Source organism: Serratia sp. CY84636 (assembly GCF_052166245.1).
In the GTDB taxonomy this organism is placed as follows: domain Bacteria; phylum Pseudomonadota; class Gammaproteobacteria; order Enterobacterales; family Enterobacteriaceae; genus Serratia; species Serratia nevei.
Genome location: NZ_JBJNOX010000004.1, coordinates 1 through 57671, shown reverse-complemented (window position 1 = coordinate 57671; position 57671 = coordinate 1). Strand labels below are relative to the sequence as shown.

Annotated in this window: 42 protein-coding genes and 1 rRNA gene (1 of these 43 running past the window's edge); 8 read left to right on the top strand and 35 right to left on the bottom strand. The window is 58.3% G+C overall.

The genetic code is table 11. The features are described from left to right. The 7 genes from ACJ8QI_RS14505 to ACJ8QI_RS14475 all read right to left on the bottom strand — a co-directional run. A protein-coding gene (locus ACJ8QI_RS14505) for a phospholipase D-like domain-containing protein (protein ID WP_442532729.1) crosses the window boundary here: on the bottom strand, positions 1-1224 show its 5' portion. It extends 153 nt beyond the left edge of the window; 1224 of the gene's 1377 nt are visible here — the first part of the coding sequence; its start codon is at positions 1222-1224; its stop codon lies off the left edge, out of view. Further along, positions 1224-4667: an AAA domain-containing protein gene (locus ACJ8QI_RS14500; RefSeq protein WP_442532728.1), complete on the bottom strand. Its 3444-nt coding sequence runs from the start codon at positions 4665-4667 to the stop codon at positions 1224-1226. Before ACJ8QI_RS14500 ends, ACJ8QI_RS14505 begins: the two co-directional genes overlap by 1 nt. A 587-nt stretch (positions 4668-5254) precedes the next feature. Next, positions 5255-5677 (bottom strand): hypothetical protein, encoded by a 423-nt coding sequence (locus tag ACJ8QI_RS14495; RefSeq protein WP_442532727.1) that lies wholly within the window; start codon positions 5675-5677, stop codon positions 5255-5257. A 119-nt stretch (positions 5678-5796) separates the two neighbouring features. Then, a complete protein-coding gene (locus ACJ8QI_RS14490; RefSeq protein ID WP_442532726.1) occupies positions 5797-6303 on the bottom strand; it encodes a YbaK/prolyl-tRNA synthetase associated domain-containing protein in 507 nt (168 codons plus the stop codon). Positions 6304-6329: 26 nt separating this feature from the next. After that, positions 6330-7301, bottom strand: coding sequence for a threo-3-hydroxy-L-aspartate ammonia-lyase (locus tag ACJ8QI_RS14485; protein WP_442532725.1), 972 nt, complete (start codon positions 7299-7301; stop codon positions 6330-6332). A gap of 21 nt (positions 7302-7322) precedes the next feature. After that, a complete protein-coding gene (locus ACJ8QI_RS14480) occupies positions 7323-7712 on the bottom strand; it encodes a RidA family protein (RefSeq protein ID WP_004929579.1) in 390 nt (129 codons plus the stop codon). A gap of 54 nt (positions 7713-7766) precedes the next feature. Then, positions 7767-9041 (bottom strand): cation:dicarboxylate symporter family transporter, encoded by a 1275-nt coding sequence (locus ACJ8QI_RS14475; RefSeq protein ID WP_442532724.1) that lies wholly within the window; start codon positions 9039-9041, stop codon positions 7767-7769. A 310-nt stretch (positions 9042-9351) separates the two neighbouring features. Between ACJ8QI_RS14475 and ACJ8QI_RS14470 the strand changes: the two genes are divergently transcribed. After that, complete coding sequence (locus tag ACJ8QI_RS14470; protein ID WP_004929586.1) at positions 9352-9978, top strand: helix-turn-helix transcriptional regulator; 627 nt, start codon at positions 9352-9354, stop codon at positions 9976-9978. Positions 9979-10062: 84 nt separating this feature from the next. Here the strand turns inward: ACJ8QI_RS14470 and ACJ8QI_RS14465 are convergent, their stop codons facing one another. The 11 genes from ACJ8QI_RS14465 to ACJ8QI_RS14415 form a co-directional block, all read right to left on the bottom strand. Then, entirely contained in the window at positions 10063-10350 is a 288-nt protein-coding gene (locus ACJ8QI_RS14465) for a hypothetical protein (RefSeq protein WP_442532723.1), read from the bottom strand. A 363-nt stretch (positions 10351-10713) separates the two neighbouring features. After that, entirely contained in the window at positions 10714-11259 is a 546-nt protein-coding gene (locus ACJ8QI_RS14460) for a helix-turn-helix transcriptional regulator (RefSeq protein WP_442532722.1), read from the bottom strand. A gap of 262 nt (positions 11260-11521) precedes the next feature. Then, a complete protein-coding gene (locus ACJ8QI_RS14455; RefSeq protein ID WP_442532721.1) occupies positions 11522-12277 on the bottom strand; it encodes an MrpH family fimbial adhesin in 756 nt (251 codons plus the stop codon). Between the two features lie 104 nt (positions 12278-12381). Beyond that, entirely contained in the window at positions 12382-12909 is a 528-nt protein-coding gene (locus ACJ8QI_RS14450; RefSeq protein ID WP_442532720.1) for a fimbrial protein, read from the bottom strand. A gap of 20 nt (positions 12910-12929) precedes the next feature. Further along, complete coding sequence (locus ACJ8QI_RS14445; protein WP_442532719.1) at positions 12930-13427, bottom strand: fimbrial protein; 498 nt, start codon at positions 13425-13427, stop codon at positions 12930-12932. Positions 13428-13441: 14 nt separating this feature from the next. After that, entirely contained in the window at positions 13442-13843 is a 402-nt protein-coding gene (locus tag ACJ8QI_RS14440) for a fimbrial protein (RefSeq protein WP_442532718.1), read from the bottom strand. Positions 13844-13968: 125 nt separating this feature from the next. After that, positions 13969-14616, bottom strand: a complete 648-nt coding sequence (locus ACJ8QI_RS14435; RefSeq protein ID WP_442532717.1) for a fimbrial protein — start codon at positions 14614-14616, stop codon at positions 13969-13971. A gap of 28 nt (positions 14617-14644) precedes the next feature. Next, positions 14645-15391, bottom strand: coding sequence for a fimbria/pilus periplasmic chaperone (locus ACJ8QI_RS14430; protein ID WP_442532851.1), 747 nt, complete (start codon positions 15389-15391; stop codon positions 14645-14647). 33 nt (positions 15392-15424) lie between these two features. After that, positions 15425-17968 carry an outer membrane usher protein gene (locus ACJ8QI_RS14425; protein WP_442532716.1) on the bottom strand — a complete coding sequence of 848 codons (2544 nt, stop codon included), beginning with the start codon at positions 17966-17968 and terminating at the stop codon, positions 15425-15427. Between the two features lie 45 nt (positions 17969-18013). Next, positions 18014-18556: a fimbrial protein gene (locus ACJ8QI_RS14420; protein ID WP_442532715.1), complete on the bottom strand. Its 543-nt coding sequence runs from the start codon at positions 18554-18556 to the stop codon at positions 18014-18016. A 92-nt stretch (positions 18557-18648) separates the two neighbouring features. After that, positions 18649-19191 (bottom strand): fimbrial protein, encoded by a 543-nt coding sequence (locus ACJ8QI_RS14415; protein WP_074055449.1) that lies wholly within the window; start codon positions 19189-19191, stop codon positions 18649-18651. Positions 19192-19660: 469 nt separating this feature from the next. Between ACJ8QI_RS14415 and ACJ8QI_RS14410 the strand changes: the two genes are divergently transcribed. Beyond that, positions 19661-20410: a winged helix-turn-helix domain-containing protein gene (locus ACJ8QI_RS14410; RefSeq protein WP_442532714.1), complete on the top strand. Its 750-nt coding sequence runs from the start codon at positions 19661-19663 to the stop codon at positions 20408-20410. A 76-nt stretch (positions 20411-20486) separates the two neighbouring features. On the opposite strand, the gene ACJ8QI_RS14405 is transcribed toward ACJ8QI_RS14410, so the two are convergent. The 11 genes from ACJ8QI_RS14405 to fes all read right to left on the bottom strand — a co-directional run bounded on the left by ACJ8QI_RS14405 (position 20487) and on the right by fes (position 34771). Beyond that, entirely contained in the window at positions 20487-20978 is a 492-nt protein-coding gene (locus tag ACJ8QI_RS14405) for a hypothetical protein (RefSeq protein ID WP_442532713.1), read from the bottom strand. Further along, positions 20959-21753 (bottom strand): winged helix-turn-helix domain-containing protein, encoded by a 795-nt coding sequence (locus tag ACJ8QI_RS14400; RefSeq protein WP_442532712.1) that lies wholly within the window; start codon positions 21751-21753, stop codon positions 20959-20961. The genes ACJ8QI_RS14405 and ACJ8QI_RS14400 overlap by 20 nt, the downstream gene beginning before the upstream one ends. Before the next feature lie 265 nt (positions 21754-22018). Further along, a complete protein-coding gene (locus ACJ8QI_RS14395) occupies positions 22019-22636 on the bottom strand; it encodes a DUF2238 domain-containing protein (RefSeq protein ID WP_442532711.1) in 618 nt (205 codons plus the stop codon). A gap of 120 nt (positions 22637-22756) precedes the next feature. Further along, the gene (gene yncE / locus ACJ8QI_RS14390; protein WP_419722777.1) at positions 22757-23776 is read right to left on the bottom strand and encodes a 7-bladed beta-propeller protein YncE; all 1020 of its coding nucleotides are present in this window, start codon (positions 23774-23776) and stop codon (positions 22757-22759) included. Positions 23777-23882: 106 nt separating this feature from the next. Beyond that, on the bottom strand, positions 23883-24743 hold the full coding sequence (locus ACJ8QI_RS14385; RefSeq protein WP_004930014.1) for an isochorismatase: 861 nt from the start codon (positions 24741-24743) through the stop codon (positions 23883-23885). A 3-nt stretch (positions 24744-24746) separates the two neighbouring features. Then, positions 24747-26375: a (2,3-dihydroxybenzoyl)adenylate synthase gene (locus ACJ8QI_RS14380; RefSeq protein WP_084826970.1), complete on the bottom strand. Its 1629-nt coding sequence runs from the start codon at positions 26373-26375 to the stop codon at positions 24747-24749. Positions 26376-26382: 7 nt separating this feature from the next. Then, the gene (locus ACJ8QI_RS14375; RefSeq protein WP_060430725.1) at positions 26383-27588 is read right to left on the bottom strand and encodes an isochorismate synthase; all 1206 of its coding nucleotides are present in this window, start codon (positions 27586-27588) and stop codon (positions 26383-26385) included. A gap of 212 nt (positions 27589-27800) precedes the next feature. Next, complete coding sequence (entS, locus tag ACJ8QI_RS14370; RefSeq protein WP_047729313.1) at positions 27801-29057, bottom strand: enterobactin transporter EntS; 1257 nt, start codon at positions 29055-29057, stop codon at positions 27801-27803. A 176-nt stretch (positions 29058-29233) separates the two neighbouring features. Next, entirely contained in the window at positions 29234-33178 is a 3945-nt protein-coding gene (locus ACJ8QI_RS14365; RefSeq protein WP_442532710.1) for an enterobactin synthase subunit F, read from the bottom strand. A 32-nt stretch (positions 33179-33210) separates the two neighbouring features. Then, on the bottom strand, positions 33211-33420 hold the full coding sequence (locus tag ACJ8QI_RS14360) for an MbtH family protein (protein WP_419722775.1): 210 nt from the start codon (positions 33418-33420) through the stop codon (positions 33211-33213). Continuing rightward, positions 33392-34771, bottom strand: a complete 1380-nt coding sequence (gene fes / locus ACJ8QI_RS14355; RefSeq protein ID WP_336843785.1) for an enterochelin esterase — start codon at positions 34769-34771, stop codon at positions 33392-33394. Before fes ends, ACJ8QI_RS14360 begins: the two co-directional genes overlap by 29 nt. Positions 34772-35055: 284 nt before the next feature. Between fes and ACJ8QI_RS14350 the strand changes: the two genes are divergently transcribed. Further along, on the top strand, positions 35056-37338 hold the full coding sequence (locus tag ACJ8QI_RS14350) for a TonB-dependent siderophore receptor (protein ID WP_060425198.1): 2283 nt from the start codon (positions 35056-35058) through the stop codon (positions 37336-37338). 59 nt (positions 37339-37397) lie between these two features. Here ACJ8QI_RS14350 and ACJ8QI_RS14345 read toward each other — a convergent pair whose 3' ends face one another. The 3 genes from ACJ8QI_RS14345 to ACJ8QI_RS14335 all read right to left on the bottom strand — a co-directional run bounded on the left by ACJ8QI_RS14345 (position 37398) and on the right by ACJ8QI_RS14335 (position 43760). Next, positions 37398-38630 carry a YncE family protein gene (locus ACJ8QI_RS14345; RefSeq protein ID WP_197667621.1) on the bottom strand — a complete coding sequence of 411 codons (1233 nt, stop codon included), beginning with the start codon at positions 38628-38630 and terminating at the stop codon, positions 37398-37400. Positions 38631-38677: 47 nt separating this feature from the next. Then, entirely contained in the window at positions 38678-41587 is a 2910-nt protein-coding gene (locus ACJ8QI_RS14340; protein WP_442532708.1) for a condensation domain-containing protein, read from the bottom strand. Positions 41588-41666: 79 nt separating this feature from the next. Further along, entirely contained in the window at positions 41667-43760 is a 2094-nt protein-coding gene (locus ACJ8QI_RS14335; protein ID WP_197813592.1) for a TonB-dependent receptor domain-containing protein, read from the bottom strand. Positions 43761-44294: 534 nt separating this feature from the next. On the opposite strand from ACJ8QI_RS14335, the gene ACJ8QI_RS14330 reads away from it, so the two are divergent. Together ACJ8QI_RS14330 and ACJ8QI_RS14325 are read left to right on the top strand one after the other, a co-directional pair. Further along, the gene (locus ACJ8QI_RS14330; RefSeq protein ID WP_442532707.1) at positions 44295-45905 is read left to right on the top strand and encodes a condensation domain-containing protein; all 1611 of its coding nucleotides are present in this window, start codon (positions 44295-44297) and stop codon (positions 45903-45905) included. Positions 45906-45969: 64 nt separating this feature from the next. Beyond that, positions 45970-49065, top strand: coding sequence for an amino acid adenylation domain-containing protein (locus ACJ8QI_RS14325; protein ID WP_442532706.1), 3096 nt, complete (start codon positions 45970-45972; stop codon positions 49063-49065). 42 nt (positions 49066-49107) lie between these two features. On the opposite strand, the gene ACJ8QI_RS14320 is transcribed toward ACJ8QI_RS14325, so the two are convergent. Together ACJ8QI_RS14320 and gltP are read right to left on the bottom strand one after the other, a co-directional pair. Then, complete coding sequence (locus tag ACJ8QI_RS14320; protein ID WP_060440919.1) at positions 49108-50451, bottom strand: condensation domain-containing protein; 1344 nt, start codon at positions 50449-50451, stop codon at positions 49108-49110. A 275-nt stretch (positions 50452-50726) separates the two neighbouring features. After that, on the bottom strand, positions 50727-52043 hold the full coding sequence (gene gltP, locus ACJ8QI_RS14315; RefSeq protein ID WP_015376334.1) for a glutamate/aspartate:proton symporter GltP: 1317 nt from the start codon (positions 52041-52043) through the stop codon (positions 50727-50729). A gap of 900 nt (positions 52044-52943) precedes the next feature. On the opposite strand from gltP, the gene acs reads away from it, so the two are divergent. From acs to actP, 3 genes are all read left to right on the top strand, one after another. After that, positions 52944-54902 (top strand): acetate--CoA ligase, encoded by a 1959-nt coding sequence (gene acs / locus ACJ8QI_RS14310; RefSeq protein WP_100397139.1) that lies wholly within the window; start codon positions 52944-52946, stop codon positions 54900-54902. Between the two features lie 91 nt (positions 54903-54993). Further along, positions 54994-55305 carry a DUF485 domain-containing protein gene (locus ACJ8QI_RS14305; protein ID WP_004930047.1) on the top strand — a complete coding sequence of 104 codons (312 nt, stop codon included), beginning with the start codon at positions 54994-54996 and terminating at the stop codon, positions 55303-55305. Further along, a complete protein-coding gene (gene actP, locus ACJ8QI_RS14300) occupies positions 55302-56963 on the top strand; it encodes a cation/acetate symporter ActP (protein WP_060425186.1) in 1662 nt (553 codons plus the stop codon). Before ACJ8QI_RS14305 ends, actP begins: the two co-directional genes overlap by 4 nt. 431 nt (positions 56964-57394) lie before the next feature. Here the strand turns inward: actP and rrf are convergent. Next, a 5S ribosomal RNA gene (gene rrf / locus ACJ8QI_RS14295) occupies positions 57395-57510 on the bottom strand. Positions 57511-57671 lie beyond the last annotated feature (161 nt).

The window sequence follows — 57671 nt, the reverse complement described above, 5'->3', positions numbered from 1 at the left end:
TGTCACAGCAAAAACATCATCACATACCAGAGATTTTCTATGAGTATTACCCACATATACAAAATTGAAGTTATTATATTTTCTATCAAGCCTGTCCAATTCACTTTTCGCTTGATTCGTTATGGGTAACTTTTGATCTTTTTTGTTTCCACCACGTCCATTTTCATCTATACCGTATCCAATATATACATCAACACCTCTTCGTAATGCTTCCTCAAGCAATCGGATAAACTCAGAATCAACTACTTGATGCCTTATCCAAGGTGAAATAATCAGTAATCTATCATTAGAGGTTTGTAGGGCTCTTTTCAAAAGCCCGGGATGTTCATGGCACAAAACAGACTGAATTGTATCAGCATCACTGCTTTTAGAATCAAGAACATCTTCTAAGCAATCATTTTCAGAAGAAGCAGAATCGATACAAGATAAATCCATGGGATATACAGGTGAAGAACCAGATAAAAACTCCGCACCAATAAGTGCTGGCCCTCCCAACTCTCTAAATATACTTTCATGTTGGATAGATGCGCCTTCTTCATTCCAAAATGAAACATCTATCTCGCTTCGTTTTGATGAATTTCGATAAAAAATAGCCACATAAGGGAGATATCTTATCTCGCGCCTTTCTATAACTTTAATTGCGAGCAGTTCCTGATTATCATCTTCAGTAGTTCGATTCCTACTAATTAAACGATCAAATTCATCGAGAGGTATATCCTCAATTTCAGGACGCTTAGTACTACAATTAGGTATTTCTTGAAAGCCGAACTCCCGCATTTCACTTGGTTTGTATAGGAAATCTGGATTAATTAACATCAATCTTTTAGTCAGTGCATCCATACAAACTTTTACAACTCTTTCTACCGGACGTACAACTAAACACTCTTGTAATACAGTATGTCCTTTGGTAGTAAGGGTTATTCTGGCGACTTTATCACTAATGCTCCTAGAATAATTTATTAATTCATCTTTATTTAGGTTAGCAAAAACGCTTTTTATTACCGAACTCGGTAGCCCCAAGAAAGCATAAATATCCTCAGGCGAAGAAAGCCCTGCTTTAATCGCTCTTAGAATAGCTTCATCTATTGGGCCAATAGTCTTTTTATCTAATACTAATATTTTAATGGTTAGAACATAAACCGGTATTCCGGCTTCCTTAAAATATGATATTTCATACCCTGATCTTGCTTTTGAGGCATCATTAAGAATATTTTCTAAATTCATTACTGTATCTCCTCAAGAGTACAAGAAGAACTGTTTGATGTTATATAACCTAGAACATCTCTAAGTGGATTTTTTTGACCACCAATGTTTTGGCAGTACAAATGGTCCCCAACAATAATCAATAATTCTTTTCCACGAGAAAGAGCAACGTTGATTCGCTCCATTTCACTTAAAAAACCAAGTGTTTTTTCTTCAGATCTCGTAACGGAAAAAATAACAATGTCTGCTTCACGTCCTTGAAAAGCATCAACTACGTTAATGAAAACCTCAGAAAAACTATTCCAGTTGTGGCGTTTTGTTTCAACGGCAGTTTGCAATCTTTCTCTCTGCTCACTATATCCTGTCAGTATAGCAACGCTTGATATCTGGTTTTTGAACTTACCTTTCTGGACATAAAAATTGATTCTGTCCAATAACTTTACTATATATTTAACCTCTGTATCATTATAATAAGTTTTCCCTATTTTTTTTGATTCGTGTTCAGCCGCTCGACTAGTTGAATACCATACAACTGGATTAGGCAAAATATTTTTTAAATGTGGCGCGGGCTCGCGTTCAACACTAAATAATTTATTTGGATAGAAACATTCAGCAACTAAATCTCCAATCTGAGGCAGCATTCTGTGTTGTGTTGTTAATGCCTTACATAATTGTGATGGTAAATTATCACTTAAATGTTTAAAGAGAGTTTCTTTTTGAGACTCACTATTCAGATTATATTTTTTTAAAAGTCCAGATTTTTTTAACTCAGGATCCTGAAAGGGAGACAATTGCTTATTATCACCTACAAGTATTGTCCTTCTTGCTCTAGACATCGGAACCAAAACCTGGGTAGGTGTTGCAATAGAAGCTTCATCAACTATACATAAATCATAAATAATTTCATTACGCCCAGGGATACTTCCGACCCCAAGACATGTCCCTGCAACTATCTGAGAGGACGCGATTACAGCAGATCTAAACTCTCTACTGCGACCTAATCTGGCTTCCCAGTCAGCATGTGTTAATAAAATTTCTTTTAGTTGCTTGGCTAATGTTGTATTAACAGAGAATGCTTCTGCCCAACCTCTAAGATCTTCAACAGAACATTTAGAAAACTCTTCAAGCTCGTCTTCAGAATCAACATATTCTTTTAAATTAAGAAAAGAAATTTTCAGTTCTTTAGATAATTCCCCACGCTCTTTACTCAGTTCTTGATATACCTCATCGAACTCCTCACGCGCGGTGATATCAAGCTTATTACGGTATTCATCAGAAACCTTCTCTGATAATTCCATCAACTTATTAACGACTATTTCCAACCGCTGCTTTAAACCAGCAAACCTTTCAAGAGCCATTGCCCTCTGAATTTCTTTAACATTAATATTATTCAAATCAGCCCAGCGCTCAATAAAAGCTCGCCCCGAAGAAAGCGCTGTTTTTCTCATCTCAGGTAATTTAGCATCTAGCAGATATTTTTTTGTACTATCCGATATTCTTGGATCTGAATCGTTTCCTATACGCACTGCATTTAAACCACCATTTGCACTTTTCATGATACGCTCTAGTGAGTTATCTAATGCAACATGAGTTTGAGAGGTTAACAAAACCCGCGCATGCGGATTTGATATAAAAGTTTGCAAAACCAATTCTGTAATAAATGTAGTCTTCCCTGTCCCTGGTGGTCCTTCTACGATCATTAATTCGGGCCCTGACAATGCTGTTAATACAGCATCCTTTTTATCTTCATCAATTTCTTTTTGTATAAATTCGACTTCTTTTATTTCTGGTACAATAACATCATTTGGATTAACAATATTCTTTCTTAAATTAGGATTAACAGATCGATCATATCTTACTGCATCAAGAGCTAATCGCTGTCGATCCAATGACAGATCCGTTTTTTTAGTATCCGTTTCAACTATACCTTCCTCTAATATAGAGGACGAGGATATCCTATTTGTATCACTCGGTCGAATTAATATTTCTTTATCAGAAGCAGAAACAACTGTTCCACAAAAATGTCCTGAGCGTTTAGCATCAATAATAATATCTTGATGTAGTAATGCTGTTGCACCAGAGTTTTTCTTTGGCGTGAGTTTAAGTAATTCTCCGGAAACAGAAAAATCTGTATAATGAACTCTAATTTTACGACTTTTTTCAAGATCCCCCATAGCATTTAAAAGATTTAGCCAGTTCTTAAAGATCAACTGTTCCTTCTCTTGCAATTTTAATATTTTTTGTTCGCTATCGAATTTTAAAAGGCTTTCCCTAATAGAAATAATGGCATCGCCTGAAGACTCATTAGAAGCCCCAAAAAATGCAAATTTTGCATTAATCGAAGAAGCTTTTTGTCTACACCACTCCAATTCAGATGAAGTAAAGGAAAGAGCATCAACCAATTTCAATCTTGTACCATCTTCATCAGGAACCAGCGTATACCTATACTTGACCCCATATATTTTTATAGCCCAAGAGGTATATTGAGGCGATGCAGGTATATTTTCTCCAATTGGATTGGATAGATCTTTTTCTAAAAAGCCGTGAATTGCTCCGCCAGTTATACCTAAGTCTGACTCAATAACGCTCAAAACCTTATTTGTTGCTATCAATAATATAATTGGTTCTAATTCTTTTCGCAGTGGTAGCAATGCTTTTTCTAAAGCCGCTTGTAACATTACAGCATTTTGAGGACGTAAATCCGGTTCGTCAATGATAAGGCAACTTCTCAAAACCCTCTTTATCGACTCATCTATTGATAGTTTTTCCAATCCAGACATCACCTCTTCATAGGTTGAAGGGTTCGAGCCTGTCATCAAATAAATTGTCAGAACTGCAAATCCAAAAACATCTCTGCTATAACTATAACTACCATCATCCATTTCTGGTGGCGCAAAAGGAAGTGAAGCATATTGCGCTAATGTAACGCCAGGCATGAGAAAATTTCTGATTTTTGAAATTCCAAAATCACAAACTTTTATCTTTCCATCATTACTTATAAGTATATTGGTAGGTTTTATATCTCTGTGTGCAGTTGAATGCGAATGCGCAAATGATAAGGCATCAAGAATAGGCCGACCGATAATATTAAAAAAATCGTCCCAACTTGAGAACTTATGGTTTTCACAGTACTGTAGCAGATTCTTTTCTACCCACTCGATTACAATAAAATAATCACCAGAGTCTTCATCACAACCAGAGTCAAGGATCTGTACAATGTTCTGATGCTGGAGATCCGCTAATGCCGTAACTTCTCGATGAAAAGACTCATAGATTATCTCATCAACCATTTTTCCTGTGTTCAATATTTTAACGGCAACTGTATTTCCGGTATCAGTATCAGTAGCTTTGTAAATGGAGGCCCATCCTCCATTGATCGGCGTTCCTCGAGTTACATATCGCCCATCGGAAAGGATACGCTTAGCCTCTCGCTTAAGACTCAAAGTTTTATTTTGATTTGTCATAAATATAGTTTACACCATTTTGATTTCATTGATTATAGTAACCAGTGGTTACTATATGCTTTCCCTATGAATCATCACGAACATTTCTTTTTATACTTACTCACATCTGCTTAAGCTACAACTACTGGGATAGTATTCCAATGATATATAGCAATATGAGTTTAAGTTCACAGGTAGAAATCTGGTAGGGAATCACAGGCCAATTTTCAACCTAATCTGTTGAGGTAGTTATTCAAATCTCAATGGTTTTTAATCAGAGAAGCGCACATTCCCCTAGCTGTTAGTATCACCTCTAAAAGTTTAAAGGGATTGAAAATCCCCGTGTCCTTGGTTCGATTCCGAGTCCGGGCACCATATTTAGAGAACCCAGCCTATGGCTGGGTTTTTTGCTTTCTGGAGTACGGACTCTCCATCGAACTGCGTTCGATTATTCGGCCAAAGGCCTCACCCTGCGGGCCAGCGCTAAAGCGCTGTTCAACGCGGCGCCAGCGCCGGTTGTCCGAGTCCGGTCGCCCTATTCAAAAGAACCCGCCTATGGCGGGTTTTTCGCTTTCTGAGGTACGGACTCTCCATCGAACTGCGTTCGATTATTCGGCCTTCGGTTGACTCGGCGGGATCAGCCCAATCAGCGCCAGTACGCAAGATTTGGCGGCTAATACCAGATTGAGATGCCCGGGGAAAGCGACGTTGATAAACCAAAAGGCCAGGAAGATCGCCAGAGAAACCGGCCAGGCGAGCACGAAGAACCGGGTGTCACATAATCGCCGGGCGCAAAACAGCAGCGTCAGCACCACCGCCAATAGCCCGACAGGAAGATACAGTATCAGCCTCAGGTAAGAGGCGACGACATCGGCGAACGATACGTTATTGATGACGGAAATCGTCAACTTCTGAAAAAATAACGTATCACGATTATAAATCTCTAAAAGATTTAGCCACGCAAAGCTGAGCCCTATCGTTAACGACATCCATACTGCGTACTCTTTGCGGGATAGGGGATTGGTGATCAAACTCAGTCTCTCGTTCAGCCAGCGGTTTCGAACAAAGGATATAGCATAACAACGCTGAACCGGCGGTAAACGGCGGTTCAGCGTTGTTGTTCAACTCGTCTGAACAGACACTCTTTTTCTCACTCCGCCATCGTCTCCGTACGTGCGAAATGAATAAACTCAGGCGCCGCAATACGCAGATAATCCTGCGCATTGAGTACCACGGAGCGCTCCAAATCGCCCGCGTTAAACGCAATTTCATCGTAACGATCAAACAGCTCCGGATCGGCCACCAGCCTGAGCTGCGGGTGGAAGCTGAACGGCGGGATCGCCCCCGGTACGCAGGCCGTGAGGGTCGCGATTTCCGCCGGGCTGACCAACGATGCCTTTTTACCGCCCAACTCGGCTGCCAACCGCTGCAGATCCGCCTGACGGTCCGCCGCCAGCACCGCCAAAATGTAATGCTTGGCGCCGTCGATGCGCGTTTGACACACCAGTGCCTTGGCGCCCTGCCCCTGTTCGGTGCCGCGCAGCGCCGCCACCGCTTCGCAGCGCCCCTCCGCCGGATGCTCTATCACCCGGAATGCGGCCTCTCCGGCGCTCAGCAACGCCACGACCAGCTCAAATACCGTCTTGTCTGTCACCATGGTTCTCTCTCGTCACCCGCCTGTTTCTATTGACCTGCCAGCAACTCGCCGTAGCGGCGAATGTCGACGTTGCCACCGCTGATGATCACACCGACGCGTTTTCCCCGCAGCATCGATTTATGCGCGCAGGCGGCGGCGAATCCCAGGCAGCCGGTTGGCTCCACCACCATTTTCATCCGTTCGGCGAAAAAGCGCATGGCGCTAATCAGCTCATCGTCGGTCACCGTCAGAATGTCGTCAACGTCCCGGCGGATAATCGGGAAAGTATGTTGGCCCAGGTGCTGCGTCTGCGCGCCATCGGCGAGGGTCTGCGGCGTCTCAATGTGAACGATGCGGCCGGTACGGAATGATTGCTGCCCGTCATTGCCCGCCACAGGCTCTACGCCATAGACTCGGCAACCCGGCGACAGCCGGCGCGCGGCGAGCGCAGAACCGGCCAGCAACCCGCCGCCGCCCAGACAAACGAACAGCGCGTCCAGTTCGCCAACCTCGTCGAACAGCTCTTTGGCCGCGGTGCCCTGCCCGGCGATCACCTGCGGATGATCGTAAGGCGGGATCAGCGTTAATCCCTGTTGCTGCGCCAGATCCCGGCCGATCTGCTCGCGATCTTCATGATAACGGTTGTACTCCACCACTTTGCCGCCATAGCCGCGCGTCGCAGCCACTTTGGCCGCCGGTGCGTCGTGCGGCATGACGATCGTGGCGGGAATGTCGAGCAGCCTGGCGGCCAGCGCGATCGCCTGCGCATGATTGCCGGAAGAAAAGGCCACGACCCCGGCCTTGCGCTGCGCCGGAGAAAACTGCAGCAAGGCATTCATCGCACCGCGAAATTTAAAGGCGCCCATACGCTGCAGGTTCTCGCATTTGAAAAATACGCTGGCGCCGAAATCGTCGTCAACCGTGCGTGAAGTCTGCACCGGCGTGCGGTGAGCATAATCCTTGATGCGCGCGGCGGCGGCGGCCACGTCGTCATAAACGGGTAAAATCAAATCGGTCATAGCGTTACCTGTCAGTAAGGGTTAAAGGGCGGCCAACGCGACGGCTTCCACTTCCACGGCGGCGCCATAATGCAGTTGCGATACGCCGGCCACCGCGCGCGCTGGGCGAAACTCGCCGATCCATTCGGCATACAGCGCATTGAAGGTCGGCCACAAATCGATATCCGTCAGATAGACGCGCACCTGAACCAGCTGCGCGCGGCCGACGCCGGCCCCTGCCAGGCAGGCATCCAGATTGGCCAGCACCTGGCGGGCTTGCCGCGCGAAAGGTTCTTCGGCCAGACTCTCACCGGAAAAGGCGATCGGCAATTGACCAGAGATATAGACCGTCCCATTGGCCGTGCAACTGGGTGAATAATGACCGGCGGGAGGAAAGCCGCCGCCGGCGTTGTAAACCACATCATGCTTCATATTTAATCCTTGCACAGGTTCGAAAAGCCCTGCGGAAACGGCGCAGGGCGGCATTCAGACGGGTTTGCGCGCAGCCGCTTCAGGCAGCCTCGCCTGAAAACCCACACGCTCTTTCTGCCAGTAAGAAATCGCCATGGTCGCCACGCCGTTGCCGGCCACGTTGGTCAACGTACGCATGGTATCCATCAAGCGATCCACGCCGAGAATCAGCGCCAGCCCCTCCATCGGTATCTCTGGAAACATCAACAGCGAAGCGGACAGCGTGACGAAAGCGCCGCCCGTCACACCGGCTACGCCTTTCGAGGTCAACAGAAACACCATCAATAGACCGGCCTGTTGCGCCAGGCTCAGCTCCAAACCGGCGGCCTGAGCGATAAACAGCGCCGCTAACGTCATGTAGATTGAAGAGCCGTCCAGATTCAAGGAGTAACCGGTCGGCACGACAAAACCGACGGTGGCTTTACTGCAGCCGGCCGATTCAAGTTTTTTCATCAGGCCAGGCAAGGCGGCTTCCGATGAAGTGGTGGTAAAGGCGATGATCAGCTCTTCCCTGATGAGTTTTAAGAAACCGAACAGGCTAAAACGGGTCAACCAGGCCACCACGGAAAACACCACCACAATGAGGAACAGACACCCCAGATAGACCAGCCCCACCAATTTCATCACCGGCATCAGCGCGCCGATGCCGTATTTGCCCAGCATGAACGCCGCCGCGCCAAATACGCCAACGGGCGCCAGCTTGAGGATGATATTGACCACTTTGAAGGTGGCGTCGGTAAGCAGATTCACCAAATCAACCACCGGCTTGCCTTTATCGCCCATCGCGTACAGCGCATAGCCAAACAGCAGAGCCACCAACAAGATTTGCAGCATGACGCCGCCGGCCAACGCATCAACCACCGTTTTCGGGATGATGCTCATCACGAAGTCCACGCCTTGCAGGGGCTCCGCCGGTTTAAGCGCCGTGGCGGCATCAGCATGCAGGGCCAGCCCTTTGCCCGGCTCAAACAGATTGCCCATCGCCAGGCCGATCAGCAGCGCCAACGTGCTGACCACTTCGAAATAACAGACCGAGATCATGCCCAGGCGGCCAACGCCGGCACCGCGTTTAACCTGCGCAAAACCGGCTACCACGGTGAGAAACACAATCAGGCCGGCCACCATTTTGATCAGTTTGACGAAGGCCGCCGCCAGCGGATTGAGCTGAGCGCCGATTTGCGGCCACAACAGGCCCAGCGCGCCACCGGCCGCCAGCCCTACCACCAACTGAAAGGTCAACGTGTAATAAAAAGGTTTTCGTGCAGAACCGACGACTGAAGTTGCAGACATTATTGTTCTCCATGCCCTTGCGGGCCGTTGAAGCTAGCGCTGAAAAACCCCGATGTGTGCGATACGGCTTTTAACGCACGAACATTGTCATGCTTAAAACAAATAATCTAAAATTAGAAAATAAGTCCAATAATGATGTTATATACCTGCGCGACGGCCAAATGCCAATCGGGAAGTGCAGAATTGGGAGCAGGATCATTTTTAGTGCCGCCAGGCGCCAGATGAAAACCGCCGTGCGCCGCACTTGTGGTATGTTCTTCATCTGGCTCGAAATGAGCCAACGCCGCCAAGAAAGTGATCGGAGTGCCCTATGCCTGAAGTGCCGGAAAATTTGCTGTTATCCCAGTTGAATGTGATTGCCGAGGGGCTGAGCGCCACCTTCGCGCCATTTTGCGAAGTGGTAGTTCACGATCTGCAAAATCCCGAACACGCCATTTTGGCAATCCACAACAACCTGTCCGGACGAGAAGTCGGCCAGGCGGCGACGGAGCTTGGCCTGGCTCGCATCGCTTCGGCGGAGTTTCCCAGCGTGATCGCCAACTACGGCAACCAGTTCGCCGATGGCCGCCCGGCGAAAAGCACCTCGATCGGCATCAAGAATGCGCAGGGCGACTACGTCGCCGCACTCTGTTTGAACGTTGATATGACGCTGTTCCGCGGCATGCAAAGCGCGCTGGCGCAGTTCACGCAAACGGCGGCCGGCGCGGTGACGGAACACCTGGAGCCCAGCGGCGCGGAGGCCATCCGCAACCGTATCGATCGCTTCGCCGCACGCCACGCCACCACGCCGCGCGCGCTGAAAACGCCGGAGAGAAAGCGGTTGATTCAGGAACTGAGGGAGCAAGGCCTGCTCGAGGTGAAAAAGGCGATGGAGATTGTGGCGCAGCACCTCGGCGTTTCCCGCGCTTCGGTGTATCTCTATGCGAAAGAAGAGTGAAAAGGCGGCACCTTCAGCCCCGCTTGCGTTACTCAGGCATTATTAATACAAAACCCGCCAGTACGGCGAGTTTAGACTCATGCCTCACTGGCAAATCGAAGCATATTTCTTCATAAACGGGCTGGCGCAAATTGACGCGTAGATATCTTTTTGCCGCTGGCTGGCAGTGGTCGCTGGTTTTTGCGCATCGCCGATGTTGACGCCGGTACCGTTGCTGCCGCTGGTGCTGCCGTTAATACTAACGTCAACGGACGTGTTGCCGCCGCTGCCGGTATTGCCATTAATGCCGCCTTCAATCACCAAACCTGCCTGGGCCAGCGGCGAACACATCAGCAGTGCGCAGCCCAGTAATGCGATTTTCTTACTTATCATTGCCTTTTCCTTATTGAATTACCTGACTTGATTTCTCGTACTTCAGACCATTTATCCATTCCCTGCTGCAGTTAATACCCCTCTTTCACCTATCATCAGCCGTCTTTTCCTCATACGCTGTTCATGTTTGAAAAACGCATACAGGCTCAGAAAAAACAGAAGTATCGCCAGAAAAAAAAGACTCACTTTACCTTCCCTGGGTACATTTTGCTTGCAACAAAAATATAGCAATCACTTCTTTAATGATTATCTTCAAGTTCATAAAAAACAATAACACAAGCACATAACCAGTTTAATAACCTTTAAAGCAGCCAAAGAATTAAGAATAACAGAAAATAAAAAACAGAATACCCATCATCAAGGTTAAGAATGCTCTCCATCCTGAGATAACAGCCAATAGATGAAGTCATGACTACGGGTAAGTTGTAGTTTGCTCATCACCGAACGTTTATGACTGTGTACCGTTTTAACGCTGACGCCCATCACTTTAGCCACTTTAGATTGCTCCCAGCCTTTGCGAAGATAGCTTATCACTTGTTTCTCACGCGCCGTAAATTGCCGGTTCTTTTCCGGTCGCTCGCCTTTCTCGCCGGCAAACAACCGCGCCAATAATGGCGCCAGCATCTTGAGCGACCCCGTGCGATAGATCTCACGCCGGGCATCTTTCGCTTGCGCAGGCGCCCTGTCCCGAATAAACACCAGTTGCTGTTGCTCCCCCTGCGAGGGCGTGCACCAATGTGCTATGCGCCGCGCCGGGGTTGTTAATACCAAGCTGGGTTTTTCCTCATCATTCTTTTCTAAAAAACGCACTGATTTATTATGTTCCCTGGCATAGTCGGAAATATATAACCGCAATCCCGACGAGAAATAAACATTATCATCGTCAATTCTTATTTTTAACGATTTCATTTACATCCTCACTTATTCATCCTGACGCCGAGCGAGCATAGAGCATAGGTAGAAACGGTCATTCTTACCGTTCAGTCACCCACCGGCAGGTAATTAGAGTAGTGGCATCCTTTTCGTTTCACTCATTTTTCACCGAAAATATTCGCCCGAAATGAAATACAATCAGATATCACTGATTAATCAAGGACGATATGCTGCAAAGCGGTCTGACAAAGAGGTCGCCCCTACCGAACGAGCGACCAGGCCCTTTCCGCCCAGGGGGCTACGGCAGCGAAAGGATAATGGTCTTCGCCCCGTCGAACCGGCCGATTCCGCCGTCATAGCCGCTCAGCACCGAGCGCAGGGTCAGGCGCGTGCCGTAAGGCGTCGCCTTGATAACCACCCCCTGCCCCAGCGGCACGCCATCAAGGGTCAGATCGCTGCGGAACGGGCGGCCGGCGGTGAAATACACCTGGCTGTTCCGGTCGGCGGACATGACGCGCACGGTAAAATCGAAATTACAGACGGCGGTCAAGGTCGTGGTGGCGCTATGGCCGTTCACCGCCTCCGCGCGCAGCAGGCCGTGGTTCAACTCCAGCTGCACCTCGCGGATATCACACGCCGTCGGGTGGATGACCGGCGGAATGCAGGTCATGCTCGCCCCCGGTAGAATGACACTGCCAGCGCCTCCGATACCATCAGAACGAAAGTATCCCAGATAAAAACAGGGCGACTCCCCAGGAACCACTCCGTAATTGCTGGTAGATGGGTTATTCAGCCACCCCGCGCGCGCATAGCCCGCGGCCACCTCGCCCAGCGTTTTCATGTTTGTCACGCCGGGAACAATACGACGTCCGAACCAACCACCACGCGCCCCTTTATCAGAATAGCCGATATGGACATCGCAATAATCGCCTCTGCTTTCGCAGCCGTAAAGCGGGCTCGGCGTGTCGTCGTTGATATCCCAGTAGGTGACTTTGGCGGAATACTGCCCTGTACCAAAAGGAGGCCTTGCATCCGGATTATAAATCGCCTCCACTCCCCATCCAGCCCAAGCGGGCTGCGCGCTCCACGCTAACATCAGCGCCCAAGCGGCCAGCCCGACACACCGTACTCCCTTCACTTTCCACTGCATAGCATCCCTTATTCATAGCTGAGATTAAACGTCGCCACCGCGCCAAAGGCGCCGTACTCCAGCGTCTTGTTCGCCAGCGCCCCCGGCTCCGCCTGCACATAGGCCTGCAGGCGCACCGCGTTGGCGCCAGGCAGCAGCGTGATCTTATCGCCTGCGCGGTTGATCGGCAGCGCCACTCCCGCCGGCGTCTCCAGGCCGATGGCGATGCCGGCGGCTCCGCTGCCCGGTGCCAATGCCAACAGCCCGGGCAGCGCCAGGCTCTCGCTCCCCAGCAGGGTTACCGCGACCGTCTTGCCCAACGCCAGATCGCAGTCAGCCAGCACGATCTCAAACGCCAGGCTCGACGTGCGCTGATACTGGTACAGGTATTTGTCCACCACGCCGCCGAAATCGAGCGCGATAGTCTCTTGCCCTGGGGGGATCACACAGGGCTCGGCGACCAGCGCACCGGAAAAGCGCAGGTTATCAGCCGCATCGACCGGTGGCAGCAATCCCAGTGCACAACACCCCAACAGCAATGCCCACAGCTTGTGCATCTTGCCCTCCGTTCGCCCGTTCATTGATAATCCGCCTGCAGCGTCGCCGTCGCGGTGAAGGCGCCTTCGCTGAGCGCCGCCCCCGGCCTGGCGACCGGTACCGCCTCCAGCCGCGGCGGATTGGCGGGATCAATCCTCAGGCTGCTGTTGATCTCGAACGGCTCATCCTCACGGTAAAGTCGGATCCCCAGGTCAGTCTTATCGGTCTGGAGGGCCGCCTTGTCGAAGGCCGTGGCATTGCCTTTCAGCGTCAACGTCAGTTCCCACGGCAGCGAGTCGTTGAGATTGCAGCGAATGCGATAGGTCACCGCCTGGCGGTAGTTGACGCCATCCACCTTGTTGATACCGACGCGCTGGCCGAAATTGATTTCCATGATGCCGCCATCGTTGAGTGTGCAGGGCGGCGGAGCACGCAGCGTGCCGCGAAATTTCATCTCGGCCTCTTCCGCCGCCTGCACCGACAAACCGGCTAGCGCCAGCGCCAGCGCCAGCGCCAAAATAAACGCGTTCCGTTTCATGGAGGCCTCCCAGTTCACTGATAATCGACGCGTAGCGTGGCGGTGGCGCTGAAATCCCCAGTGCGGAGCGTGGCGCTGGCCTGCTTCATCGGCACCGCCTCCAACGTCGGCAAAGCGGAATAGTTGAAATTTTGCCAAGTGTTCGGCGCTAAACGCATACCGTCGAACAACAGGGCGATCCCTAAACCGTTGACGTCTGTTTGCAGCAGCTGGCTGTCAAAGCTGGCGACCGCGCCCGCAATCTGCAAACGCATAGCGTTCTTCGCCAGCTCATTGCACGTCAACGTATAGTCGATGAGTGTCCGGTAATGGTCACCGTCGAGTCGAGTGATCATGACGTCCGGGCCAAAGTCCACGTCTATCGGCTTGCTGCCGTTAATCACGCAGGGCAGCGGGGCGATTACAGTCACGCTCACATTCAGGTTCGTCGCTGTCTGCACGGGCAACGCCGCGGTGAACAGCAATACGCCTACCCACAGCCGCTCAGCTTTATTCTGTCTCTTCACTCGTCGCTATCCTTACAGTTGTCGCCGCCACGTCTTCAGTCATAACTCAGGTTGAAGGTTATCAGCGCGCGATAGGCACCGGCCGTTAACGGCGCGGCGGTACGCTCGGCCGCCACGCGGTAAGGCAGCGTATCGTTGCCGGGCGCCAGCCAGAGTGGCTCGCCGCGGCTGCCCAAGCGCACGTCGTGCCCTTGGCCGTCCAGCAGACGTATGCCCATCCCCGATACGCCTTCCGCACGCGCCAACTGCGGGTTGTCCACATCAGCCGGCGCCAGGAAGCTGACTCGCACCGCCGGCTGATCCGCAGTGGCGTAGCGGGCGCCAGTGAATTCGTCCCGGCTAGCCGCTGGGCCGCGCAGGCAGTCGCGCAGACGTAGCGCAAAGCTCACCGCCCCCCCGCGATCGCCCGGCCGCGCCAGACGGCCGGTAGCGATCTCTCCCAGCCATACATCCTGGCGCGCGCTGTCCATTTCCAGCCGGCAAGCGCTCTCGGTCAGTGCCCCCCGGATTTCCAGTAACCCATTGGCCCCCTCTACATCCCAGTTATCTACCGCCTGCGCCGCCGGCAACAGCCACAGCAACATCGCCAAACTGAGCGGCGCCATCAGCGCCAAGCCCCCTTGTGTCAGGTAGTAACGCAACTCACCGGTGGCATATGCCCACTTGCCGCGATCCCTTTGCATCTGATTACTCCTTTACGCACCCGCGCCGTTATGGCGCCTTCTTCTCCGGCACCACTCGGCAGGTTGCCCCGCTGCAGCTGAAGTTCAGCTGCGGCCGGCCGCCATAGTCGTTGATATAGGTCAACACCGGGCTGCCGCCCACGCTACCCGCGCCAACCGTCAGCGGCACGCTGCCTTTCGGCGGGATCATGAACGGTTCGAAGCCTTTAACACCTTCAACGCCTTTGCGGCTGGTTGCATCGATCAGAGTGACGTAGTACGGCGTCGGGTTGTTTACCACGTACTTATCACCCTGTTTGCTCAGCGTCAGCTGTTCCTGCCACGGCGCTGCGTTGCGTTCCGGCGCGATCTCCGCCGGCCGGTAGAACAGCTTGATACGGGTTTGTAGCGCAATCTGCAGCGAGTTAGGTTTGTTGCTTTTCGGCGGGATCTCGCGCAGATTGAAGTAGTACAGCGTCTCGCGATCCTTCGGCAGCTGCTTGGCCGCCGGCAATGCCTGGATCTTCACCTGGCTCGGTTTACCGGGCTCAATGCGTTGTACCGGCGGCAGCACCGCCAGCGGGCTTTGGATCTTGTTGCCCTGCTCATCCTCCAACCAGCCCTGTGCCAGATACGGCAACTGTTTATTCTGGTTGCTGACGCTCAGGCTTACCGACTGGGCACTTCCATCGAAAATGACCCGGGTGCGATCGAGCGCGATGGCAGCCTGGCTTTCCGGGCTGAAGGCGCCCACCATCAGGGCCGCTGCGACCAGACGGCCAGGTATTTGACTCATGATGCTCATCACTAGACTCCTTAAATCCTAAATTCATTTTTCCATGCCGCCAGCGGCGACGCTCAACGGGCGACAGGGCAGCAGTAAACTGTTCATCAGCATGGCTTTTGGCAGCGGCGTCGGCATTTGCACCCGGCACTGCGCAGCACCATTCCAGTGCACGGTCATGCTGTCACCGGCGTTAATACCGCTCAGGTAAACGCTGCCGCCATCGTTGACGATGCCGGTCTCCTGCTTGCGCGCATTCAGCACCGTGGCGCCGAACGGCGGTTCGCTACCGTCCGACAGCTTGATCACCGCCATCGCCTTCTCACCGGCGATCACCGCAAACTTGCGGTAGCCAATGGCACCTTCGGTCAGCGTCGCCTGCACCACCGAGCGGGTGGCTTCGGCGTTATCGCTCAGCTGGTCCAGATCGATGCTGGCCCGGTTGCGGTAGTAGCTGTTAACGTCCGTCACCACAGCCTTGCCCCAGCGGTTAGTCGCCATGGTCCGGCCATAGCCGCGTACCGGTACGCCGGCCACGCCTTCAGTATCGAGCAGCAGCCGGGTGCCGCCCGAAACGTTGCTGCGGTGTAACGCGCCCCCTTCGGCGGTCAGCGTCATGCCGCCCTGTGCCGATAGCCCGGTGGCGCTGTACCTGTCCTGCTGATAGCTGGCGTTGGCGTTCCAGCGGGCGGCATCGCCGTCGTGGCTGTAGTAGCCGCTCAGCGCGGCGCCGCTGCGCGAACTGCCGGTGCTGAGCTGGTAATTGCTGCGCTCATCGAGGCGGTCGTAATACCCCACCCGGTGGGTGTTATCGTTGCGATCGAGCGTGGTGTTGTAACTCAGCGTGGCGCCGTTGCCCCACGGCAGCGACAACGACAGGTACATACCGTCGTCGTTGCTCTCGTTGTAGCGGTTGCGATAGGCCGACATCGACAGACTCAGATTCTTGAAGCGCCCAATATCGAAGTAACGCGAAAACGTCAGGCTGTAGCGGTCGTTGGCCGGTCGATCCCAGTAGGTCTGATGGCTATAGTTGAGGTAAGCGCTCAACCCCAGGTCACGCAGTTGCTGGTTGTAGGTGATGGTGTACATCTCCTTGCTGTTGCCGAATCGCTGCCCATATTCCCGCGCCTCCAGAAACTCGCTCATGCTCATGAAGTTCTGCTCGGAGAAACGGTAGCCGGCGAAAGTCACCTGGCTGTCCAGTTCATCGAAGCTTTTAGAATAACTGAGGCGATACGAACCACCGCTTAGCGTCTCACCACTGTTCGGCAGCTTGGCGCGCGACTGCGTGGCGTCGAGCGACAGCGCGCCCAGCAGCATCAAATCACGGCCGATACCCAGTGCCAGGGCATTGTAGTCGCCGCCCAGCAAAGCCCCGCCGTACAGCGACCAACCGTTACTCACTCCCCAGGAAAACTCGCCGGTGCCGAACACCGGCCCGCGGTAACGATGATCCATATCCGACGGCTTGCCCACCGCCAGCTTGTAACGCAGCGAGCCGGGGCGCGTCAGATACGGAATGCTGGCGGTGCTCATTTTGAATGCCTGCACGCTACCGTCCTGCTCTTCCACCCGCACATCCAGATCGCCGGAAACCGCATCGTTCAGGTCCTGGATGCGAAACGGTCCTGCCGCCACCGTGGTTTCATACAGCACCCGACCCTGCTGGCTGACAATAACCTTGGCGTTACTTTTAGCGACGCCGACCACTTCCGGCGCATAGCCGCGCAGATTCGGCGGCAGCATGTTGTCGTCGGAACGCAGGCTCACCCCACCGAAGCGGAAACTGTCAAACAGCCCTGAATCCAGGTAATCTTCCCCCACCGTTAACCGCGAGCGCAGCGCCGGCACCGCCCGATAGGCGTAATAGCGGCTCCAGTCGAGACGTTTCTCCGTCGGCAAGCCGGAACCGGTCTGATGATAGAGATTCGCCTGCCAGTCGGCCCGCAGTCGCCAGGCCCCCAGGTTGGCACCCGCCGTGCCGTTGCCGCTGACGCTGTATTGATTCGTGCCCGCCTTAAGCTGACGCTGGGTCTGTGCATTGAGGTTGTAATCGAACAGCAAGCCGGGAATGCCTTCATCCCAGCGCGACGGCGGATCCCAATCCTCAGAGGTATACTCCAGATAGGCTTGCGGAATGCTGAGATACAGCGACGAGCTGGACAAATCGCCACGCGCCTCCATCCCCGCCAGGCTGGCCTCCTCCAGACACTCGTCCTGGTGCCACCAGGCGAGCGATGTCAGCATCGCCGCTTTCAGCCCCAACTGATCGACCAGCTTACGGGACACGCAGACCCGGCTACCACGGGGATCGTTGTCCGGCGCATAAAAGGCCACCGGCTGTTCCGGCAGGTCGCTTTTATTCACATGAACCACCATGCTGTAAGTGCCGGGCATCACGTAGCCGCTGCGGGAAAATTGACTCAGGTCGATATTTTTACGATCGTTAACATCCAGAACATCAACGTTGAACTGAATATCTTCCGCGCCCGCCCCGGGCAACCACCCGACGAGCCCCAACGCCAACACCACGCTGACGCTCAGAAAATGAAAGCGAAACGGCTTCCCTGCTGGCAACAACATCATGACCCGAACCTTCCGTTATTTAATTTTCCGTCGTCCGCGCTCGCATCAGTAATAATCCATCTTGAATCGCACGGATGAGAAATAGCTCCCGGCTTTCAAAGGACGATGATTAGCGATTAAGTCCAGCGTAAAATCCAGACGGTGATTATCTGAAACCAGCACCTGTATCGGCAGTGGAACTCCGGGCCGGGCGATATTACCGGCCGCATCGCTGATCCTTAACGCCACGCCGGAAACATCGCCAGCGACGCTGAATAGTTCACCCTCGGCGTTGCCGTCAAACGTAACCTGAAATTGCCGCCAATCCGCCAAAGCGGGATTAGAACGCTCTAAAACGCAGTTAATTAAATAGATATTAAATTTCACCGTGCGCCCACGACCGTTACGAGAAATATCGGAAAAAGGCGTCACGCTCATATCAATAACTTGCTCACGACTTTTCGTCGCAATAGCACAAGCAGTATCAATAATAGCGCCCTGCATATTGACTCGACCTTCCCCCTGCCCGGCTGAAATAACCGAAGAACAGAAATAAACCGGCAACAGAAATAGATAAGATGCACCTGTTTTTTTAATCCGATGCTGCATTAATTATTCCCGTGAAATGACGATTCCTTGTAAATGGCATACGAGTCACCCCGTATGCCCAATAATCACACGTATTTCGTCGGGGAAACGAATTACTGGTAAGCTAAAGTAAAGTCGGCAACGGACTGGAACTCGCCCGGAACGATCACCGCTGTAGACGCGCTGCTGCCTTGCAGATAAGCGGCGAAGCTCAGGGTGTTGGCACCGTTCTGCAGCTCACGTGCTTTAGAAGCCTTGCCCAGTTCGATGTTGGTGCCGGCGCCGTCGGTGATAGCGATGCCCGCGCCTTTAGCGGTACCGGTGATACCCAGCAGTTTGCTGTCCGCTTCCGAAGCGGAACCAGAGAAGGTCAGCGAAACGGTGTTGTTTTTACCTGGCGCAGTCGTGGTCAGCTCGCAGTTTTCCAGCTTGATCTGGAAATTGCGCGGCGTGGATTTACCGCCGTTTTTCAACGCCACGTTGGAGATAGCGCCCAGCTCAACGGTCTGGTCCAGCGATTCTGGCGCGATCGAGCAAGGCGCGTCGATGATGGAGCCGCTGAAGGTCACTTTACCACTGCCCTGATCCGCAGCATGAGCTGCTGAAGTTACGCCAAAAGCCAATACCGCTGCCATCATGATTTTATTCAGTTTCATAATAATCCCTTACATTCCTTAGTAAGCATGAGGTTGTAATAATGACAATTAATTAGTCCGATTAAGTCGCAGGCAACTCCTTGTGTTTGCACCTGGTCATTATCTTACTCAGTTAGAGTTAGCCATCTAATTGTCGGAACATCGTTTTCTCGCTGACACGCAGCATTTTCACGCGCCGTATCAGTGGCAACAAATTTACCCTTCACCGTGCGGAAATAAAATGTTATGTCGTAAAAATACAAAAATACAGGATTTATATTAAATAAATACAAATTAAATAGATTTTAACTCTGGAAAATAGAAATTAAGTAATGACGATTATTTTTTAATACTTACAAACCAAGCCAATCATTACGATAATTATATAAGTACATGGAAAAATCCTATTAACTCCTCCCCTGGAGGATTGAAAAAACAGGTCGCAGGTCTCAGAATCATCTCTCGACAGGTAAGTTGACAGGTTGAAAAAATGATTTTCCATATAAACAACAATGTTCTCTACGATGAAGAAGAGAACACGCTAGCGCATATCGATAATGCGGCGAATAAAATAGTGTTACTTAGACCCAGCGCCAGGCTGTTGTCACTGTTCATCCGTAACAACAATGTCCTTCTTATGCGGGAAAAGTTACTTAATGAAGTTTGGGTGGAGCATGGACTCAAGGCCTCAAATAACAACCTGAATAATTATGTTTCAGGCCTGCGCAAATCCCTTGCACAATTCGGCGAAGAGAAAATCATAGTCACCTTCCCTAGACAAGGTTTTAAATTCACCGCAGAAAGCATTCATGTAGAAAATGAAAACAAAAGGAGTATAAAGAACGAATATGAAGCAGACGATACCAAGGAGGCTCGAAGAGGTGGGTTCTTCAGGCGCAAAATAGCCTGGTTATTATTACGTCGTTCGGTCGCAACCATGCTTATTTGCCTACTGCTTTTTACCGCGTTCATGGTTTATAAACACAGCATGCATATCAATGTTTATCCACTGGGCAACTATGCGTCTTGTCAGCTCTACAGCATGAAAGCGGGGGGCGGGGACAAGGTAAAAGTTATCGAATTCATTCAGCGAGAAAGTTTGAACTGCGCCAGTAAAGCAGATGTTTACTACTATGATCGGGTGGAGCAAGAAGGGATAAAAGACGGCGCCGGGCTGGTCACGTTCTGCCCCAGAACGGCTAATACCCCCTGTTTCAGCAAACCCATTAACAATGACTAATCCATGTTTGCAATTTTGTTTATCATTCACTAACTCGTGCCCCCTCTGCCGATACGTCAATCCACAGGGGGTACAGTTACAATGCCACCGAACAGACAAAATAGGGGGAGAGATTGTCGACAAACAAGAAATGGCTTGCGTCAACCTGTTCAATCCGTACGTGGTATTGCTGTCCTTTCATCGGCAGACGGCGGTTAAGCGCCTCTGACACCAGCGTATCCTGCGGATTCCTGATATTGCTTTTGACCCAGAAGGTATAGTTGTCCCCAAGGCGATGATATTCCAGACGCGCCACCCTGGAGATCACATATTTATTATTGCCATCGAGAAAACTTCCGTTAAGCAATAGCGTCGCTTCCCGTGTGCCATGTGGAATCAATTTAAGCAGCAACACGCGCTCATGGCGGCTTTCACCGTTATGATTAGCCACGCGCATTACCGCACTGCATTCAGGCAGCCGGGGGGTAAAAAACAATCGGTGCATGGCACAAGCGCTGATAAACAGCGCTATGGCCATTAGCGCGCCATAGCGATACCGCCATAACAATTCATAAACCCCAGCTTTCATAGAAGTTCTCGCATTGGACCTTTCCAGCCGCCATTTTTACCTGTGGACAATAATAAAGATAAGCAATTCTCACCTTACCGGTCGTATTCGGCAAAATGGCCTGAGAGTCGAAATACAACAACGTCGCCGGTTCATGACACTGAACATGATTATTTTTCTTCAGCATTTCCTGAAAATGCTGCCTGTCTATCTCACTGGGGCCCGTTTTATGATAGGAAGTCACAAATTGCACTTCACAGCTGTCTATCTTGCCAACGCTTGCCACGCGGAGCGGCGGATACCCCGTCGCCAACCACGCCCAGGTACCGCTCCCTATCGCCAGTGCGATCAGTACTATCAATGCATACCTTTTCAACCGCGGCATGTGGGGCATCAATGCGGGTGATGTATCACTCTCAGAAGGTTCGACCGGTTCAGCCGGTTCAACCGAGCATTTCACTTGGCTGTCTGCGGTTTTCAGCTGGGATGCGCGAAACATAAACCCCTGTCGAGGCAGCGTGACGATAATGTCATCCTCACCCAACGTGGCGAACATCTTGCGCAGAATCGAAATGGTGTTATTGAGATTATTGCCGGAGGCCACCTGGCCGTGCGCTTCCCACACCTGCGCCAGCAACGCATCGCGGGAAAGCACCAGGTTATTATTTCTGACCAGCGCGGAAAGCAGGCGATTCAGCGTGGCCGTCAATGCGATCGGTGGGATGTCATCACGTAGCGAGACCAATTCCGATCTATCTTCATGATACTTAATATTATTATTAATTATATATCTCATAATCCCCTGCGCTATAACTATAACGCGAATGACCCCCTACCAAGCGTAGTGATATTAGCACAGCACCATTGATAAGAAAATTCTTACCAAATAAATATAAATTCAAATAAAACAATAAGATAAAAACACAACAATGATAACAAGCGGCTGCACGCAAGGTTGGTTTTATGCTCCATATCGTCTTCTGATGCAGCAACGCACATGGATATAGACAAAAAACCCGCCATATGGCGGGCTATTACGCGATGTGATCATTTGAGTTTTTTCAGCCTAAGCGAGCGATTTGCCGCTCCTGCCAACGCCCGAACAACAATAAGCCGCACATCGCCCCGAGCAACGCGCAGAACATGTCGGACTGGGTGTCCCACGGGTCGCCCTGGATGCCGAGAAACTCGTCGGCGCCCTGGCCCAGCGCCAGCGCCGCCCACCACTCGATCAGCTCATACACGGCGCTGATCGCCAGCGCGATGCAGCACACCACAAAGCTCAGCATCTTGCGCCCCTGTACATAACCGCCGCGCAGCAGGATCTCGCGCGCCACCAGCGCCGGCACCAGCCCCTGGAAGAAGTGCCCCAGTTTGTCGTACGGGTTGCGGCCAAGATCCAGCCACTGCTGCACCTCAAACCCCAGCGGCACGCGGGCGTAGCTGTACATGCCGCCGAAAATCAGGATCAGCGCATGGAAGAAAATCAGCGTATAGAGCAGCGGCGTCAGCGGATAACGGCGATGGGTCAGCCACAGCAGCGGCAAGGCGATCAATACCGGCGCCACCTCCATCAGCCAGGTGGTGCGATCGTAAGGGCGGATGCCGCTGTGGATCAGCGCGGCCAGCAGCATCAGGGTGATAACGGACAACAACAGCGGGGTGCGCGAGGCGGGCATAACCAACGTTCCTTCAGGTTAACGGATCAATGCACACTTTATATCGCAGATCCTGGGGCGAAAAAAAACAGGCGGAGCGTCGCCGCTTCGCCTGTTCGATGTGCGTTACCCTCGGCGGGATTATTTCAGCGCTACGCGGATCACGTCGTCCGGCGCAGTCGCTTCTTTCTCGCGGCTGGAGGCCTGCTTGACGCTGACGTACAGCGTCTGGCCGTCCGGCGACAGCGCCAGGCTGTTCGGATGGGTCGGCGTCTTGATGGTGTTCAGCACCTTGTAGCTCTTGGCGTCGATTACGCTCACTTCGCCCGCCTGGCGATGGGTGACATAAACTTCATTACGCGCCGGGTTGAACAGCACCGCCAGCGATTCCGGCACGTCGATCTTGCTCAGAATGTTGCCGTTGCGGGTATCCACCACCAGTACCTGCGGCTGCTTGGAATCGGTGATGAAGGCGCGGTGCGTGGCGGTATCCAGGCTGATGTTCAGGAAGAAGTGCTCTTTGGACTCATCCAGCTTCTTGCGCGACAGCACCTTGTTGGATTGGGTGTCGATGGTCACCAGCTCGCCGTCGGCGTTGGTGACATACAGACGCTTGGCGGCGGCGTCCAGCGCCAGGCCAGTGCCGTATTTGCCGGTGTCGGCCACGGTGGCGCGCAGGGTCAGATCCTTGCCGTCCACCACCCACACCACGCTGGAGTCACCCAGCCCGGTGATGTACAGCGTATCGCTGTCGGCATCTGCCACCAGTTCGCGCGGCGCCAACGGCTTGACGGTCTCGGAACGCTTGCGCGCGTCCAGCACCAGGCGGCCTTTCACGTCGCCGGTCTTGGCGTCGATGGCGGTCACCGAGTTATTGACGGTGTTGCCGAAGAACAGCGTGCCGGTCTTGGCGTTGACGGCGGCGCCGAACGGCTTGATGTCGTTATGGATAATCTGCGTCACGTCCAGCGTGGTCGGATCCAGACGGTAAACGATGCCGCCCTTGTCCAGCTTGCGGCTCTGCGACGTCGCCAGGTAGAGCGCGTTCTCGCTCGGGCTGTAGGCCATTTCATAGGCGCCCTTGCCAACCGGCTTGCGCAGCACTTCCGGCGCGGTCTGCGCCAGCAGCGTATTGGAGAACAGCAGCGTGGACAGCAGCATCAGCGGAAATGCCGCACGTTTTCCCTTGGTGATCAAAGCATTCATCGAAATCTCCTTATAGAGCCAACGGGGCAGCCGAGCGGCCGCCCTCTCATCGTTATTAAAATCAGGCTTTCTCTTCGGAAAGCAGCGCCCACCAGCTGTCGATGGTCGGGTTGCGCGCCAGCGCGATAAAGTCGATGTCGCCGCGGATCTTGCGCCAGCGGGTCGCCAGCTCCATGATGCGCACCGAATCCAGGCCGTAATCGATCAGGTTCTCATCGTTGCCCATGTCTTCGCTGTCTTCGTCCAGCAGCGGCAGGATCTGCTGACGCAGCGCATCGATGCTGGCAATGCCTGCCGCCGGCAACAGAGAGGCGGTGGTCACCACCCGGCCGCAGCGGCCGGCGGTGTAGCGCAGCGCCATCAGGTGTTCGTCGCGCGAGAAGTCCGCCAGGCCGTCGGCCACCATGAACGGCTGGATATTGCGCATGAAGGCGTCGATGGCGGTGGTCAGGCAGCCGATGTGCGCATACACGCCGCAGATAATCAGCTGATCGCGGCCGGACTCCTGCAGGATCTCCTGCAACGGCGAGCGGTGGAAGGCGCTGTAGCGCCATTTCACCAGCACCGTGTCGTCTTCGTCCGGCGCCAGCGCGGCGGTCACCGCCTGCTGCTCGGGGTGTTTGTTCAGGCCGGGCCCCCACATGTCGTTCAACAGCGCGCGGTCTTCATCGCTCTGCTGGTTCGGCTGCGCGGTATAGAACACCGGAATGCCCTGCTGTTTGCAGTAGCGACGCAGATTGGCGATGTTCTCCACCACCTGTTTGATCAGCGCGCTGTCTTCGCCCCAGAAATTGAGGAAATACTGCTGCATATCGTGGATCAGCAGCGCGGCGCGCTGCGGTTCTACCTGCCAGGTGACTTTATTTTGCGGCAGTTCGTCCGCCGTCGGCAGCGCGTAGTCATTAAGTTTTGGAATGGCCATCAATTAATCTCCCTGAGCCTGAGTCTGTAGTTGCGCGTCGAGCTGCTGGCGCAGCCGTTTCTTGTCCACTTTGCCGACCGGGGTCAGCGGCAGGCTGTCCACCTGAATAAAGCGATCCGGCAGTTTGAAGTCCGCCACGCCCTGCTCGCGCAGGTGGCGACGCAGCACCACCGGCTTCAGCGGCGCGTTGGCGATGATATAGGCGCAGCTCTTCTCCCCCATCAGCGCGTCCGGCATAGACACCAGCGCGGCGTTGATCACGTCCGGATGACGCAGCAGCAGGTTCTCGATTTCCTCGGCGGCGATCTTCTCCCCACCGCGGTTGATCTGGTCTTTCTGCCGCCCCTGCACGGTGATGTAGCCGTCTTCGCTGATGCTGATCAGATCGCCGGAGCAGTAGAAACCGTCGGCGTCGAAGGCATCGGCGTTGTGCGCCGGGCTCTGGTAGTAACCGCGGAAGGTATAAGGCCCGCGCGTCATCAACCGCCCGACCTCGCCCACCGGCAACGGATTGCCGTCGTCATCCGCCACCCATACTTCGTCGTCCGGCGACATCGGCCGCCCTTGCGTCGTCAGGATGTGGCGTTCGTCGTCGTCCAGCCGGGTGTAGTTCACCAGCCCTTCCGCCATGCCGAACACCTGCTGCAGTTGGCAGCCGATTTCGTTCTGAATGCGCGCCGCCAGCGTCTCGCCCAGCTTGGCGCCGCCCACCTGCAGCAGTTTCAGGCTGGCGAGCTGGGCATTGCCGCCCCACTCTTCGATCGCCTGCAGCCACAGCGTGACCGCCGGCGGTACCAGCGCCGTCACGTTGATTTGGTGCTGTTCGATCAGGCGGAAGCACTGCCCGGCGTCCGGATCGGCGGCGAACACCACCAGCCCGGCGCCATAAAACACGCCTAGCACGCCCGGCGAACTCATCGGGTAGTTGTGCGCCACCGGCAGCGCGCACAGATAGCGGGTCTGCGCGTCGAAACGGCAGATCTCCACGCTGCGGCGAATGCTGTAGTAGTAGTCGTTGTGAGTGCGCGGGATCAGCTTCGGCGTACCGGTGCTGCCGCCGGAAAGCTGGAAGAACGCCACCTGATCGGCCGCGGAAGGCTGCGCGACAAAACCGTCGCTCGCCTCGTCCAGCCAGGCGGCTAGCGCCAGTTCACCCTCGGGCTGGCTGCGCAGCGCCACAACCCGCAGCGAAGGATGCGCATCGCGGAAGGCGTTCAGGAATTGATCGTCGGCAAACAGCCCGTGCTGGCGATCGGCGATCAGCAGCGCCGGTTTGATCTGCTCGGCATAGGCGTTCAGCTCGCTGCGCTGATGGCTGAACAGCGCGTTGACCGGCGCCACGCCAATTTTCAGCAGCGCGAAGAACACGATATAAAACTCCGCCACGTTGCCCAGCTGGACCAACGCGGTGTCGCCGGATTTCACGCCGCGGCGCAGCAGAGCGGCCGCCAGGCGATCGGCGCGCTGCTGCAGCTCGCGGTAGGTCAGGCTGCCCTGGGCGTCGATAATCGCCGGGGCGTCGTTGTTGGCCTGGCGATCGAGGATCTCGGTCAGCGGCTTGTCAGTCCAGTAGCCGCGTTCGCGATAGCGGCTGGCGAACTCCGCCGGCCAGGGGGTAAAGGCAATGCTCATCTTGTCGTTATCCTTGATTCATACCAAAGGCACGCAGAATGGTGCTGAGTTTGGTGCCTGTTTCATGCCATTCAGATTCGGGTGAAGAGTCTTCCACGATGCCGGCGCCGGCGAACAGCCGCACCCGGTTGCCGTCAACGGTGCCACAGCGGATAGTCACTACCCACTCGCCGTTGCCTTCGTCGTCGCACCAGCCGACGATGCCGCCGAACAGGCCGCGATCGAACGGCTCCAGCTTGCCGATCAGGGCGTGCGCCTCGGCCGTCGGCATGCCGCACAGCGCCGGCGTCGGGTGCAGCAGGCAGGCCAGCGACAGGGCATTTTCGTCTGGAGACGCCGCCTCGCCGTCGATCGGCGTAGAGAGATGCCACAGCGTCGTGGTGGTCAACAATTCAGGGGTGTGCGGCACGTTCAGGTAACGGCAGCGGCCGGCCAGCACGTCACGCATGCTTTCGGTGACGATGCGATGCTCGTGGCGATCTTTCGCCGAGGCCATCAGCCGCTCTCCCACTTCGCGATCGCGCTGCGGGTCGGCCTCGCGCCGGGCGGAACCGGCCAGCGGGTTGGAATAGAAACGGCCGCCGTCCTGGCGTAGCAGCAGCTCCGGGCTGGCGCCCAACAGCGCGCCCTGCTCCAGCGGCACATGGAAATGGAAACCGTGCGGGTTCTGGGCAATCACGCGCGCCATCAGCGCATGGCGATCCACCGGCTGGCGCGTTTCGATCTCCAGCAGGCGCGACAGCACCACTTTATCCAGTTCGCCGGCCTTCATCGCGTCGACGGCGTCGCTGACCATGTTCATAAACGGCTGCTGCGGCGGCAGCTCCGTCACGCCGGCCAGTTCAGGGCCGTTCGCCGGCGGCCGAACGCCGGCCATAAAGGCGGCGCGATCGAACCAGCGGCTCTGCTGCGGAATAAACAGCGCCGAAGGCTGCCGGGTATCGAACGGGATGGCGCCGCACAGCAGCGGTTTTTTGATACCGGCCTGCCGGGCCTCGGCAAACGCCTGCCGTACGCTGCGCTGGAACTCGCCGTTCAGGTCGGCGCCGTCTGCGGCCGGCAGGCGAATGCGGCTGAAACAACCGGTGGTGGTCAAGCTGCGGAAAGGAGAGGTAAAGAAGAAGCCCGACGCCGGAGAAAAATCAGCGGCGAACCGGTGTTCTTCGCGCTCCTGCATTTCCTTTCGATTGATGTCGTTCACGGCAGTATCCATCGCTTCGCCCTCAAGGATTTGAAGTGATAACCAATATAATAATGATTATCATTTGAGTTAATTCCGCGCTAAATTACTCGCCGATATTTGCTATGTCAATAAACGTAAGCACTTCTTTCATTTCGAAATCATGACATAAACGCTGTGGGTTTTACGCATGCCGATGATAAGCATTGCTATTTGATCCCACAGCGTTGTCTTAACGCGTTCGACTACTTTTCTGTGGCGGGCTGCGGCTCCGGTTTGTGCAGCGTGACCTGGCGCAAACCGGTCATGGCGAACAGCAACAGGATGCCGAGCACCGCCGCGCCGAAGCCGAAACCGCTGGCGCTCATCGCCGGCAGCATGAAGGCGCCCATCGCCCCCAGCAATAATGCGCCCAGCGCATCGCCCACCACGTTCTGCGCCGTCCACAGGCCGTTGATGCGGCCGAGGAAGTTGTCCGGCGTCAGGCTCTGGATCAGGCCGTATTGCAGCAGCGAGTTCAGCGCGCTCAGGTAGCCGAACGCCACCAGGCACAGCAACGCCAGGCTGTACCACGGCATCAGGCCGAACAGGCCAATGGCGGCGAACGCCGCGATCGCCGTCAGCAGCATCACCCAGCCGGGGCGCGCCACGTGCGCCACGCGCCCGCTGGTGAACGCACCGATGGCCGCGCCGAGCGGCACGGCGGCGTACATATAGCCGAGGTGGGCAGCGTCGATGTGCCAGCTCTCCGCCATCGCCGGGTACAGCACGCGCACCGCGCTGGCCATGGTCAGCAGCGCGCCGATCAGCGCCACCATGCCGATCACCTTGTTCTGGAACAGGAAGGCGAAGCCGCCCGCCAACGCGCGCAGCGGGTGTTCACGCGGCTGCGGCGGCGGCATCAGCTGCGGCAGGCTCAGCAGCGGCAGCAGCGTCAACAGGGTGCCAAACGCCGCCAGGCCGTAGTTCCAGGCAATGCCCATATGGGCAATCACCAGGCCGCCAATCGCCGGGGAAAGAATCGAGCCGAAGCGCACCGTCAGCATGCTGATGGCGCCTGCCTGCACGATGTTTTCGCGGCCCACCAGCGCCGGCGTGGCCGCCAGCAGCGCCGTCACCCCCACCGCGCCGAAGAAGCCGTCCCACACCGCCAGCAGATAAATGGCCGCCAGCGAAGGCGACGGCAATAGGGCGTTGAGGCACAGGCCGACGAAGCCGACGCCGCAGGTGGAACGCGCGAACAGGATCAGCCGGCGCCGCTCATAGCGATCGGCCAATACGCCTCCCATCAGCAGCCCGGCGAACATGCCGCCGCCGGCCAGCGTCACCGCCAGCCCGACCTGCAGGGTGGAACCGGTCAGCGCCTGGATCTGCACCGGGATGGCGATCGCCATCAGCCCCAGCGCCACAATGGAGATAAAGCGCGCGCAGAATACCGCGCGGAAAGCCCGGTTGGTTTTCAGCAGGCTAAAATCAAGCAGGATGGAGGGTTTGCTACTCATCGGTTGTTCACCACATCTTTAAACGGGGATTCTGCAGTTGCGGGGCGCTATGCTAGCACAGATGGCGAAATCAATAATGATAATAAAACTCATTGATATTCAACTGTGAGCAACCGCAAGAAACGCCGCCACACGCGGGGTAATCCCCGTGCCTGGCGGCGAGATGACGGGCGCGATTACAGCGTGCGCAAGATCCGGTTCAGCAGCGGCCCCAGCACTTTGAACGACGCCGGCGAAACGATATCGACATGCGCGCAGTCCAGCTCGTGCGCCTGCAGCGCATCGACGTACTGCGACCAGGTCTGCTGCACGTCCATCCCTTCCTGCAACGTACGTTTGGCGACGAACAGCGTCGCCTGACCGCGGAGGCGGGCGGTGCGCGTGTGCGACAGCAACCGCACCGAATCGGCGTAGTTGGCTTCGATGTTGTCGAACATCGCGGTGCGCGTCTCGCCCAGCGCCGGATCGAGCGTATCCTGCGACACCGCCAGGAACTGCTCGCGCTCGCGCTGCACTTCCTTCAACACGTTGTCGTCCAGCATCACGTCCCAGTTTTGGGTCTCCGGCGGATAGGTATCCAGCAGGCCGAGGAATGCCACCTGCTCACCGCGCGCCTGCAGCCGGGCGGCGATGCCCTGCGCCAGCGTGCCGCCCAGCGAGTAGCCGATGAAGTGGTACGGCCCGTGCGGCTGTACCTGCAACACCGTCTGCAGGTGGGCATCCACCACCTGATCCATATCTTCGCTCAGCGCCAGCGGGCCGTCCGGCCGCGGCGACTGGATACCGACCAGCGACCAGTGCTGATCGAGATAGCGCGGCAATACGCTGAACTGCCACGAGAAACCGGACGCCGGGTGCAGACAGAACAGCGTCGGCCCCTCGGTGACGCGCAGCGGCAATACGCTGTCGAAGCCGCTGCGATCGGCCTCTTCCTGCGTGCGATCTTCCGCCAGCAAGGCGGCCAACTGCTCAACGCGCGACGCCACCATCACCTGGCCGACGGACACCGCCTTGCCCAGATCGCGGCGCAGCTCTGCCGCCAGACGCATCGCCAGCAGCGAATGGCCGCCGAGCGCGAAGAAATCGTCGTCGGCGAACACCTGCTCGCGCTGCAGCAAGCGGGCGAATACCGCCGCGATCTCGCTTTCCAGCCCGGCCTGCGGCGGCCGCCCTGCCTTGCGTTCACCGCCCTGCGGCTGCGGCAAGGCCTTGCGATCCAGCTTGCCGTTGGCGCTCAGCGGCAAATCGCTCATTTCCACCAGCGCCACCGGCACCATGTGCGGCGGCAGGCGGTCGGCCAGCGCCGCGCGCAGGGCTTCCGCATCCCAGTTCGCGCCGGGCTGCATCACCAGATAACCCACCAGCTGGCGCGCATCGCCGCCGGCATCTACCGGCGTGCCCTGCAGCACCAGCGCGTGCGTCACCGCCTGGCGTACGCCCGGCAGCGACAGCAAGGCGTGGTCGATTTCGCTCAGCTCGATACGCTGCCCGCGGATCTTCAGCTGATCGTCGCTGCGGCCCAAATATTCCACCGCGCCGTCCGGCAGCCAGCGCGCCACGTCGCCGGTGCGGTACATGCGCCCGCCCTCGCCGAACGGATCGGCGACAAAGCGGCTGGCGGTCAGATCCGGCCGGCCAAGGTAGCCGTGCGCCAGCTGCAAGCCGGTCAGATACAGATCGCCCGCCACGCCCGGCGGCACCGGCCGCAGGCGCGCGTCAAGAATGCGCAGCCCGGTATTCCACACCGGCAGCCCGATCGGCACGTTGGCGCCGGTCACCTTCGCCAGCGCCTCGCCGTAGGCCGGATGCCAGGTCACGTCCACCGCCGCTTCGGTCGGGCCGTAGAGGTTGTGCAACGGCACCGCCGTGCGGCTTTGCCACAGGCGGCACAGCTCCGCCGGCAGCGCTTCGCCGCTGCAGAACACCTGGCGCAGCGCGGCGCAACTCGCCACCGCCGCGTCGTCGTCCAGGGCGGCCACGAAAGCCGCCAGCATCGACGGCACGAAGTGCAGCGTGGTAATGCGATGTTGTGCGATCAGCTGTTGCAGCTGCTGCGGGTCGCGATGCGCCTCCGGTGGCGCCATCACCAGCCGGGCGCCGACCATCAGCGGCCAGAAGAATTCCCACACCGAGACGTCGAAACTGCACGGCGTTTTCTGCAGTACCGCGTCGTTCGCCCCCAGCGGATACTGGTGTTGCATCCACAGTAGGCGGTTGACGATCGCCTGATGGCCGACCAGCACGCCTTTCGGGCGCCCGGTGGAGCCGGAGGTAAAGATGATATAGGCCGCATGGTCCGGCGTCGGGCCCGCGATCGCCACCCCGGCGGCGTGATCGGCCGCCAGCGGCGCGTCATACAGCAAGATTTCGCCCTTGTCGGCGAAACGCGCCTGCTGCGCCGGGTTGGTGATGACCAGCCGCGGCGCGGCGTCTTCCAGCATCATCGCCAGCCGTTCGTCCGGATAACCGGTGTCCAGCGGCAGATAGGCGGCGCCCGCTTCCACGATCGCCATCAACGCCAGCGACAGGAACACCGAACGCGGCAGCGCCACTGCCACAATGTCGCCCGGCTGCACGCCCTGCGCCACCAGCTCGCGCGCCAGCGCCGTGACCTGCTCGCGCGTTTCGCGGTAGGTAAAGCTGAAATGCGCATCCGCCAGCGCCGGCGCGTCCGGCGTGGTTTGCGCCTGCTGCGCCAGCAGCTGGCTCAGCGTGGTCGCCGGTACCGGGTACGTCGTGTCGTTGGCCCGCGCCAGCAGCGCGTGATCGTCGGCGGTCAGCATATCGGCTTCGCCGATCGGCAACGTTGCCTGCGCGGCGAACTGCGCCAGCAGCAGCGGCAGCCGCTGCAGGTGCGCCTGCAGTTCCTGGCGGCTGTATCGCTCGGCGTTGGCCAGCAGTTCAACCTTCAGCTGATGGTGCTCGTCGATAAACAGCGCAATCTCCAGATCGCGCACCGGCCCGGAGGCCAGATCGTGGGTGATGCCTTCAATACCGGCGAAGTCCAGCTGGTAATCGAACATTTTGAAGTTGAATACCGTGCCGTACAGCGGTTCACCGTCGCCGATGCGCCCCAGATCGCGCTGCACCTGTTCGGCGTCGTAGCGCTGATGGCGGCGCACCGTTTTCAGCTCGCGGCTGATGCGGGCGGCGGCCTCATACAGCGTGGCCTGCGGCTCGAGGTGCATCTCCATCGGCAGCACGTTGATCACCGGGCCGGCGGCGCACAGGGCGACCGATCCGGTGCGGCGCATGAAGATAAAACCGGCGCTGAAGCTCGGTTGGCCGCTCAGGCGCGATACCCACAGCGCCACCAGCGCCACCGCCATATCGGCGGCGTTCAGCTTCTGCTGTGCGCCGCACTGCACCAGTTCGGCGAAGGCCTGCGGATCGCAGCGCTGTTCCAGCCGGTGGATGCGCGGCGTGGGGGTTTGCCCGGCCAGCGGCTGCGGGCAAAGGGTCGCCGGCGGCGGCAGCTGCCGCGCTTTTTCGAGCCAGAAATCGGCGTCGCGCTGCCAGGCCGGCGCCTCCCGGTAAGCCTGGTATTCCGCCACCACGTCGCTGAACGCCGTGAAAGGCGTCGGTTCCAGCGCGTCGCCGCGGCAAAGATGGGTGTAAATCGCCGCCACGCGGCGAGCGATGGCGGTGAAGCTGAAACCGTCCACCAGCAGATGGTGATAGCGCTGATACCAGAACCAGCGGTCATCCGCGAGGCGCATCACCACATGGCGATACAGCGGCGCGCCGCTGCCGGCGCGCAGATCGCTCGCCAGATCGATATCCATCAGCGCGCGCGCGGCGGCTTCGGGATCCGGCGACGTCGTCAGATCGACAAGTTCCGGCTCGTGCACCGCCAGCGCGTCGTCCAGCCATTGCACCGGCACGCCGTCGCGCTCCGCAAAACGCAGGCGCAGCATGTCCACTTCGCCCAGGCCCCGGATGATGGCCTGCAGCAGAGGCTCCACGGCGACAGGGCCGTTGAGTTCGATGGCGTGGGCCACCGCGTAGGCATTGCGATGCGGGGAGATTTGATCGGCGACCCAGATGCCGGGTTGCGCCGCGACCAGCGGCCATTCGCCCGCAAGCGCCGGGCCGCTGAGAGAGTTAGGGGTGTGTGACACTGCTTATTGCTCCCGTGATTACCTGGCGCCGGTCACGCCTCGCGTGCTGCGACCGGCAGAATGTCTTGCCAATGCTGCTCCAGCCATTCGGCGCACGCGGTGCGCGCCGCCGGGCCGAAGACGATCGTCCACTCGGACGGAATGGCGCGGAAATCCGGCCACAAACTGTATTGTTGTTGTACGTTGCGCAGCACCAGGCTGCGCTGCTGTGGATCATCGAACGGATTCAGGCTTTCCACCATGTGTTCCTCGTGCCGTTGCCGTCGCCGATGCCGGATAAGCGGTGGCGAAAGCGGAGGCCCAGACCGCCTGCAGCCCATCGGTCAGGCCGCTGCGCCAGCACAGCGCGTCGTGCCCGCCTTCCACCACCCGGTAGTGTACCCGATGGCCGGCGTCGCTCAGGCGTGCCGCCATTTCGCCGCTGACCCGGTGCACCAGTTTTTCCTGCGAACCGGCTTCCATAAATACCTTCAGCGCGCCGTGATTGCCCAAGCCGTGCCGTTCTACCTGTTGCAGCAGCCAGCAGGCGTCGTCGGGAATATTCGACAGCTGCAGCATGTCGCGCCGCGGCCACCAGTAGGAACCGGACTGGGTGATCACCGCGCCGAAGCGCTGCGGCCAGCGCAGCCCGGCATACAGGGAAGCCAGGCCGCCAAAGCTTTGCCCCGCCACCACCGTGTCGGCCGGGTTGTCGCTGTGCGGCGCCCAGTCGGCCAGCTGCGGCATCAGTTCTTCCTGTACCGCCAGCCAGAAGTCGTCCTTGCAGGTCAGTTCGCGCGACCGGTGCGGCAGATCGATAATGTCGATCAGCACATACACCGCTTCCGGCAATGCCCCTTCACGGGTCAGCTGCATCAGCGGCTCCCAGACCGGCATCTGCTTCGCCCAGAACTGGCCGTCGAGCAGAATAGCCAACGGACGCTCGGCCGGCTTGCTGTCACCGGTGGTGTAGATCCAGACGTCGCGGCTGTTGCCCAGGCGCTCGCTCTGCCAGGTATGGCGCTGCAAACGCGCCGGCAGCGGCGGCGTACAGCGCCCGCTGGCTATTTCATACTCGTCGAACGAACGCCATACCGGCTGCGGCGGCGCGTCCGGCATGTGCAGGCCGGAGACGCTGTGGCCGCTGGCGCTTTGCCAGGAGCGATACGGGTTGAGCAGATCGGGGGTGGCGCTGGCGAACACCTGGTGCCACCAGTGCCGCAGGTTGTGCATGTTGGCATGCGCATCGTCGCCGCTGAACGCCGGCGGCCGCTCGTCAAAGCAGGGTATAAAGCAGTAGCTGCCGCGCCAGGCGCCGCTCAGCTCTGTCTGCCAGTACCACACGTCGGTGCCGGCCAAACGCTGCAGGCTTTGCGGCGGATTCGGCTGATGATGGTCGGTCAGGCAGTTGATGTTGATCCACACGCGACGGTAGGCGGAGGTCAATTCGCATCCCTGAGGATCGCGCCAGAAAAAGGTGGTTCGCCAACGGCCGTTACCCGCCGGTTCTACCCATGGCGTACCGCGTCGTGCCACCGTCAACCACCACCCTGGACTGCCCGCATTGCTGCTGGCCAATAATCTGCTGCTTTCTGACTGTAGTTCTGTATTCACAACGCCTACCCATTTTGTAGTTGGCGGCACCGGGAACGTCGACTTTTCCCTATCGCCGGCCACCGCCCGAACGCACTGTACGCCAAATACTATTGATAATAATTTGCATTTGCAATAGTGTGTAAGGCTTGGAGATCGTGCTGGTATTGCGCGCAACGGACAGGGATCGGGGATACATCAATGGCATCCCTTGCCGCAGCCGATTTTCTATTTCCGACTACACAAAAACTACAACCGCCCTTCCCCCCGTTCGGCGAGGGATGGCAGCAAGGTAGGACACTCAGATGAAAAGCAAGCTATCACGTTATTCTTTAGCCACTCTTATCGGCTTGGGATTGGGCGCGTCCGCGTTCGCCAACGCCGCGCAGCAGACCGACACCACCACCACGGAAGAAAACAGCGGCACCACGGATAAAAAGCCGCGCGGCGAAGACACCATCGTCGTGACCGCCGCCCGGCAGAACCTGCAGGCCCCGGGGGTGTCCACCATCACCGCCGAAGAGATCAAAAAACGCCCGCCGGCGCGCGACATCAGCGAACTGATCCGCACCATGCCCGGGGTTAACCTGACCGGCAACTCCACCAGCGGCCAGCGCGGCAACAATCGCCAGATCGATATCCGCGGCATGGGCCCGGAAAACACCCTGATTCTGATCGACGGCAAACCGGCCTCCAGCCGCAACTCGGTGCGTCAGGGCTGGCGCGGCGAGCGCGACTCGCGCGGCGATACCGCCTGGGTGCCGCCGGAAATGATCGAGCGCATCGAAGTGCTGCGCGGCCCTGCCGCCGCGCGCTACGGTAACGGCGCCGCGGGCGGCGTGGTCAACATCATCACCAAGAAGGCCGGCGATGCGCTGCACGGCTCGCTGAACGGCTACTTCAACGTGCCGCAGCACAAGCAGGAGGGCGCCACCAAGCGCACCGACTTCAGCCTGTCCGGCCCGCTGAGCGATTCCCTGAGCTTCCGCCTGTTCGGCGGCTACAGCAAAACGCAGGCCGACGCCTGGGACATTAACGAATCGCATAAATCCGAACGCGTAGGCGCCTACGCCAACAGCCTGCCCGCCGGGCGCGAAGGGGTGGTCGATAAAAACATCGACGCCTTGCTGCATTGGGACTTCGCCCATCTGCAGTCGTTGGAGTTCGAGTATGCCTATGGCCGTCAGGGCAACCTGTATTCCGGCGATACTCAGAACACCAACACCAATGCCCTGGTGCAGAGCAACTACGGCAAAGAGACCAACCGCATCTACCGTGAAACCTTCGGCCTGACCCACCGCGGCGCCTGGGACAACGGCGTGAGCACCAACAACTACGTGCAGTTCGAGCGCACCCGCAATACCCGCCTGAACGAAGGCCTGGCCGGCGGCACCGAAGGCATCTTCGACACCAAAAATACCGGTTTCGGCACCACCAAGCTGGACGACTTCCTGGCGCACAGCGAAGTCAGCGTGCCGTTTGAGCTCGGCGTTTCACAGACCGCTACGCTGGGTACCGAGTGGACCCAACAGCGGATGAAAGACGGCACCTCCACCAGCCAAACGCTGATGGGCGGCACTATTCCCGGCATGGGCAACGGCACGCGCAGCCCTTACGCTTCCGCGCATATCTTCTCGCTGTTCGCCGAAGACAACATTGAGCTGACCGACACTACCATGCTGACGCCGGGTCTGCGTTACGATCTGCATTCAGAATCCGGCAACAACTGGAGCCCGGCGCTGAACCTGTCGCAGGAACTGGGCGACTACTTCACGCTGAAAATGGGCATCGCCCGTTCTTACAAGGCACCGACCCTGTACCAGACCAACGGCAACTACCTGCTGTACAGCAAAGGCCAAGGGTGTGCGGGCAGCGATGTCAGAAACGGCTGCTACCTGCTGGGTAACGACGATCTGAAGGCGGAGACCAGCGTCAACAAAGAGATCGGGCTGGAGTTCCATAACGAAGGCTGGCTGGCCGGCGTAACCTACTTCCGCAACGATTACCACAACAAGATTGAAGCGGGTAACTCGCGCATCGCCACCAGCAGCACCGGTACGGCGGTCTATCAGTGGGAGAACGTACCGAAAGCGGTGGTGCAGGGGCTGGAAGGCTCGCTGAACGTGCCGGTCAGCGAGACCGTCACCTGGAGCAACAACGCCACCTACATGATCGAGAACAAGAACAAGACCACCGGCGATTACCTGTCGGTGATCCCGAAGTTCACCGTCAACTCGACCCTCAGCTGGCAGGCTACGCAGGATCTGTCGATGCAGTCCACCCTGACCTGGTACGGCCGTCAGAAGCCGAAGAAGTACAACTACCAGGGTAAACCGGCCACCGGCGGCGAAACCCGCGAGGTCAGCCCTTATGCCGTCGTCGGCGCCAGCGCGACCTATGACCTGACCAAAAACGTCAGCGTCACCGCCGGCATCGACAACCTGTTCGACAAACGCCAGTTCCGCGCCGGTAACGCGCAGAACGTGGGCGACCCGATTACCGGCGCGATCAACATCGCCGGCGCGGGCGCGGCCACCTACAACGAACCGGGCCGTACCTACTACATGAGCATCAACACCCACTTCTGATGACATGCCCCAACGAAAAAGGGGCGCCGCGGCGCCCCTTTTTTTATCTTTCCATTGCGTTACTTGGTATGCAGCTGAATGCGCACCACGCTTTCCGGCTTGCCGGCCTTGGTGGAAGCACCGTCGTTTTTCACCGTCACGAACAGCGCGTCGCCTTTCGGATCCAACGCCAGGCTGTTAGGGTGCGGCGGCAGGTCTACGGTTTGCAGGCGCTTGAGCGTCTTGGCGTCGAACACCGTCAGCGTGCCGGCGCCGTGATCCACGCGCACGCCTTTGCGGTTGGCGACATACAGCCGCTGGCTGCGCTCGTCGAGCAGCAGGCCGATCGGCACCTCATCCGTCAGCTCGCTGGCCAGCACCTTGCCGCTGTCCGCATCCAGCGCAAACACCCGGTGGCCGCTGCTGCGCTTCACGTAGTCGTGCCCCAGATGATGGTTGCGGTAGTCGTCGCGATCGATACCCTGATCGACACCCAGCAGGCGATTGCTCGCCGGGTCATACACCAGGTTCAGCAGCTGATCGGCCTGCACTTCGTGCGTGGCGGTGATCGCCAGCGTGTCGGCGTTCAGGGTGATCACCTGCCCCTGCATGTTGGAGACGAACACCCGGCGGCCCTTCTCATCCAGCGTGATGCCCACCGCGTTGTAGCCGAAGCCCGGGATCACTTTCTCCAGCTTGCCGGCCTTGGTATCGACCACGTACAGCACGCTGTCGACGCCGAAGCCCAGGCCCGGCAGGAACAGACGGCCGCTCTGCGCGTCATACTTGAGCTCGCGGAGGCGGTACAGGTAGTCCTCGGTGATTTTAAACTTCTTCAGCTCCGCCAACAGGAAGTCCAGGCGCTTGCCGCTGATGCCCGCCTGCTTGTAAGCCTGCTCCAGCACCGCTTTGTCCAGCAGCTTGATGCTGCCCAGCGCGTGGTTGGTGGTGGTGTCCACCACCCCGACTTCACCGTTGAAGGCCTGCGTCAGGTACAGGCGATTGCCCGCATCGTTCAGCGCCACGCCGAAGCCTTTCACCTGCAGCGGGATCTCCGCCTTGATCGCCAGGGTGTTGGGATCCAGCCGCAGCACGCGGGAGCGCGCCTCTTCCTTCCAGTCCGGCGCGCTGACGAACAGCGCCTGTTGCGAGGTGCTGTAGGCCATCTCCACCACCGTCGACGACAGCGCCTGGCGCTTGATGTCCTGCGGTTTGATGCCGACATCGTCCGCCTGCGCGGCACCGGCGACCACCAGAGAGGCCGCCACCAGCAGCGACAGTAACGCGCGCGGGGTTGCTAGGGTTCCAGACATCCTTTTATCTCCTTGAAAATCATGCTTTCGGTTAGAGTGAAACAACGTCATGCCTGCGGCCCGGGCGGCAGCGCCGCCAGAGCGATATCGCCAGCGATGTGCTGCGCAAACTGGGTAAAGACGTGCTGAACGCCGTCGGCGATCAGATTGGCCTGCTCCCGGCTGTAGTGGTCCTGGCGGTAGGTCATCATCACCCGCAGGGATTTCTTCCCGGCCAGATCGTCTTCCATCACCTCAAACTGCAGGCCGAGCAGCGATTCGGCTTTCTCCGGCTCCACCTGACGGTAGGCGATCGCGCTGCCGTCCTGCAGCCGGAACTCGCCGTTCAGCTTGATGCGGCTGTGGATCTGGATAAACACTTCAAACATGTGGTTCTTGCGGTCGGCGTCCACGCCGAACAGCCCTTCCTCCACCAGATCGATCGGAATATCGGTGTACGGCAGCGAGCCATTGATGGTGTTTTTCACCTGGCTGACCAACCCGGCCACCGTCAGCCCCTCGTCGAAGCGCACGCGGTGCACCACTACGGTGGTGAAGTAGCCGACGGTATCGAAGAACTCGGCGTCGTTACGGCCGGAGGTCGAGGTGCCCACCAGCAGATCCGCCGGGCCGCCGAGCAGGCGCAGCGCCGAGGTAATCCCGGCATACACCACGTTGAACAGCGAAGCATTGTTGCGGCGGGCGAGCTGATACAGGCCTTCCGCCACGGCAGGATCGACCTCGAACTCCAGCCAGCCGCCGTTGACGTCCGCCGGTGCCGGCACCGCCGGATGGGTGGACGGCTCTTGCCGGAAGATCGGCTGGCCGACCGGCGCGCCGCGCAGCGCGTCGAGCCAGTAGTCCAGATGTTGCTGCTGCACCCCGGAGGCCCGCTGCTGCCGGGCGAAAGTGTGGAACTGCGGCGGTTGCCCGCTCCACTGCGGCGCCTGGCCGACGACGCGATGGCGATAGGCGACGCCCAGCTCATCCATCATCAGGTTGAGCGACCATTCATCCAGCACCACATGGTGGAACAACAGCGACAGCAGCTGTTGGCCGTTGTCCGCATCGCGCAGCAGCGTGACGCGCAGCGGCAGCTCGGCGGCCAGATCGAACCGGTGCTGGCCGGCATCGGCCAACAGGGCGGCGGCGTTGCCCGCCGGCGTCTCGTGGGAGAAGCGGAACCACGAGTAGTCCGAGAGTTCGGCAGCCGGCACCACCACCTGCACCACTTCGCCCTGCTGCTCGACGAAGCGTGAACGCAGCACGGTATGGCGAGTCATGACGTCGATAAACGCCTGACGCAGCGCCGTTTCATCCACCGCATCGAAGAAGCGCAGAGAGAACGGCAGGTTGAAAATCTCGTCATGGCCGAAGGCTTCATACACCTTCCACAGCGACTCCTGCGCCAGCGACAGCGGCGCCTGCGCGCGATCATGGTCGTCGGCGGTGGCCACCGCGGCATTCGGCTGCATGACGTTCAGGCGTTTGGCGTAGCCCGCCAACCCGCGCGCCGTCGGATGGCTGAACAGATCGTTAATGTTGATTTCGATCTGATGCAGGCTCAGCAAACGGCCGATCACCCGGGTGGCGACCAGCGAATGGCCGCCGCGATCGAAGAAGTCTTCATCCAGGGTCATTTCCGGCGCCACCAGCGCCTCACGGAACTCCTGCAAAATCAGCGGTGCAACGCTTTCGTCCGCGTCGCCGTTCGCCGCCGGCGCGGTCATCGCCGGGGAAGCGGCCTCAGCCGCCGGCAAGGCGACGGCAATCCGCTGCCCGGCCAGGAACGCGCTGAACTGCTCCAGCAGGAAAGGCGCCACGTGCGGAGACAGGCGCGGGTCGGTGACCAGCTCCAGCGTCAGCGCTTCCGCCTCGGGCAAGCCCAGCAGCAGCGCCAGTTCAAACGGCGTATGCAGCGGCGGCAGCAACAGGCGTTCGGCGTGAACGCCTTCCAGCCGCCACTCTGCGGCCAGATCGTCGCGCCAGGCCACCAGCAGCTGCGCCCGTTGCGGGTCCGGCTGTTCAGCCACGGCCTGCGCCAGCAGCCGCTGCCCGACGTCGCTCTCGCCATGCTGCACGGTCAGGCGCATCAGCGGCGCCACCGTCAGGCCAAGCTCCAGGCCGACGAACTCCGCCGTTTCTGCGGCCGGCACGCATAGCTGCACCGCTTGGCCGCCGGCCTGCGCGGCGACGAACTCGGCAAACCGTGCTGCCACCGCCGCCAGCAAGGCCCGCGGCGTGTCGTTGGCGGGCAACAGCGAGCGATCAATGCGCGTGACCACGCGCGCGCCCACCGGCGGCAACGCTTCAGCGCGCTGCGCCGGGCTGCGGTAATCCTGCAGCGAGACCGCCTGGCGCACCCACGGCAGCTGCGGCTCCGGGGTTTCCGCCAGCTCGACCGGCGCCACCGCGAAAGGCAGAGGCATCACATCCCCGTTGTAACGGGCGGACAGCATCGCCGGTAGGTGGCGCCACGGCAACGTTTCCGCCAGGATGTCATGCAAGACCACGCCCAAAATCACGTCATCGCCCGGCGTGAGCAACAGCAGGCAGCGCAGCGGCGCTTCGCTTTCCAGTTCAAACGGCACCGCCTGCGCCTGCAGCAGGCAACCCATGGCATGTTGTTCGTCCGCGACCTGACGAAGGCTCACCGGCAACGGCGCCGAACCGGCTGGGCGTTTCACCAGACCGTTTTCGTCATCAAAAACGTAGCGCACATCCACGCCCGGCGTTTCCCGCACCAGCGCCTGCAGCGCCGCCGTCACCCGGGCGATATCCACGTCCCCCGTCAGGCGCCAGGCCAGCGCCCGCTGCCCGCGTGCGTCACCCTGCTGCAGATGGGCGAACCACGCCCGCTCTTCGGCTTCGCTTACCGGCCGTTCGCCGTCCGCCGACGCCGCGCCCAGCGCCTGAAACGCGCTCTCCAGCCGCTGGGCCTCTTCATCGCTCAGAATGCTGTCAAAATCACCGATCACTGCGTTATCTCCTTTGCCCGGCCGTGCCGGGATAGCGCATAAAAAGGGGGGACATTCGTCCCCCGTCATCGCGATAGCGTTAGAAATTCAGCTCAACTGCTGCACCGACCAAGCGGCCTCGCTGAAGAGTCGCCGTGTAGATGTCGTTGCTTCTGACCATCTCGCGGCGGTCTGAATCAAACAGGTTTTTCGCATACAGCGTGGCGCGGCCGTAGTCGAAGGTGTAAGCCAGCTGGGCGTTGGCCGTCCAATAGGAGCCGATGCGCCCGCGCGAGTCGTTGTCGTATTGCGAATAGTAGGAGTCGGTAAACGCCACGTTGCTACTCAGCTCCCACCCTTTCAGGAACTGATATTTAGCACCCATGTTGGCGGTGTAAGCCGGTGCGCGCGCCAGCTCATGCCCTTCCACGCCGCTGCCCGAGAACTTCTTGATGTCGGTTTTCAGCAGGCCGAGGTTGCCGAACAGCTCGAAGTCCCAACGCGGCTGCCAGGTGGCGCCGATTTCCGCGCCGTAGGTTTCCACCTTGTCGGCGTTACGGATCACGCTGGAGTTCTCACCCAACGAATAAGGCAGCTGCATATCCTTGTAATCGTTGTAGAAGATGTTACCCGTCAGCACCACGTTGGCATCTTTCAGATGATGGCGGGTGTACAGCTCGTAGTTCCACACATACTCGGAACCGTAGGTATAGCTGACCACCGGCGTACCGATCGTGATGCCACCGCCGCCGGCGTTATAGCCGCGGGCGATCTTGGCGCCGTAGGTTTGGGTATCCGTCGGTTTCCAGGCCACGTCCAGCTTCGGCAAGAACACCGTGTAGGTTTCGTCGAAGTCGATGCGCACCGCCTGGCTGCCGCCGTCGCGGCGACGGTGCTCGCGTTCCAGACGGCTGGCGGCGGTCACGTCCACCTGCGGCGTCAGCGCATAGGTCAGCTCGGCGAACGCCGAATGGGTATCGGTTTTATCTTTGAAGGTCGATCCGCCGAAGATGTTGACGAATTCATCCTGCGTGCCGTGGAAATAACGCAGCCCCGCCAGCCCGTGCAGGCGGCTGTCCACGCCGCCGAAGCGCACCACCGGTTCTACGTGAACTTCCTGGCCGTCGATCTCGGCGTATTGGATGTTGTAAGCGGTCGGACGGTTGATATTGAAATCGGTATAGATAACGCGGTTTTCAAACGTCAGCGCATCGGAGGCCTCCCAGGCCAGATCCCAGATGGTGCTGTTCATGTTGCTTTTGAACACGGCGCGGCGCGGATCGTGACGCGGATTGGTCGGGTGCGGCTGCGGGTTGAGGCTTTCGTTCTGTGGCGCGGTGCTGCCGAAGTGGTTAAAGGTCAGCTTGGTGGTCAGATCGCGCAGGCCGGCCGGGTTGAACAACAGCTTGGCGCGGGCAGTGGTGGCTTCCACTTCGCGCGGGTCGCCCACTGGCGCATAGGCCGGCAGATCGGCTTCGCTGCGGCGGCGCTGGCGATCGACGCTGACGCGGAACGCCAGCTGATCTTCCACCAGCGGGCCAGATGCCATGGCGGCCAGCTGTGAAGAGTGCTGGTTGCCGGCCCCGCCCTTGAAGGCGCTTTCCCATTCGAAGGTCGGATCTTTACTGGCCATAACGATGGCGCCGGCGATGGCGTTACGCCCCTGAATGTAGCTTTGCGGGCCGAGGAACACTTCGACGCGATCCAGATCCCACAGCGACTGCGGGCCGAACGCCTGTTCGTTATAGGTCAGCGAACGGCCGTCCAACGACAGATTGAGGCGCGGGCGGGTGCCGCTGAGGAAGGCGTTGGCGCCGACGTTCGGGCCGGAACCGTCGATACCGCGCACGGTCGGCAATTCGTTACCGATGCCCAGATCCACCACGTTGGGGGTCATGCGCAGCAGATCGGGGATCTGCACGGCGTCGGGCATCGAGGCGATGCGGTTGCTGTCGAACACCTGCACGCTGGAACCGGTGTCGAAAATGGAACGTTTGATCTTCTCACCGGTGACCAGCAGCGTTTCCGCGTCCTGGTAGGTTTCGTTGCTCTTGGTTTCCGCCGCGTTGACGTTACCGATCGCCAGTGAACATACCCCTAAAAATACGGAGGAAAACGCCCCAATGGCTTTCAACCCCGCTTTTTCCCCGTTTCCTACGCTTTCATGCCGTTGAGCCGCAAAATGCTTGCCCATAGATGTCTTCTCCTTTCATCCCAGAGGTGCACAAAATTTGATTTTTTTTACACAACCTACATCGACACTCACACAGACCATGACGCTCCGGCCTTCCCGACCTTTCTGTTGCTTATCCCTGCGGCAAACCCATGCCTTGCGCGGCCGAACGGGCGCGGCCCCGTCCACGGCCAAGCCGCCGGCGGAGCGGCCGGCGGCTTGTATAAAAACGTAAAATAATGTTAAGAATGATAATATTTTGCATTTTCTAATGCAAATCATTATCAACAAAGGTGTGAGGAAAGCCGCGATAACAGACAGAAAACCTTATACTTTCGCAGGTAAAACAGGCGCTGCAATAACAAGCAATCATTACAATGCTAAGAATAATATAGATAAATTATTCACACCCAACGATACGCCCGTCCGCCCTCGCTAAAACCCCTTATAGCTAGCACCATCGCGTCAAATGGATTAAATAATAATAATTTTCATTCCTATTAACATTTGGATATATTCTTGCAGTCTCGTTGGCTGAATCAAAATGGATACCCGATGAAAGCTTTGACCACGATGCAGGCCGCCTATTGGGTAGGCCGACAGTCCGCTCCTCCCCTCGGCGGCATGGCCGCCCACCTGTATGCGGAATTCGACGGCGGCGAGCTGGATCTCGCCCGACTGCGCCAGGCCGTCGATGCGCTGTACCTGCGTCATCCGCTGTTACGCCTGCGCATTACCGATGATGGCCGGCAGACGATCGCGCCTCCCGGCCCCCGGCACACCTTGCATCTCGACGACTGGCGGCACGCCGATACAGCGACGCTGGCAGCCGCGCTCGCCGCCAAACGCCAGGCAAAAAGTACCCAGCTGCTGCCGCTGGAACAGGGCGTGCCCTGCGATATCAGCCTGAGCCTGTTGCCGGAAGGGCGCAGCCGCCTGCATGTCGATCTCGATATGATCGCCGGCGATGCCATGAGCTTTCGCCTGTTGATGGAAGATCTGACGGCGTTTTATCACCAGTGCCCACCGGCGCCCTCCCATGACGCGCCGCCGGCCTACTTCGATCACCTCGAACAACGCGACGCCGACAGCGCGCTGCGCCAGCGGCGCGAACGCGGCCAGCGTTGGTGGCGTGAGCGCCTGGCGCAGGTGCCACCGGCGCCGCGCCTGCTGCGCACGCCGGACCGCTGCCGCAGCGATCGCCTGGCCATACAGCTGGACGCAGAGGAAAGCCGCGCGCTGGAGAACGTCGCCAAACGGCACCACACCTCGCTCTCGACGCTGTTTCTCGCACTGTTCGCCCTGGCCGTCGGCCAGGGGTGGAACATGACGCGCTTTCGGCTCAACGTGCCGCTGTTCCACCGCGAGAGCGAACGGGAGGACGCGCATCGCCTCATCGGCGATTTCTCTAACCTGGTGCTGCTCGGCGTGGAGCTGAACCCGACGGAAAACCTGAGCGCCTTCTGCCGGCGCCTGATGACCCAGCTGGCGGAGCTGATCGAGCATGCGGATTACCCCGGCGTGAGCGTGATGCGCGATCTGTCGCGCCTGCACGGCAGCCTGCAGCCTTCGCCGGTGGTGTTTACCGCCGGTTTCGGCATCCGCGGCAAGACGCTGTTTTCCGAACGGGTCACCGACACCTTCGGCCGTCTCGGCTGGGTCATCTCTCAGGGGCCGCAGGTGGCGCTGGATGCGCAGGTCGCCCACGTCGACGACGGCATTCTGATCAACTGGGACGTGCGGCTCGACGCGTTCCCCGAGCAGGTGCTGCCACGCCTGCTGGCCTGTTACCGGGCGCTGCTGCACCTGGCCGCGCGGCAAACGGCGGCGTTCGATCGCCCGCTGTCGCACCTGCTGGCGCAATGCACGCCCGAGGCGCTGGCGCAGCAGGCGCCGGTGCGCCAGGTGCTGCATCGGCTGCTGGCGCGGGTGGCCCCCGAGACCGGCTTACGCGACCACGACGATATCCGCCGCTTGGCCTTGCCGGATGCCGGGGTGAACGCGCTGCTGACGGTGCTCAACAAGTATCTGACGGCGGGGCTGACGGCGCAGGATCTGGCGGCGCATTCCTCCCCTGCAGCGCTGGCGGCATTGATCTGCCAACGCTCGCCCGAGGCAGGAAGGCATGCGAAAACGCTGCTCGCCGCGCTGGCGCCGCAGCACTGAGATCGGTTTCCGGGCGCGCAGCGCCCGGCTCGTTTTAATCGGTTAGCGACTATAGGGAAGTACCATGGAGACAGCTTTAACCGCACTGCAGCAGGCCTATCTTCTGGGCCGCAGCGATCGATGGCCGCTCGGCGGCGTGGCGATGCACGACTTTCGCGAATACCACGCCCGGCAGCTGGACGTACCGCGCCTTGAAGCGCGCCTGACCGAGCTGGTACAGCATTACCCGGCGTTGCGCACCTGCATCGATGTGCAGCGCGGCACGCAGCACGTACGCCCGGAGGTGACGCTGCATCTGGATCGCCACGATCTGCGCTCCCTTGATGGCGAAGCGGCGCAGCGCCAGATCGAACAGCTGCGCGCGCGTTACTCCCACCAGCGCCACGATCCGAGCCAACCGCTGTGGCGCATCGCCGTGCTCCAACTTGCCGAACAGCAGGATCCGACGGGATCGCCGTACGATACGCTGATCTTCACCAGCTTCGATGCGTTGATCCTCGACGGCCAGGGGATCTCCACCGTGATCGCGCGCCTGTTTGACGATCGCCCTCTGGCGCCGACCGCCGCTGCGCTGCCGCCCCCTGCTGCACCTGCGGCGCAGCGCCAGGCCGATGCCGCCTACTGGCGCGACAAGCTGCAGGATGTCACCACCCCGTCAGCGTTACCGTGGCGCGCCCCGCTCGCCAATCTCACCTCGTCGCGCTATCGCCGCGCCACCCTGACGCTGCCGCGCGATACGATAAAACAGCTCGGCCGCCTGGGATCGCCACATGCGCTGCTGCGTAACAGCCTGCTGTCGGCGCTGATCCTCGATACGCTGGCCCACTGGACCACTGACGGCGAGCTGTGCGTCGGCGTGCCGGTGGCATTCCCCGCCGCCGACGGTGCACTGGGCAACGCCTCCAGCTTCGTAGCGGTACGCTATTCGCGCCACGGCGAAGATTTTATCCAGCGCGCACAAGCCTTGCAGGACGACGTGCTCGGCGCGCTCGACCACCTGACGTTTTCCGGCGTCGATCTGGCGCGGCAGTTGCTCGGCCAAAGCCAGGGCGGCCCGGCGCTGCCGGTGATCCTGACCAACTGCCTGGGCTGGGAGACGCTGCCGGCCGAGGCGCCGGTGCGCTTCCACGACGGCCTGACCCAAACGCCGCAGGTCGCCATCGACATTCGCCTGACGCTGGACAGCGAAAAAAACCTGCAGCTGTGCGTGGACTACGCCGAGCAGGCGCTGCACGGTGAACAGGTAGAAGCCATGCTGGCGGCATTGCAGCGACGCATCCTGCACAGCTGCCAACGGGCCGACCTGGCGATCGCGCCGCGGGACTTCATCGATCTGGCGCATTATCGCCACAACGACAGCGAAGCGAATTACGCACCTTATCCTTATCTGGCACAGCTGGCCGAGCGGCTGTTCGGCGCGCAAGGCGGCGGCAACGCGCTGATCTGCGGCGAACAGACGCTGACCTACCGCGAGCTGGGCCAGCGGATCGCCACGGCGATCGCCAATCTGCAGAGCCGCGGCGTGCAGCCGGGCAACGTGGTCGCGCTGTATCTGCCGCGCAGCCCGGAACAGATCATCTTCAGCCTCGCCTGCGCCCTGCAGGGCGTGATCTGGGTGCCTGTCGATATCAACTCGCCGCCGGAACGCACCGCCTATCTGCTGGAAAACTGCCGGCCGACGCTGGTGGTGCACGGCGGCGATCTGGAGACGCCCATTGGCGTGACGCCGGCGACCCTGCTGGCGCCGACGGATCACGCGCCTGCGCTGCCGGATGAGCAGACGCTGGTTGAACGCAGCGCCAGCCAGGCCGCGAGCTACTACCTGTATACCTCCGGTACCACCGGTAAGCCCAAATGCGTGGTGCTCAACAACCGCGCCACCGCCAACGTCGTCCACCAGACCCAGCAGCGCTGGGCGGTCACCGCCGACGACGTCTTCATTTCCGTCACGCCGCCGCACCATGACATGTCGATGTTCGATCTGTTCGGTTCGCTGTGCGCCGGCGCTACGCTGGTGCTACCGGCGCCGCATCAGGAAAAGGACGCCATCAGCTGGAACCAGCTGGTAGAAAAGCATCGGGTCACCCTGTGGTGTTCGGTACCCGCGATTCTGGAGATGTTGCTCACCTGCAAAACGGCCGACAGCCTGCGTTCGCTGCGCCTGGTGGCGCAAGGCGGCGACTACATCAAGCCGGCGACGGTACAAACCCTGCGTACCCTGCGCCCGGATCTCGCGCTGTTCTCGCTCGGCGGACCGACCGAAACCACCATCTGGAGCATCTGGCACCCGATCGCCCCGCAGGAGAACGGCACCGTGCCTTACGGCCGCCCGCTGCCGGCCAACCGCTACTTCATCTGCCATGACGACGGCAGCCACTGCCCGGCCGGCGTGGTCGGCCGCATCCATACCGCCGGGATCAACCTGGCGTTGGGCTACCTGGAGCAGGGGGAGCTGAAGCAGCACGATTTCGTTACCCTCGAAGGGCCGGATGGGCAACCGCTGCGCGCTTTTCGCACCGGCGATCAAGGCTACTACCGGGCGGACGGCAACATCATGTTCGCCACCCGGGTGAACGGCTATGTGAAGATCCGCGGCGTGCGCGTCTCGTTGCCGGAAATCGAAGACGTGCTGCGCCGCCATCCGGCGATCCAGGACATGGTGGTGGTGGATTACCCCAGCGGAGAGAACAACGAGGCGGCGCTCGGTGCCCTGTATCTGACCCGCGACGGCAAACCGCTGCCGCTGTCCGAGATCCGCGCCTTCGCCACCGGCTATCTGCCCTGTACCCATATTCCGACACGCTTTATCCATGCCGAGGCGCTGCCGCTGTCCGCCAACGGCAAAACCGACCGCCATCGCATCCGTGCCGACCTGAGCCACCAGCAAACCGCGCCGGCGCTGAACGCCTGTGCGGCCCCACCGCCGAACGCGCCTTTGGCGCGCAGCGCAGAGATCCTGACCATTTACTGGCAGGCGATCGGCGTGGCGCCGCGCCCGGAATGGGGAGAAGAGACGGCATTTATCGCCATGGGGCTGAAGCTGCCGCATATCAAACAGGTGGCGGAACGCCTCAATGACGCTTTCGGCACCCGGCTGGTGAGCAGTTCGCTCCTGCCGTGCAAGAACGCGCGCGAAGTGGCGGCGTTGTTGGCCAACTGAAACCACACCACTCGGGCGGGGACATCCCCCGCCCGCATTTTATCAGGCGGGCAACGCCGTCAGGGCCGCCAGCGGCTGCTCCCAGGCTTCCCGCTGCAGCGCGCGCAACAGGAATTCCTGCAGCGCCTCGCCATAGTCCAGCGCATCCTCCGTCGGGAACTGCTCCAGATAAATATCGATATCCACCTGCAGATCGCGGGCGTCGGTGCGGCCGCGATAAGTCAGGTTAAAACCGTCGCCCGAGCCGCCGGCCAATACGCGGCGGGTGCCGCTACAGCCGACAAAACGAGGCGCATCGAAGGGTTGCACGTTGATGAAGGGGGAAATAAAGAAGCGCGAGTCAGGATCCACACCGCGATCGGCGGCCAGTTGGCGCAAGCGGTAGCCGGCGTGGCTGCGCAGCTCGCGCAGCTGCTGCGTCAGAGTGGTGAGAAAGCCCCCCAGCGTCTCCGCTTGCGGCGGTGACACCAGCAGCGGCAGCGTGTTGACCGCCAACGAAGGCACGTTGGTGGCGGCCTGTCCGCGGCGATTCATCGCCGGCATCCACATCGGCAACGCCTCGCCCTGCCGGGTGTCGCGGGGCATCACCTGAAATAGCCAGGCCGCCGACAGCGCCACCAGCAAGTCGGGCCAATTGATGCCGCTGCGCTCCGCCAGCTGCGCCAGTCGTTGCGATACCGCCGCCGGCAGCCGGTGGTGGGTGCTCAGACGCCGCACGCCATAGGCCTCACCGCCCTTGCGCACCGTCGGCAGCGCCTGCGACGGCGGCAGATAGCTCTGCCAAAAGCGCCGATCGCGCTCGCATCGCTCAGAACCCGCGTAGGCCAGCTCAGCCTGTTGAAAGGCGTCGAAGGCGCCCAGAGGCATGCCCGCGCTGCCTTCACCCAGATAGTGTGCATACAACGCGGCGCAGCGGTGTTCAATTAGCGCCATACCGAAACCATCAACCAGAATATGGTGCGCACGTACGTACCAGAGGTAGCGCTCCGGCCCCAGCTTGATCAGCCAGGCGGCGGCTAACGGCTCGCAGTGCAGCGCCCGGCGCTGCGCGATATCTTCGCGCATCAGGTTTTGCGCCGCCTGCCAGGGATCGCCGTGCGTTTGTAGATCGATGCGTTGCAATGGCGGTATACGCTGTGGATCGTGCCGTAACGGCGGAGGAGAGTCGCCATGCCGCTCGCCAAAGCGCAGGGCAAACGCCTGCGTCTCGGCGAGGGTGGTGGCGATCGCCCGGCAGAGCGTCTCTTCCTCTACCGCGCCGCACAGTTCGGTGCAGTGTGCAACGGTGGACAGGGTCTGCCCGGGGTGCAAGGTGTGTTCTTCCCAGAAATCAAGCTGCGCTGGCGCCAGCGGCAACCATTCAGAGGCCAAAGCGGTGTCCGACATGTTACCTACCTTTGATAAGCCCGAATAAAGACGCCGAACGGGCGTAACCCCGCCGTTCAGCGGCTTTTGCGTGTCTCCATACATCATCAAATGAAAATGATAATAACATCTATTATCATTTCTATTAATTTGGTAACACTTTAGATTCTGTTAAGCGGGGATGCAAGTCGCGCAGTGGGGACGGAGAGAAGAAAGTGGCGGAGAGAAGACGGCTAAAAACAAAACGCCCCGGCACAGCTGCCCGGGGCGTTTTTAACGTCGGCGACGCTCGGTGATTAGGCCTGATTGGCCGGCTTCACCTTCTGCGCCAGAAACTCCGTTTCGTAGGCCAGCGCCTTCTTGCGATCGAACTGGTGCTCCCACTTGGCGATCACCAGCACCGCCAGCGCGTTACCCACGACGTTCAGCGCGGTGCGCGCCATATCCAGGATACGGTCCACGCCGGCGATGAACGCCAGGCCTTCCAACGGAATGCCGACGCTGCCCAGCGTGGCCAGCAGCACCACGAACGAGACGCCCGGCACGCCGGCGATCCCTTTCGAGGTGACCATCAGCGTCAGCACCAGCACGATCTCCTGCCCCAACGACAGCTCGATGCCGTACAGCTGGGCGATAAAGATAGCGGCAATGCTCTGGTACAGCGTCGAGCCATCCAGGTTAAAGGAGTAGCCGGTCGGCACCACGAAGCTGGTGATCGACTTGGGCGCGCCGTAGGCCTCCATCTTTTCGATGATGCGCGGCAGCACCGTTTCCGAGCTGGCGGTGGAATAAGCCAGGATCAGTTCGTCTTTCAGGATGCGGATCAACGTCCAGATGCGCAGGTTGCACAGCCGGGCGACAGCCCCCAGCACCACCAGGGCGAAGAACGCGATGGCGAAGTACACCAGCACCACCAGCTTGGCCAGCGGCAGCAGCGAGGCGAAACCGAAGTTGGCTACCGTGACCGCAATCAGGCCAAACACCCCGATCGGCGCATAGCGCATGATCATGTGGGTGACTTTGAACATGCTCTCGGACACCGCCTTGAACACCTTCAGCAGCGGCTCTTTGGTCTCTTTCGGCAACGACGACAGCCCCAGACCGAACAGCACCGAGAAGAAGATAATCGGCAGCATGTCGCCCTTGGCCATCGACGAGAAGACGTTCGACGGGATCAGCGACAGAATGGTCGCCACCAGACTGTGCGAACCGCTTTGCACCTGTTCGGTGGTTTTCTCATACTGCGAAATGTCCACCGTGGTCAGCGTCGACATATCGATGCCGTGGCCGGGTTGGAATACGTTGGCCAGCGTCAACCCCACCACGATGGCAACGGTGGTGATCACTTCGAAGTAAATAATGGTTTTCAATCCGATGCGGCCCAGCTTTTTCGCATCGCCCACGCCGGCAATACCGACGATCAGCGTGGAAATAACGATCGGTACCACAATCATCTTGATCAGGCGAATAAAGATATCACCCGCCGGGCTGAGAATATTGCTGACCAGCCACTCACGAGATTCTGTCTGGTTGTGCAATACCGCGCCAACAATAATACCCAGCACCAACGCGATCAGGATTTGCCAAGCCAGGCTAATTTTTACACTTTTCATACCCAAAAAGTCCTCAAAGACTCTTTTCGCCGTACAAAGTCGCAACACGGAGAAAAGAATACTTAATCATTTATTACAGGCTTATGTTAATTCAGTGGAAGCGTTCACCTGCCCTGGGTGCGACGCAGTATAAATCTGTATCATCCGGGCGGCATGCTCTGCAAGCCTTGATTTGTCAGGGTTGAGCGCTGAATCGAATAACAAAAATTTCGCGTTACTATTTCAAATGGCATAATTGCTTGTTATTAAAAACATAATTTCTCATGCAATGAAGCACATAACCGCGCCGACGACGTTTTTTTGAACGCCATTAAAATGCGTTATTTTTCGCCCATTCTGCATATTTAATCCGCATCAAATGTTTATATTTTGTTACGTAAAAGTCAAATAAATGAGAATTGACCGAGTGACATTTTCGACCATAAATGCAGCACCGCTTTATATTTAGCTTAAAAATCGAGCGATGGCGCAGAGTGAATCCCCTAGGATATCACCCGACCTTTCATCAGGAATTAAAGGTTAATAAAACGTTATTTCACGGCGTGCCGTCCATCGTTATATCGCGTTAATATCAACTTCGAATATTAATAGCGAAAAATAATCCAAAAAGATTTATAGCGTGAAATAACGCAGGCCTTTCCCACGCGATTAATCACGAGGCAAACAGTCTCGTCTTTTTTTATTCTTTTTTGTTCTTTAGATAAGTGTTTTTGGCTAAAAACGCGGGTTTATGATGAATTAAACGCCAAAGAGATAGATACGTCCTGCAAATGCGACAGAACTATTACAAATCAATATCTTTGTTGCGTGATCTGCCGCGCAAAAAAGAAACAAAGAATCGTAGCAAACTATACTTAACCTTCAGTTGACATATCATTAACAACTTCAAGGAGAAAAGCTATGAGCCAACTGCATAAACACGCTATTCCTTCTGCAATTGCAGAGCGCGCCCTGATTAATCCGGCACAATACCAACAGTATTATCAACAGTCGGTTCAAGACCCAGAGGCTTTCTGGGGTGAGCATGGCAAAATCCTGGACTGGATCAAACCCTATACCAAAGTTAAAAACACGTCGTTCGATCCCGGCCACGTCAGCATTCGTTGGTTTGAAGACGGTACGCTGAACCTGTCTGCCAACTGTCTGGACCGCCATCTGGCTGAGCGCGGCGACCAGACCGCCATTATCTGGGAAGGCGATGACCCAACCCAATCCAAGAACGTGACTTACAAACAGCTGCACCATGACGTCTGCCAGTTCGCCAACGTGCTGAAAAAGCTCGGCGTGAAAAAAGGCGACGTGGTGGCTATCTATATGCCGATGGTGCCGGAAGCGGCGGTCGCGATGCTGGCCTGTGCGCGCATCGGCGCCGTACATTCGGTGATCTTCGGCGGCTTCTCGCCGGAAGCGGTCGCCGGACGCATTATCGACTCCAACGCCAAACTGGTCATTACCGCCGATGAAGGCCTGCGCGCCGGCCGCGCCGTGCCGCTGAAAAAGAACGTCGACGATGCGCTGAAAAATCCCGGCGTGGTCAGCGTGGCCAACGTGGTGGTATTCCAACGCACCGGCAAACCGGGTTACTGGCAGGAAGAGCGCGATCTGTGGTGGCATGAACTGACCCAGGGCGTCTCCGCCGACTGCCCGCCGGAAGAAGTGAACGCCGAGGACCCGCTGTTTATCCTGTATACCTCCGGCTCGACCGGCAAGCCGAAAGGCGTGCTGCACACCACCGGCGGCTACCTGGTGTACGCTGCGATGACCTTTAAGTATGTGTTCGACTACCACGACGGCGACATTTATTGGTGCACCGCCGACGTGGGCTGGGTCACCGGCCACAGCTATCTGTTGTACGGCCCGCTGGCCTGCGGCGCCACCACGCTGATGTTCGAAGGCGTGCCTAACTATCCGGGCGTCAATCGCCTGTCACAGGTGATCGACAAGCACCAGGTCAACATTCTGTATACCGCGCCGACCGCCATTCGCGCCCTGATGGCCGAAGGCGACAAGGCGATCGAGGGCACCCGACGCGATTCGCTGCGCATCATGGGCTCGGTCGGCGAGCCGATCAACCCGGAAGCCTGGGAGTGGTATTACAACAAGATAGGCAACGCAAAGTGCCCGATCGTCGATACCTGGTGGCAAACCGAAACCGGCGGCTTCATGATTACCCCGCTGCCGGGCGCCACCGAGCTGAAGGCCGGTTCCGCCACGCGGCCTTTCTTCGGCGTACAGCCGGCGCTGGTCGATAACGTCGGCACACCGCAGGAAGGCGCCTGCGAGGGCAACCTGGTGATCGTCGACTCCTGGCCGGGCCAGGCGCGTACCCTGTTTGGCGATCATGACCGCTTCGAGCAAACCTACTTCTCGACCTTCAAAGGCATGTACTTCAGCGGTGACGGCGCCCGCCGCGACGAGGACGGTTACTACTGGATCACCGGCCGCGTCGACGACGTGCTGAACGTCTCCGGCCACCGTCTGGGCACCGCCGAGATCGAGTCTGCGCTGGTATCGCACCCGAAAATCGCCGAAGCGGCGGTGGTCGGCATTCCTCACAACATCAAAGGCCAGGCGATCTACGCCTACATCACGCTGAATCACGGCGAAGAACCGACGCCGGAGCTCTATACCGAAGTGCGCAACTGGGTGCGTAAAGAGATAGGGCCGATCGCCACGCCGGACGTGCTGCACTGGACAGATTCGCTGCCCAAAACGCGCTCCGGCAAGATCATGCGGCGTATCCTGCGCAAAATTGCCGCCGGCGACACCAGCAACCTGGGGGATACCTCCACGCTGGCGGATCCGGCCGTAGTCGACAAGCTGTTGGAAGAAAAACAATCAATGAAAGTGCCGTCATAATTTACGCCGCTTCAGGCCGCTCATTCGGATAACGCGCCGTTGAGCGGCCCTGGCGCGGCGTACTCTATCAATACCTACTGGAGACACTCTGATGAATGACACCATTTATCAAGGGATTGAAGAAAACCCGCGCTTTAAAGAGCTGGTGAGAAAACGCGGCCGGTTCGCCTGGCTGCTTTCGCTGATTACGCTGGCGCTGTACGTCGGCTTTATTCTGTTGATCGCCTTCGATCCGCAATGGCTCGGCACGCCGATCGCCGCCGGATCGACCATCACCCGCGGGATCCCGGTCGGCGTCGGGCTGATCGTGATCTCTTTCGTCTTGACCGGGATCTACGTGTTTCGCGCCAACGGCGAGTTCGATCGCCTCACCGCAGAAATCCTGCGTGAGGTGAAACAATGAAGCGTTTATGCTCCGCCCTTTCCGCCGCCGCGTTGCTGTTGCTGCCCGGTCTGGCTCATGCCGACGCCATCGGCGGCGAAGTGCATCGTCAACCGCTGAACATCCAGGCGATCGTGATGTTTATCCTGTTTGTCGGCGCCACCCTGTACATCACCTACTGGGCGTCCAAACGCACCCGTTCCCGCCAGGACTACTACACCGCGGGTGGGCGCATCACCGGCCTGCAAAACGGCCTGGCGATCGCCGGCGACTTCATGTCCGCCGCCTCGTTCCTCGGCATCTCCGCCCTGGTTTACACCTCGGGTTATGATGGCCTGATCTATTCCATCGGCTTCCTCATCGGCTGGCCGATCATTCTGTTCCTGATCGCGGAGCGCCTGCGCAACCTCGGCCGCTATACCTTTGCCGATGTCGCCTCTTACCGTCTGCAGCAGAAACCGATCCGCACCCTGTCGGCCTGCGGCTCATTGGTGGTAGTCGCGCTGTATCTGATCGCGCAGATGGTCGGTGCCGGCAAGCTGATCCAGCTGCTGTTCGGGCTCAACTACCACGTGGCGGTGATCCTGGTCGGTATCCTGATGGTGCTGTACGTGCTGTTCGGCGGCATGTTGGCTACCACCTGGGTGCAAATCATCAAGGCGGTGCTGCTGCTGGCCGGCGCCAGCTTTATGGCGCTGATGGTGATGAAGTCGGTCAACTTCGACTTCAATACCCTGTTCGCCGAAGCGGTGAAGGTGCATCCGAAAGGCATCGCCATCATGAGCCCCGGCGGCCTGGTCTCCGATCCGATTTCCGCGCTGTCGCTCGGCCTGGCGCTGATGTTCGGCACCGCCGGTTTGCCGCATATCCTGATGCGCTTCTTTACCGTGAGTGACGCCAAAGAAGCGCGCAAAAGCGTGTTCTACGCCACCGGTTTTATCGGTTACTTCTATATCCTGACCTTTATCATCGGCTTCGGCGCCATCTTGCTGGTCAGCGCCAATCCGGCGTTCAAAGACGCCACCGGCGCGCTGCTGGGCGGCACCAACATGGCGGCGGTGCACCTGGCCAATGCCGTTGGCGGCAACTTCTTCCTCGGCTTTATCTCGGCGGTGGCCTTCGCCACCATTCTGGCGGTCGTAGCAGGCCTGACGCTGGCCGGCGCATCGGCCGTTTCCCACGATCTGTACGCCAGCGTGATGAAAAACGGCAAGGCGACCGAACGCGATGAGCTGAAGGTCTCCAAAATCACCGTCGTGGTGCTCGGCCTGGTCGCTATCGCGCTGGGGATTTTGTTCGAGAAGCAGAACATTGCCTTTATGGTCGGGTTGGCGTTCTCGATCGCCGCCAGCTGTAACTTCCCTATCATCATCCTGTCGATGTACTGGTCGCGTTTGACCACTCGCGGCGCGATGATTGGCGGCTGGCTGGGCCTGCTGACGGCGGTGATTCTGATGATCCTCGGCCCGACGATCTGGGTGCAGATCCTCGGCCATGAAAAGCCGATTTACCCGTATGAATACCCGGCGCTGTTCTCGATGATCGTGGCCTTTGTCGGTACCTGGCTGTTCTCGATCACCGACGGCTCGCTGGCCGGGCAGCAGGAGCGGGAACGCTTCCGGGCTCAGTTTGTCCGTTCGCAAACCGGGCTGGGCATCTCTCAGGGCAGCTCGCATTAACCGAATAATAAGTGAAAAAAGCAAACACACCCTAATCAAAGGCCCTTCGGGGCCTTTTCTCTGGCTGTTTATCGGAGAGAAGCTGGGGAAAGCAGCGCAGCCTAGCTGCGCTTTTTTGCGTTTTACGCATAGCAAAAAGCCCTGAACGTCAGTTCAGGGCTTTCGGCTGGGTTTGATGCCTGGCAGTTTATGGCGGGCGTCCTGCCCGCCCCCCTTCGGGCCGTTGCTTCGCAACGTTCAAATCCGCTCCCGGCGGATTTGTCCTACACAATTCGTCTCATCCTGAGACTCTCCCCTCCGGGGCCGCCGCACGCGGCGTTAAGGCCCGTTCCCGACGGGCCTTTCGCATGCCCATGCTCGTGCAGAACGCCAGATAACAGACAAAACAAAAAGCCCCATGCTTTCGCATGAGGCTTGTTGTTTTATTTGATGCCTGGCAGTGTCCTACTCTCGCATGGGGAGACCCCACACTACCATCGGCGCTACGGCGTTTCACTTCTGAGTTCGGCATGGGGTCAGGTGGGACCACCGCGCTATTGCCGCCAGGCAAATTCTGTTTCATTCCAACCGCTTCACTCTCGTAAAGCCATCAGAACCAATCTCGGAACTTCGCTGAAAATCTCTCTAAAAACACCTTCGGTGTTGTAAGGTTAAGCCTCACGGATCATTAGTACTGGTTAGCTCAATGCATCGCTGCACTTACACACC

Excerpts from the sequence above, each read along its gene's own strand:
- ACJ8QI_RS14500 (WP_442532728.1), bottom strand. The coding sequence starts at position 4,667 with ATGACAAATCAAAATAAAACTTTGAGTCTTAAGCGAGAGGCTAAGCGT.
- ACJ8QI_RS14490 (WP_442532726.1), bottom strand. The coding sequence starts at position 6,303 with ATGGTGACAGACAAGACGGTATTTGAGCTGGTCGTGGCGTTGCTGAGC.
- ACJ8QI_RS14485 (WP_442532725.1), bottom strand. The coding sequence starts at position 7,301 with ATGACCGATTTGATTTTACCCGTTTATGACGACGTGGCCGCCGCCGCC.
- ACJ8QI_RS14480 (WP_004929579.1), bottom strand. The coding sequence starts at position 7,712 with ATGAAGCATGATGTGGTTTACAACGCCGGCGGCGGCTTTCCTCCCGCC.
- ACJ8QI_RS14475 (WP_442532724.1), bottom strand. The coding sequence starts at position 9,041 with ATGTCTGCAACTTCAGTCGTCGGTTCTGCACGAAAACCTTTTTATTAC.
- ACJ8QI_RS14470 (WP_004929586.1), top strand. The coding sequence starts at position 9,352 with ATGCCTGAAGTGCCGGAAAATTTGCTGTTATCCCAGTTGAATGTGATT.
- ACJ8QI_RS14465 (WP_442532723.1), bottom strand. The coding sequence starts at position 10,350 with ATGATAAGTAAGAAAATCGCATTACTGGGCTGCGCACTGCTGATGTGT.
- ACJ8QI_RS14460 (WP_442532722.1), bottom strand. The coding sequence starts at position 11,259 with ATGAAATCGTTAAAAATAAGAATTGACGATGATAATGTTTATTTCTCG.
- ACJ8QI_RS14450 (WP_442532720.1), bottom strand. The coding sequence starts at position 12,909 with ATGCACAAGCTGTGGGCATTGCTGTTGGGGTGTTGTGCACTGGGATTG.
- ACJ8QI_RS14445 (WP_442532719.1), bottom strand. The coding sequence starts at position 13,427 with ATGAAACGGAACGCGTTTATTTTGGCGCTGGCGCTGGCGCTGGCGCTA.
- ACJ8QI_RS14435 (WP_442532717.1), bottom strand. The coding sequence starts at position 14,616 with ATGCAAAGGGATCGCGGCAAGTGGGCATATGCCACCGGTGAGTTGCGT.
- ACJ8QI_RS14430 (WP_442532851.1), bottom strand. The coding sequence starts at position 15,391 with ATGAGTCAAATACCTGGCCGTCTGGTCGCAGCGGCCCTGATGGTGGGC.
- ACJ8QI_RS14425 (WP_442532716.1), bottom strand. The coding sequence starts at position 17,968 with ATGATGTTGTTGCCAGCAGGGAAGCCGTTTCGCTTTCATTTTCTGAGC.
- ACJ8QI_RS14420 (WP_442532715.1), bottom strand. The coding sequence starts at position 18,556 with ATGCAGCATCGGATTAAAAAAACAGGTGCATCTTATCTATTTCTGTTG.
- ACJ8QI_RS14415 (WP_074055449.1), bottom strand. The coding sequence starts at position 19,191 with ATGAAACTGAATAAAATCATGATGGCAGCGGTATTGGCTTTTGGCGTA.
- ACJ8QI_RS14410 (WP_442532714.1), top strand. The coding sequence starts at position 19,661 with ATGATTTTCCATATAAACAACAATGTTCTCTACGATGAAGAAGAGAAC.
- ACJ8QI_RS14405 (WP_442532713.1), bottom strand. The coding sequence starts at position 20,978 with ATGAAAGCTGGGGTTTATGAATTGTTATGGCGGTATCGCTATGGCGCG.
- ACJ8QI_RS14400 (WP_442532712.1), bottom strand. The coding sequence starts at position 21,753 with ATGAGATATATAATTAATAATAATATTAAGTATCATGAAGATAGATCG.
- ACJ8QI_RS14395 (WP_442532711.1), bottom strand. The coding sequence starts at position 22,636 with ATGCCCGCCTCGCGCACCCCGCTGTTGTTGTCCGTTATCACCCTGATG.
- yncE (WP_419722777.1), bottom strand. The coding sequence starts at position 23,776 with ATGCTGCTGTCCACGCTGCTGTTCTCCAATACGCTGCTGGCGCAGACC.
- ACJ8QI_RS14385 (WP_004930014.1), bottom strand. The coding sequence starts at position 24,743 with ATGGCCATTCCAAAACTTAATGACTACGCGCTGCCGACGGCGGACGAA.
- ACJ8QI_RS14380 (WP_084826970.1), bottom strand. The coding sequence starts at position 26,375 with ATGAGCATTGCCTTTACCCCCTGGCCGGCGGAGTTCGCCAGCCGCTAT.
- ACJ8QI_RS14375 (WP_060430725.1), bottom strand. The coding sequence starts at position 27,588 with ATGGATACTGCCGTGAACGACATCAATCGAAAGGAAATGCAGGAGCGC.
- entS (WP_047729313.1), bottom strand. The coding sequence starts at position 29,057 with ATGAGTAGCAAACCCTCCATCCTGCTTGATTTTAGCCTGCTGAAAACC.
- ACJ8QI_RS14360 (WP_419722775.1), bottom strand. The coding sequence starts at position 33,420 with ATGGTGGAAAGCCTGAATCCGTTCGATGATCCACAGCAGCGCAGCCTG.
- ACJ8QI_RS14350 (WP_060425198.1), top strand. The coding sequence starts at position 35,056 with ATGAAAAGCAAGCTATCACGTTATTCTTTAGCCACTCTTATCGGCTTG.
- ACJ8QI_RS14345 (WP_197667621.1), bottom strand. The coding sequence starts at position 38,630 with ATGTCTGGAACCCTAGCAACCCCGCGCGCGTTACTGTCGCTGCTGGTG.
- ACJ8QI_RS14335 (WP_197813592.1), bottom strand. The coding sequence starts at position 43,760 with ATGGGCAAGCATTTTGCGGCTCAACGGCATGAAAGCGTAGGAAACGGG.
- ACJ8QI_RS14330 (WP_442532707.1), top strand. The coding sequence starts at position 44,295 with ATGAAAGCTTTGACCACGATGCAGGCCGCCTATTGGGTAGGCCGACAG.
- ACJ8QI_RS14325 (WP_442532706.1), top strand. The coding sequence starts at position 45,970 with ATGGAGACAGCTTTAACCGCACTGCAGCAGGCCTATCTTCTGGGCCGC.
- ACJ8QI_RS14320 (WP_060440919.1), bottom strand. The coding sequence starts at position 50,451 with ATGTCGGACACCGCTTTGGCCTCTGAATGGTTGCCGCTGGCGCCAGCG.
- gltP (WP_015376334.1), bottom strand. The coding sequence starts at position 52,043 with ATGAAAAGTGTAAAAATTAGCCTGGCTTGGCAAATCCTGATCGCGTTG.
- acs (WP_100397139.1), top strand. The coding sequence starts at position 52,944 with ATGAGCCAACTGCATAAACACGCTATTCCTTCTGCAATTGCAGAGCGC.
- ACJ8QI_RS14305 (WP_004930047.1), top strand. The coding sequence starts at position 54,994 with ATGAATGACACCATTTATCAAGGGATTGAAGAAAACCCGCGCTTTAAA.
- actP (WP_060425186.1), top strand. The coding sequence starts at position 55,302 with ATGAAGCGTTTATGCTCCGCCCTTTCCGCCGCCGCGTTGCTGTTGCTG.